Raw genomic sequence first — 57,671 nt, 5'->3', positions numbered from 1 at the left:
AAGCACTTCTTCTGCCGTTAACCCAAATATAACTATATTGTCATCTGATACCTCATCTCTTATCTCTACATTAGCTCCATCTAAAGTAGCTATAGTAACAGCTCCATTCATCATAAATTTCATATTACTAGTTCCTGAAGCTTCCTTTGTAGTTGTTGATATCTGTTCGCTTAATTCTGCAGCCGGTATTATAATTTCAGCAAGTGATACTCTATAATTTTCCATAAAAACTACTTTAATTTTGTCATTTACCCTTTTATCATTATTTATTTTATCTGCTATTACATTTATAAGAGTTATTATATCTTTAGCAAGGTAATATCCTGGTGCAGATTTACCTGCAAATATAAACGTTCTTGGCACAATATCAAGATTAGGATTCTCTATAAGTGAATTATATAGATCCATTATTCTAAGACAATTCAACATCTGTCTTTTATATGCATGAATTCTTTTTATATGAACATCAAACATAGAATTAACATCGACCTTTATTCCTTGAGTCTTATATATATACTCAGCCAATTTAATTTTATTATTTAACTTTATGTTTGCAAGTTCTTCCTGAATATTCTTATTTCCTGCAAACTTTTCAAAATTTATCATATCTGTTGGATGCTTTATAAAACTATCCCCTATTGTATTTTTAAGAAGCTCAGTTAATTTAGGATTTGAATTTATAAGCCATCTTCTGTGAGTTATTCCATTTGTCTTATTATTAAATTTATCTGGATAAATATAATAAAAATCTGACATCTCCTGCTTTTTTAATATTTCAGTATGAAGCTTTGCAACTCCATTTACACTATGACTTCCAATGACAGCAAGGTGTGCCATTTTTACATATCCACCTTCTATTATTAACATTCTACTTATTCTATCCCACTCACATCCCTTACTTTGGAGCTCTAAGCGAAATCGTCTATCTATTTCCTCCACTATCATAAAAATTCTAGGTAAAAGCTTTTTAAACATATCTACAGGCCATTTTTCCAATGCCTCAGCCATTATAGTATGATTTGTATAAGACATTGTATTGTGAGTAATTCTCCACGCATCTTCCCAACCTAATCCTTCCTCATCTATAAGTATTCTCATCATTTCAGGAATGGCAAGTGCTGGATGAGTATCATTTATGTGTACTGCTATTTTTTCATCTATCTCTCTTATATCACCGCCTGCACTTTTAAAATGGTGTATAATACTTTGAAGTCCTGCAGATACAAAGAAATACTGTTGTTTTAATCGTAAAAGCTTTCCTTCATAAAAACTATCATCTGGATAGAGAATTTGTGATATTGTTTCTACTGAATCCTTATATCCCATAGCCTTTCTAAAATCTCCACGATTAAAAGATGAAAAATCAAATTCATTTGACAGAGGTTCTGCACTCCAAAGCCTTAATGTGTTTACTACATCATTTTTATAACCAACTATAGGTACATCATAAGGTATAGCAAGAACTGGCTCATAGTTTACATGTTGAAATTTTAAATTGCCATCTATATACTCTACATTCACATCCCCTCCAAATTTTACAACCCTTGCTTTATCTGCTTTTTTTATTTCCCATATATTGCCATTCTTAAGCCAATCATCAGGTACTTCAACTTGAGAATGATTGATTATTTTCTGATTAAAGAATCCATATCTATATCTTATTCCACAGCCATGACCTGGTATACTTAGAGATGCCATGGAATCCAGAAAACAAGCAGCTAATCTTCCAAGTCCCCCATTACCGAGTCCAAGATCCTCTTCTAGATTTTCCAATTTGTCTAAATCTATATCAAGATCATTTAACGCCTCTTTGCACATATCTCTAATTCCTAAGTTAAGCAAATTACTTCCTAAAAGCCGTCCAAGCAAAAACTCCATAGAAAAATAATAAACTTGCTTATTATTGTCTTCCTTATATTTTTTATTTGTTTCTATCCACATCTTAGTTACATAATCTCTTACTAAGCTTCCCAAGGCCTCATATTTATTAAAATCAGTTCCTTCATCTAGACCTTTACCGTGAATTTCCATAAACTTTTTTATATAATCTTTTTTAAAAGTTTCCTTATCTATATTTAGCATAAAATTCCTCCCAGTGTATCATGTTATAGACTTTCATACAATTTTTTATAGAGATTAGCTGAATTATTCCAACTATTATCGCTTTCCATTGCATGCCTAACTATATTGTTCCAAATATTTTTTTGCCTAAAATAACCAAGTGCATTAGAAATGATATTTAAAAATTCATCACCATTAAAATGAGAAAAACTAAATCCATTTCCTTCCCCTGTGTATTTATTATATGGCTTAACTGTATCTTTAAGTCCTCCAGTTTCCCTTACTATTGGAACAGTTCCATATCTAAGTGCTATAAGTTGACCAAGTCCACAAGGTTCAAATAAAGATGGCATTAAAAACATATCTGCACCTGCATAGATTTTATGTGCAAGTATATCATCAAAGTATATATTTGCAGATACAGATTTTGGATATTTAGATGCAATATATCTAAAATAATCTTCATATTCTTTATATCCAGTTCCAAGTACTACAAGCTGAATATTTTTTGATATAAGTCTTTCACAAATATTTTCTATAATATCCATGCCCTTTTGAGGTGTAAACCTTGATATTATAGCAATCATTGGTACTTCTTCATCTATATTTATATTTAGTTCTTTTTGGAGCTTTACCTTATTTACCTTTTTATCCCACAAATTATATTTAGTATACTTTTTAAATATTATTCTGTCCTTCTTCGGATTATAAATATTGTAGTCTATTCCATTTGTTATTCCCCATAGGTCATCTTTTCTACTTCTAAGTAGTCCATCTAGATTTTCTCCATACTCTGGAGTTTGTATTTCTTTAGCATAAGATGTGCTAACTGTTGAAATTTTATCACTATAATTTATTCCGCTTTTCATATAACTTACAGCACCATTTAATTCAACACTTCCATTTTCATAAAAGAACTCATCTAAATTGAAAAGTTCTCCTAAAACACATTTATCAAAATTTCCTTGAAAAAGTAGATTATGAATGCTAAATAAAAATTTTATTCCCTGATAAAAACTATCTTGCTTATACTCAATTTTATATAAAGTTGGTATCATCCCTGTTTGCCAGTCATTGCAATGTATTATATCTGGTTTATAATTTATCTCCCAAAGCATATTCAAAACGGCTCTATCGAAAAAAGCAAACCTTTCACCGTCATCATAATACCCATATAATTTATCTCTTTTAAAATAGTATTCATTATCTATAAAATAATAAATTATTCCATCATATTCACATTGAAATATGCCACAGTATTGATTTCTCCAACCTACAGGTACATTAAAATGCTTTATAAAACTAAGTTTATTCACTAAATCGGATTTAATAGATTTATATTTTGGTATTACAATTCTTACATCTATGCCAATTTTTTTAAGATAACGAGGCAAAGTACCTACAACATCTGCTAACCCTCCAGTTTTTGCAAATGGTTCTGCTTCAGATGCAACAAACATAACCTTCATAAAACTTCCCCCTTAATTTTATTTAAATATATAGTTATCCATTCTAATATTTATTCCTCATATATTTTCTTAGATCTTAATATTATAGCTGCCATAGGTGGTACCTTTATTGTAAGACAATACTTTTGATTATGATAACTCTTATCTTTTGAATATAATGTGCCGGACATAACTTCTCCTGAACCACCAAATTCTTTTTTATCTGTATTAAAGACCTCTTCATACTCACCTAAGTAAGGTACTCCAATATCATAGTCATAATAAACTTTTGGTGTGAAATTACAAAGTACTATAAGAGTATCCCGTTTGTTATTTGAATTTCTAATAAATACTATTATGCTTTGATTTGAGTTATTAACATCTATCCACTGAAATCCACTAGGTTCATAATCAAATTTCCATAATGCACTATGTTTAATATAAAAATCATTTATACTCTTATAAAAATGAAATATATTCTTATGCATTGGAAATTTATCTATAAGATCCCACTCTAAACCTTTTGAATCATTCCATTCAGCAAATTGACCAAACTCCGTTCCCATAAATATAAGTTTTTTACCTGGATGAGTATACATGTATGTAATAAATACTCTTAAACCAGCAAACTTATTCCAATAATCTCCCCACATTTTATCAACTAGTGATTTTTTTCCATGGACAATTTCATCATGGGATATTGGGAGAATAAAATTTTCCGAGTAATTGTACATCATAGAAAATGTAATAAGATTATGATTATATTTTTTTCCTTCTGGAGGTAATGAAATAAATTTTAATACATCATTCATCCATCCCATATTCCACTTAAAATTAAATCCTAATCCACCCAAGTACACAGGCCTTGAAACAAGAGGCCATGCTGTGGACTCCTCTGCAGCCATTATTACACCTTTAAATAGATTAAAAATCACCTTATTTAATTGCCTATAAAATTCTACCGCTTTAGTGTTCTTATTATCTCCATTTTCACTTGGTGTCCATTCACCTGGACCTCTATCATAATCAAGATAAAGTGTGTTTGCCACTGCATCCACTCTAAGTCCATCTACATGAAATTCCTTAAACCAAAAAACAGCATTGGATATTAGAAAACTTCTAACCTCACTTTTTCCTAAATCAAAATTTTCTGCTCCCCAACCTTTATTTTCCGCTTGTTTTTCATCTTCATATTCATATAAACATGTTCCATCAAATTTATATAATCCATGCTCATCCTTACAGAAGTGACCTGGTACCCAATCTAGTATCACTCCAATATCATTTCTATGAAAGAGATCAATGAAATACTTAAAATCCTCTACACTACCATATCTGCTGGTAACAGAATAATAACCTGTAACTTGATATCCCCAAGACTGGTCTAATGGATGTTCCATTATAGGCATTAATTCTATATAGTTATACTTCATCTTCTTAATGTACTTTACTAGACACTTAGCTATTTCCCTATAATTCATAAAGTCGCCATTTGGTTTTTTCTTCCATGATCCTAAATGAACTTCATATATATTCATAGGTCTAGAATATACATTACTTTTTTCTCTTCGAGTCATCCATCTACGATCCTGCCATTTAAAAATTTTATCATGTATTACAACAGAAGCATTTCCTGGCCTTTTCTCTGAATATCTTGCATATGGATCACTTTTTAAAACTATCTTTCCATCACTACATACAATTTCATATTTATACAATACCTCTGTATTAATTCCCACTATAAATCCAGTCCAAATACTACCTTCGGCTGTTTTCTTTAATTCATATTTAGGTTGTGACTTCCAATTATTAAAATCTCCAATCACTCTAATCCTCTTTGCTTTAGGTGCCCATACTGTAAATCTAACTCCCTTCTTTCTATTTTCTTCTCTAAAATGTGAACCCATAAATTTGTACAGATAATAATTTTTACCTTCGTGAAAAAGGCGTATATTTTTGCTCCACATTTTCCCACCGCCTTAATTTATATAAATAATTATCATTTTGTATTTTGACACTATATTATATCCAAATTTTTATTGCATATTAAAGTATATTAGATATAATAAAAAATATAATGGAAAAATAAATTCAAGAAAAATTATTTAAGTGACGTAGATAGCTTTTATGTAATTATTTTAAAAGTCTTAAAAATACTTAGAAAGGAATATGTATAACATAGACTCCTATGGTTATATTATACAACGAAATATAAATTATGGAAACTAGAATAGGTGTAATTGGAATAGTAATAAAAAATTTAGAAAGTTCAAAAATGGTAAACGAAATTCTCCACTCATTTGCTCATATAATAGTTGGTAGAATGGGTATCCCATATAGAGAAAAAAATATTTCTATTATTTCTATAATTGTAGATGGGACTTCAGATGAAATAAATGCTATGACTGGAAAACTTGGTAAAATTAATAGTGTAAAAGTAAGAAGTGCCATGACGAAAAAATAATAATATAAATCCATATATTCATATATATATTGTCTATAATATTTGTATATTTTTTTGATTATCCTTTACAAATGAATTTTTTTTTAATTTTTATAAGAAATTTATCTGTAAATGATTCCACATTGTTTAATTATTCTTTCAATTTCGTTAAAATATATATGTGGGCAATTTGTAACAATTCATTTCGCAATACTATTATTTAATTATAAGTTATGGAAAGGCGGCTCTCTATATGGATTTTATAAATTTATTTGAATTACAAGAAAATTTAGACGAACTAATTAGAAAAGAGCAAGGTCTTGAAGGGACTTCCCTTCTTTCAGAGAAAACACTGGCACTTCAAGTTGAAATAGGTGAACTGGCTAACAGAACTAGATGCTTTAAATTTTGGAGTAATAATAAAATTACTAACAATAAACTAATACTTGAACAACTCGCTAATTCTTTATACTTTATATTATCTTTGGGACTAGAAAAGAGCTTTAATGACATAGGTGATATAAAACTTACCAAAAGTAAATGTAATATAACTTCTCAATTTTTAAATATATACGTTGATATAAATGATTTCTTAGTATGTTCTTCAAAGGATCATTACATAACTTTATTTGAAGACTTCTTAAGTCTTTGTTTAAGTCTTGGATATCATCCAAATGAAGTTAAAAAAGCATACAATAATATTTATACAAATAAACATTATTTAAGTGAAAAAAAGTATTGTTGAATTTAACTATAAAAAAAGCCATTGAAACGTCAAGTTTCAATGGTTTTTTTATTTACTTATAATATCATCTTATTTAGGTTAAACTAGTTTCATATTAATGAATAAAATTATAAATACGTCATACAAAGGTGGTGATATCATGCTCGGTGTTTTATCTTCCATAATATCTGGAATGGCAATGAGTATTCAAGGTGTATTTAATACTAGACTTGGAGAGAAAATAGGACTTTTTGAAACAAATACAATAGTTCAAGGAACTGCTTTTATTATAACTCTTATATTATATGTTTGTTTTGGCAAGGGTAATATGTCTAATATTAAACTATGTAAAAAAATCTATCTCTTAGGAGGTGTACTTGGAGTAATTATAACATTTACTGTTATGTATGGGATAAAGCTCCTAGGTCCTACCCATTCAATAACTTTAATATTAGTATCTCAACTCATAACAGCAGTTATTATAGACTATCTAGGACTATTTGACTCAAAACACATACATTTTAATTTACGTCAGTTAGTTGGAATACTTATGCTCATATCCGGAATAATAATATTAAAATGGAAATCATAAAAAGTAAAATATCATTTATAAACATCACACATTATCTTAAATAGGTATATATATAGTATTAGTATAATAATATCAATTTTAGGAGAATATGATGTTTTCTATAAAAAATAAGCTTGAACCAAACTTGAGATTAGCTTTAAATAAGGGATATTATAAAAATTATAGAGTAATAATACTGTGTAGTTCACTTATGCAAAATATAGAAAAGAAAATTGCAAGTTATGGTGGGAAAATACTAAACAGCATTTCCTATATAAATTGCATATATGCCATAACAAGCACACATGTTTTAAATAGGCTTATAGAATTTCCAGAAGTAAAATATATAACTTGGGATATAAAGGCCAATTTATGTGGTAAAAATGTATTGTCAGCAAATAAAATATATTCTCATATAAAATGCAAATTTACAGGCAAGAATGTATGTGTTGGAATTATAGATTCTGGAATATATCCTCATCCAGATTTTTTATCTGAAAAGAACAGGATAAAAAAGTTTATTGACTTAGTAAATAACTTAAAATATCCCTATGATGATAATGGCCATGGAACATTTATGAGTGGAATAATAGCATCAAATGGGAAATCATCAAATAGATCCTATTGTGGAATAGCCCCGGATTGTAGTATTTATTCTATAAAAGCATTCAACTCACTTGGATATGGATATATAGGAGATATACTTTTAGGAACACAAATACTTATAGAAGAATCAAAAGATATAAACTTAAAAGTAATTTGTCTACCTTTTGAAATAAACTCAAGAGATAACTTTATTTTATCTCTATTTCAAAAATTATTTAACATTGCAGCCAAAAATAACATAGCGGTAGTTGTTCCCTCTGGAAACAATGGAAATGAAAAATACAGCATACAAGGGATTTCCACCCTAAAAAATTGTATAACGGTTGGAGGTATAGACACCAGTTCACATGAAATTAAATTATATGAATATTCATCATCAGGTCCTTTTTTTAAGACTCAAAAACCTGATATAGTAGCAGCCTGTGTAGATATAGTATCTACAAATTCAAATATAAATTATGTATCTGAAAGAAATGGCAAAAAACTATACCCTACAAGTTTAAAAACTCCTTATACCACTTATACAGGCACATCTTGTGCAGCATCTTATATAAGCGGTATATGCTCATTACTATATGAAAGTAATCCAGATTTAAACTTTAATGACTTAATCTCATTACTAAAAATATCCTGTAAATTACTTAATCTTCCTAAATGGTGTCAAGGATTTGGAATGATAGATTTTGAAAAACTTCCATTTTAAATATGAATAAATTTCCTTTTTATTTAACATTTATATAAAGTGTGTTATTATAGTATTAAATAATAATTACTATTAACTACAAGAGATAATAAAGGGAGGAATTTCATGTTAAGTGAAAGACTTATAACTGCTATAAACGATCAGATAAACTATGAAATGTATTCTGCTAACTTATATTTTGCCATGAAGGCATATTGCGACTCGCTGGATTTAGATGGATTCTCAAACTTCTTTAATGTTCAAATCGAAGAGGAAAATTACCACATAACTAAATTCTATAACTTTTTAAATCAAACTGGTTCAAGAATAATTATAGGTGGAATAGATGAACCTTTTAATAATTATGAATCAATTTTACATGTATTTAAACAGGCACTAGCACATGAAAAAACTGTAACATCTAAAATATACAACTTAATGAACATAGCAACTGAGGAAAAAGAACATGCAACAGTAAGCTTACTCAAATGGTTTATAGATGAACAGGTAGAAGAAGAAGAAACTTTTTCAAAGTTACTTAAAAAGTTAGAGAGAATTGGAGATAATCCTGCTGCTTTATATATGTTAGATACAGAGCTCCAATCTAGGACTTTTGTACCACCTACTAATACAGCTAATTAAAAAACTAATTAAATAATGGCTATAGATATTTAATCTAAGGCCATTATTTAAATTTACCCATCCTTCTAAATTTATCATATCTCTGATTTAAAAGTTCTTCTTTTGAATACTTTTTAAATATACCTATAGTATCTATAAGTTCTTTTTTCATAATTTGAGCCATTTTATCTACATCTTTATGAGCACCACCTTGTGGTTCCCTTAACACTTTATCAATTATTCCATAATCTTTTAAATCTTTAGCTGTACATTTCATAACTTCAGCAGCTTTTTCAGCAAGTGAAGCATCCCTCCAAAGTATTCCTGCAAATCCTTCAGGAGAAAGTATAGAATACACTGAATTTTCCAGCATCCAAACTGAATTTGCCACAGCAAAGGCAAGTGCGCCTCCACTTCCTCCTTCGCCTATTACTATTGATATTATAGGGACTTCAAAATCAAACATATTTATCAAATTACTGGCTATAGCTTCACCCTGTCCTCTTTCTTCTGCTTCCATTCCACAAAAAGCACCTGGAGTATCTACAAAACATATAATTGGCCTGTTGAACTTTTCAGCTTGTTTCATAAGCCTTAAACTCTTTCTATATCCCTCCGGCTCAGGCATTCCAAAATTTCTCTTTATATTTTCAGAAGTATTCTTACCTTTTTGCTGTCCAATAACAGTTACAGGATCTCCATCTAGCATAGCTATTCCTCCTACAACAGATGGATCATCTCCAAAACACCTATCTCCATGCATTTCCATAAATTTATCAAATATTCTATCTATATAATCAAGGGATGTAGGTCTTTCAATCATTCTTGCTGTAGTCACTCTTTGCCATGCGGTTTTCTTATCTAATTTATCACTTATCATATTGTGGATTTTCTCTATTTTTTCCATATAAGAATCTTCCTTTCATTTAAAGTAAATCACTATCTATTTCTATCATGGATAATCAATATATCTTTTAATGTCTTTTTTAAATTATCTCTTGAAACTATACTGTCTACGAATCCATGACTTAACAAGAATTCCGCACTTTGAAATCCCTCAGGTAACTTTTGCTTTATAGTTTGTTCAATTACTCTCTTACCTGCAAAACCAACTAATGCATTTGGTTCAGCTAAAATAATATCTCCAAGCATTGCAAAACTTGCTGTAACCCCTCCTGTTGTTGGATCTGTAAGTACTGTAATATAGAGTAATCTTTCCTTATTTAATCTATTAAGTGCTGCACTTATTTTTGCCATCTGCATAAGAGAAAACATACCTTCTTGCATTCTCGCTCCTCCAGATGTTGTAAAAATAATTATTGGAAGCTTTAATTCTATGGCTTTTTCTATTGCTCGCGTTATTTTTTCACCCACTACAGATCCCATACTTCCCATCATAAAATTGCTATCCATAACACAAACTACTACTTCCATTTTCCCAATACTACCTTTACCAGTTACAACTGCCTCTTTCAGCCCTGTTTTTTTCATCATTGATTGTAATTTATCTTCATATCCTTCAAACTGTATAGGATTGCTAGATTCCATTTCAGCATCAAATTCCTCAAAACTACCATTATCCATTACAAGTTCTATTCTTTCTCTTGCACTCATTCTAAAATGATAACCACAATACTGACATACTTTATTATTTCTATCTAAATCTTCTTTGTACAATACCTTCTTACACTTATTACATTTAACCCACATACCATTTGGTATAGATGGTCTGATATCATCTTGAGTATTTTTAAGAGATTCTTGACTTACAGTAATGTACCTTCTCCTTTTAAAGAACTTGTTCAACAAATCTTACTCACTCCTTTCCAATAAATTCGCACTTAATATTATACTATATTTTCCAAATATATTAATTTTTATAAGGTAAACTCTTTATAAACTTTTCTACATACTTTGTATCATAGGTTCCTTTTATAAATTCTTCACTATTAAGCAAATCATATTGGAAATCCACATTTGTGCTAACTCCATCTATAATAAATTCTTCTAAAGCTCTTCTCATAGTTTTAATTGCTTCTTCTCTATTCTTGCCATACACTATAAGCTTAGCTATCATTGAATCATAATATGGAGGTATAGTATATCCTGAATAAACAGCACTATCAACTCTAACATTAAATCCACCTGGAATATATATATCTGTAATTTTTCCTGGACAAGGAATAAATCCTCTCTCTGGATTTTCTGCATTTATTCTGCATTCTATAGAATGTCCATGAGGTGATACATCACTTTGAGAAATATCTAATTTTTCCCCAGCTGCAATCTTAATTTGCTCCTTTACTAAATCCACTCCAGTTACCATTTCTGTTATAGCATGTTCTACTTGAATTCTAGTATTCATCTCCATGAAGTAATAGTTGTTATTTTTATCTAAAAGGAACTCTATAGTACCTGCATTATTATAATTTACAGCCTTTGCTGCTCTAACTGCAGCTTCTCCCATTGATTTTCTAAGTTCTTCTGTCATTATTGGACTTGGAGCTTCTTCCATTACCTTTTGATTTCTTCTTTGCATTGAACAATCTCTTTCTCCCAAGTACACTATGTTTCCAAAGTTATCTCCAAGTATCTGAATCTCTACATGTTTTGGCCTTTCAATAAACTTTTCTAGATATATAGTGTCATCCCCAAAGGAAGCTTTTGCCTCAGATTTAGCATTTTCATAGTTCTTTATTATATCGCTTTCTTCATATACAACTCTTATACCTCTACCACCACCACCAGCAGAGGCTTTTATCATAACTGGATATCCAATATCTCTTGCAGTAGTTAAAAGATCCTCTTCATTTAAAATTGCTCCATTTGATCCTGGTACAACAGGTACCCCAGACTTTGCCATTATTTCTCTAGCATTTGACTTGTTACCCATACTATCAATACATTCTGGACTAGGTCCTATAAATGTAATATTACATTCTCTACATATTCTTGCAAATTTACTGTTTTCAGATAGAAATCCGAAACCAGGATGTATTGCCTGTGCTCCTGACAAAACTGTAGCACTTATTATATTTTGAACATTTAGATAACTATCTTTAGGAGATGCTGGCCCTATACAAACAGCTTCATCTGCCATCTGCACATGCAAAGCTTCTCTGTCAGCTTCTGAATACACTGCTACAGTTTGAATTCCCATCTCTCTGCAAGCTCTTATTACTCTTACTGCTATTTCACCCCTATTTGCAATCAATATCTTACTAAACACTTTTTAAATTCAACTCCTAATACTTTAGTTTTTATCTCCTATCATAAACATCAATTCCGCTTCAGCAGCTTTTTCTTCTTTAACATAAGCTACTGCTTTACCTATACCTGCAGGTCCTTTCATTTTTACAATTTCAACAACCAAAGTAAGTGTATCTCCAGGTACTATCTTTTTTCTAAATTTAGCTCTATTTATGCCACCAAAAAATGCTATTTTATTTTTAAATTCATCTTTACTAAGTATAGCTACTGCCCCTGCCTGTGCAAGTGCTTCTATAGTAAGCACTCCAGGCATAACTGGTTCTTCTGGAAAATGTCCTTGAAAAAACTGTTCATTTGCTGTCACATTTTTTATAGCAATAACTTTTTTTCCAGGTTCCATATAAACCACTCTATCAATTAATAAAAATGGATATCTATGTGGAATAATTTCTTTAATTTCCTTTATTCCTAAATTTACATTGAAATCATTTTTTTCCATAATATCCTCCCAAGTATTAATTTATTTATTAACCTTTATTTTAAACAAGCACTGTCCATATTCAACCATCTGTCCATTTTCTGCAAGTATTTCTACAACTTCACCATCAACATCACTTGATATTTCATTCATGATCTTCATTGCTTCTATTATACATAGCACATCACCTTTTTTAACTTTATCTCCAACACTTACATAATCTGCTTTATCAGGACCTGCCTTACTATAAAATGTCCCTACAATAGGTGATACTATTTCTTTTATGTTTTCATCATCTTCAATCTCTTTTTCATCTTTTGTATCTTCTTTTTTTACACCTTCATCTTTTACACTTTCATTTTTATATGAAGGATTTTCTACACTAGTAACTTCACTCTTCTGCAAATTTTCCTCTAACTTAGGTTCAATAGATCTAGTATTTTGAAAAGTATGTGCTATATCGCTTGCTTTAATTACTCCAGATTCACCCTTCTTTTTCATTATTATAGAAATTTTATCCCAATCAACTTCCAAATATCCAAGACTTGAATTATCCATAACTTTTATCATTTCTTCAATTGCCTTAAAATCCATATTGCTCACCCCATCTTTTTAATAAAATTACAGCATTATGTCCTCCAAATCCAAAGGAATTTGACATAGCATATTTAACATCCACTTTTCTACCTTTATTAGGAACATAATCAAGATCACATTCTTCATCTTTTTCCCTATATCCTATAGTAGGTGGAATAAAGCTATCTTCCATTGACTTTATACATACTATAGCCTCAACTGCACCTGCAGCTCCAAGTAAATGACCTGTCATAGATTTAGTTGAACTTATAGGTATTTTCTTTGCAATATCGCCAAATAATCTCTTTATTGCCAATGTTTCACCTTTATCATTTGATACAGTACTTGTTCCATGTGCATTTATGTAAGATACATCGCCTTTTTCTATATTAGCTTCTTTTATTGCCTCACCCATAGCATAGGCCGCTCCTTCTCCTTTAGGATCAACAGAAGTTATATGATACGCATCACAAGTAGATCCATATCCAACTATTTCCGAATATATTTTAGCATTTCTCTTCTTTGCATGTTCCAAAGATTCCAATATAACAATACCAGCTCCTTCTCCCATAACAAATCCATTTCTCTCTTTATCAAATGGAATAGAAGCCCTTTTTGGATCATCACTTTTGCTAAGTGCTGTTAATGATGTAAATCCTGCTACAGAAAGTGGAGTTATACTTGCTTCAGTTCCCCCTGCAATTATTACATCTGCAGTTCCGTTTTGTATCATTCTATAAGCTTCTCCAATACAATTTGTACTTGTTGCACAAGCTGTAACAACTGTAGTACATACTCCTTTTGCACCATATCTTATTGCAATGTTTCCAGCTGCCATATTACTTATTATCATTGGAATAAAAAGTGGATGAATTCTATTCGGTCCTTTTTTCATAAGAGTTTCATGTTCTTTCTCTATAGTTCCTATTCCTCCAATACCAGAACCTACAACAACTCCCATCCTATGTTTATCAACACTGTCTAAATCAAGTCCAGAATCTTTAATTGCTTCATCTGCTGCAACTACAGCAAATTGTGAAAATCTATCTAATCTTCTGGATTCTCTTCTACCTAAAATTGATATAGGATCAAAGTCTTTAACCTCTGCAGCCAATTTTGCTTTAAAACCTTCTGTATCAAATCCTTTAATAAAATCTATTCCACATACTCCATTTTTTATATTACTCCAAAAAGTATCTACATCATTTCCTACTGGTGTAACTGCTCCAAGTCCTGTAACTACTACTCTATTTTTCACCTATTTCACCAACCTTTGATCATTTTTGTAATTATTTATCATTGCATTTATAAGATTTATAAATAATTACATTACCATTCCACCATCTATATTTATAACCTGACCTGTAATGTAATCAGATTTACTAGATGCCAAAAATGACACTGCTTCAGCCACATCGCTTGGCAATCCAATTCTCTTTAAAGGTACAGTAGACAGTATACTCTCTTTAACTTTATCAGGAAGTACCTCTGTCATACTTGTTTTTATAAATCCAGGTGCTACTGCATTTACATTTATACCTCTTCCTGCAAATTCCCTAGCAGTAGATTTTGTTAATCCTATTATACCAGCTTTTGCAGCTGAATAATTTGCCTGACCTGCATTTCCAGTTATTCCTACTACAGAAGATATATTTATTATTTTACCACTTCTCTTTTTCAGCATAATTGGAGCAACATGTCTTATACAATTAAATGCTCCTTTTAAATTTACTTCTATTACTTTATCAAAATCTTCTTCTTTCATTCTAAGTATCAATCCATCTTTTGTTATACCTGCATTATTTACAAGTATATCCACTGTATTGAACTTTTCTACTGCCTTTTCAATTATATTTTTAGCATCATTAAATATACTAACATCACCAGGCACCAAAATAGCTTTACTACCTAATTTTTCAATTTCTTTAACAATTTCATTTAAAGAATCTGAATTATTTCTATAATTTATAACTATATTAGCACCTTCTTCAGCAAGCTTAAGTGCAATAGCTCTGCCTATACCCCTTGATGCTCCAGTAACTATAGCAACTTTTCCTTCCATAAGTCTTTCCATTTCACATTCTCCAATCTTATTTATTTAATCTCTCTATAGTGCGATTCAAAGAATCCATATCTTGGACGTTTAAAATAGTAGATTTTCTATCCACTTTCTTTACAAAACTGCTTAAAACTTTTCCTGGACCTACTTCTATAAAAGTATCCACTCCAATATTAATCATATTTCGTATTGTCTTTTCAAAATAAACTGTACTCATTACTTGTTTCTTTAAATATGGCTTAACAAGGTTAACATTTTCCACTATTTCTCCTGTAACATTTGTAATAAGTGGTATTTTAAAATTTGAAATTGATATACTCGCTAGTTCCTTTTCAAGTTTTTCCGCTGCCGGTTTCATTAAAGAAGTATGAAAAGGCCCACTTACAGAAAGTCTAACAACTCTTCTTGCACCAGTTTTTAATAACTTTTCTGCAACTTCTTCTACAACTTCCTTTTCACCGGAAATCACTATCTGTCCTGGACAATTTAAGTTAGTTATCTCTACTACACCTTTACTAGAATATTCTTTGCACAATGCATTCACTGTAGAAATGTCAGACCCCATAACAGCAAACATTGCTCCTTTTCCATAAGGTACAGCTTGTTGCATATATCTTCCTCTTTTCTTAACTAATGAAACTGCATCTTCAAATTTAATGACTCCACTTGCAACAAGAGCAGAATACTCTCCAAGACTTAATCCTGCTGTAATATCAGCTTTTACTCCAAAGCTATTTAAAGCAGTAAGTGCTGCAATGCTCATAGTTAAAATTGCAGGTTGTGTGTTCTCAGTTTCATCTAAATCCTCTTTAGGCCCTGAAAAACACATATTACTTATGGAAAATCCAAGTACTCTATCTGCAGTTTCAAAGATCTCCTTTGAGGACTTTATATTATCATAAAGTTCCTTTCCCATACCTACATATTGAGCACCCTGTCCTGAAAATAAAAAAGCTATTTTTCCCATGTTTTCCTCCCAATTTAATTTTGAACTATATTTTCTAATCTCTTTATGCTATCTTCAACTCCACAGAATATATCTTCTATTATCTCTTTTGCACTTTGCTCTTTATTTACAAGTCCTGCAATCTGTCCTGCCATAACAGATCCATTTTCTATATCCCCTTCTTTTGCAGCTTTTGAAAGTGCTCCTCTTCCTAATTTTTCATACTCACTTATAGGAGCATGATTTTTATCTAAAAGTTGAAATTTTCTAGTTAGTTTGTTTCTTATTACTCTTACAGGATGCCCAGTAACTCTACCTGTAACTTGCGTATCTATATCTTTTGCCTTTATAACTCTATTTTTATAATTTTGTGATACCGTACATTCTTTAGCTACCAAAAATCTAGTACCTAATTGAACACCTGAAGCTCCTAGCATAAAAGCCGCCGCTGCTCCTCTTCCATCTCCTATTCCACCTGCTGCTATAACTGGAATATTCACAGCGTCTACAACCTGTGGAACTAAAGCCATTGTAGTTAGCTCTCCTATATGACCACCGGACTCACAGCCTTCTGCAATAACAGCATCTACACCTGACCTCTCCATACGCTTTGCTAAAGCAACAGATGCAACTACAGGTATTACCTTGATATTATGCTCTTTCCACATACTTATGTATTTACCTGGATTTCCAGCTCCTGTAGTAACTACCTTTACTCCCTCTTCGCAAGCCATTTTTGCTATATCTTCCGCAGTATCTGAGAGTAACATTATATTAACTCCAAAAGGCTTATCTGTTAGCTTTTTAGCTTTTCTTATTTCATCTCTTACCCAATCAACAGGTGCATTTCCAGTTATTATTCCAAGTCCTCCAGCATTTGATACTGCAGAAGCAAGTGAACTATCTGCTATCCATGCCATTCCTCCTTGTATAATAGGATATTTTATACCTAGCATATCACACAATTCAAAATTACTCATACATACCTCCATACTAACAATACATTGTTCTATTTGTTATATTTAACTACAAAATTAACAGCATCTCCTACCGTCTTTACCAATTCCTCATCATCTATCTGAACTCCAAATTCATCCTCTATATCAATTATTATTTGAAATAATTCTAAAGAGTCAACCCCAATTTCTTCAAATGAAGTATTCATCTTTATTGTTTCTTTGTCTATATCAAGTTGCTGTGAAATTATATTTCTTATTTTTTCAAACACCATTTCTATCTTATAAATCAAATTTCAAAAACAACTCCTCCATATGTAAGTCCTCCTCCAAAACCTACCAATATGATTTTATCTCCAGATTTAAAATCATATTTTCTTCTCACTTCATCAAGTGCTATCCCAACACTTGCCGCTGAAGTATTTCCATACTTATCTAAGTTAATATAAAATCTATCTAAAGGTATATTCAATCTTTTAGATGCAGCTTCTATAATTCTAAGATTTGCTTGATGTGGAATTATACATTTTATCTCGTCTATTGAACTATTGGATTGCTCTAAAAGCTTCCTTATACATTTATCCATAATCTTAACTGCAAATCTAAATATTTCTTTTCCATCCATTTTAACTACTGATCTTGCCCTCTTTACTTCAGTTTTCATATATGGATTATCTACAGCTTTTGCCTGACAAATTAGAGATTCTCCAAGACGTCCATCTGAACCTGTAAAAAATGCACGCATACTATCTTTTTCTCCCTGTTTTAATACAGCAGCTGCTGCACCATCTCCAAACAAAATACAAGTACTTCTATCCTTCCAGTCAAGTATTTTAGAAAGAACTTCGGCACCTATTATTAAAATTGTTTTTGCTCTACCTGCTTTTATAAACTGAGTTGCAATATCTAAAGCATATATAAAGCCAGAACAAGCTGCTGATATATCAAAACAAGTAGCATTAAGTGCATTTATATTCTTTTGAACTATACATGCTGTAGAAGGCAAAAAATTATCTGGTGTAGCAGTAGCTACTATTATAAACTCAATTTCATCTGCAGATATATTTGCATCTTTTATAGCCTTGACTGCAGCTTTTGTAGCCATATCAGATGTATTCTCACCTTGGGAAATTCTTCTCTGTTCAATTCCAGTTCTACTCTTTATCCAACTATCATTTGTATCTACTATTTTACTTAAGTCATCATTTGTAACAATATTTTTCGGTAAATAGCTTCCTGTACCAATAATCTCTACTTTATTCATTTTTCCCCTTCTTCTTTATATATAGTATATAGATTCAATATATTATATTTTTATTTGGGTTTAACTCCAACATTATATTTATCCTTAAAAAATTTATTTAACTTTTCAAGAGCTGTTGTCAAAATAGACTCTTCTTCCTCGCTTAATCCTTCTATACATTGCTTAACCATATCTGAATGAAATTTCCTGTGTATTCTATAAGCTAGCCTCCCTTTTTTAGTAAGGCTTATATACACAATTCGTCTGTCTGCTTCGCTTCTATTTCTAACTACATATTCTTTACTTACTAAATGATTTATAGCTGTAGTTAGAGTTCCCAAAGTTATATCAAGTTCAGATGCTATTTCAGTCATTTTCCTAGGCTTATACATTCCTATAGCTTCTATAGTATGTATCTCAGAAATTGATAAATCCTTAAAAGATGCATATTGAAGCGACTTTTGTTCTATCTGTAATATGTCATAAAAAATATCAACTAACAATTCATTTATAATATTTATAGCTTTATCCACCAAATCACCTTTCTAAGTACACAATTTAAAAAACTTCAAGGTATATTATAATTAAACATTATACATCATACAGCATATCTGCTTCAGAAACCAATTCTTTGATTAGATCTTTTACTTTTACTATTTTATTTATTCTGTATGCATTGGCACCTACAAAAATAAGAGCTTCATTTACATTGCCTTTAACTGCATTTATTAAAGCTCTAGATATACAATATGGTGTAATTTTTGGATCGCATTTTTTTAGGCAATTATAACATTTTGTTGGAGCAATTCTCCCTTTTTTTGCTCTCTTTATAAATTCATTTTCTATTGCTCTTCCTGGTAATCCTACTGGACTTTTAATAAATTTTATATCCTGCTCTTTTGAATTTACATACATATTTTTATATTCTATACTTGCATCACATTCCTCTGTAGCTACAAAACGCGTTCCCATTTGGACACCAGATGCACCTAATTTTAAAAATTTTACAATATCAGATCCCGTATAAATTCCGCCTGCAGCTACTACTGGTATGTTTTTGTTATATTTATCCTCAAATATTTTTACTACATTTAAAACTTCTGGTACAATATCCTCAAGTTTTTCTGTACCAGATTCTAATTGTTCTGGATGAAATCCAAGATGTCCTCCTGCCATTGGTCCTTCTACTACAATCAAATCAGGTAACCTTGAATGTTTTTTTACCCAACTTCTTATAATAAGTGATGCAGCTTTTGCTGAAGATACAATAGGTGCTATTTTCATATTACTTCCCTCCACAAGCTTTGGCAACTTAAGTGGAAGTCCTGCTCCTGATATTATAATGTCAACACCCTCTTCAATGCAAGTCTTTACCATTTCATCATAGTCACTTACAGCAACCATTATATTAACACCAATTATTCCCTTTGGACTCAATTCTCTGGCCTTTTTTACTTCTTTTCTCAAAGCTCTAATATTCGCATCTTTTGTATTTGTTTCAAAATCAGGCTCTCTATATCCTATTTGCACTCCAGATATTACTCCTATTGCACCCTCATTTGCTACAGCTTGACAAAGTCTATATCCAGAAATTCCGACCCCCATACCCCCCTGTATAATGGGAACATCAGCCTTTAAATCTCCTATAATAAGTGGAGGTAATCCCATTTAATCGTCTCCTTTAATATAATTTTTGATTATCAAATAATTTGATAATCAAAGTATATATTAAAAGGATTTTACTGTCAAATAATTTAATATGTAAATAAAGTACCACAAAGTTTAATTGTTATAATTTTTATAGTTTGATATAATTAATTACTAAGGATGTACTTTTAAATAAAGTTAATAAAAGGCAGGTATTAGTTATATGAGCACTTTTGTATTTAATAACAAAGATTCAAATTATACTCCTGTTAATAATGTTTTCATAGATAAATTTATGCCAAAAGCCCGTGGAGAATTTGTAAAGGTATATCTTCTAGGGCTAAAATATTGCAATTCTGGAGAATTAGGTGTAAGCTCAGAAGTTATAGCAAGTACACTACATCTTTTAGAAACAGATGTTATAAATGCTTGGAATTATTGGGATGAGGAAAATGTAGTAAAGATGATTCCAGTAGATAACATGGGAAATTATAAAATAGAATTTCTAGATCTAACGGAACTTAAGGACAAAAAACCTGAAAATATCGATATAGTTGAAGAATTAAATAAAAGTTCTACAAAAGATATGCTTCAAGACATAGAAAAATTATTAGGTAGAACTCTCTCTTCCAAGGAAATTACTATGTATATAAGTTGGCTTAAGGAATTTAATTTTTCTCCAGAAATCGTGTTACTATTAATTCAATATTGTGTTTTAAAAGGGAAAACAGATAGTAGATATATTGAAAAAATTGCCATATCCTGGTTTGATGCTAAAATTAAAAATATAAATGATGCTCAGACTTTTATCAAAAAACATGAAGATAAGTGGATCAACATACGAAAAATATTAAAATACCTAGGTATTAAAGATGGAGAAGTTATGAAACCACAGGAAAAGCTTCTTACTAAATGGCTCAATACTTATAAATTTTCACTAGATTTGATTTTCAAAGCTTGTGACATATGTTTTCAAAGAATAAATAAGGCAGATTTTAAATATATCGATGGAATACTCTCTAGCTGGTATAAAGATAATATAAAAACACTTGAAGATGTGGAAAATAAGGACAAAAAGAAAATTAGATATATAAATCCTCAAGCTAAGAGTAAATCAAATTCCAAGACCAGTACTTTTAATAACTTCAAACAAAGAAATTATGATTTCAATGATTTGGAAAAGAAACTATTAGGATGGGATAATAATGATTAAGGGTTATCATAATGCCATTATGAAAATATATGAAGATATTCAAAATAAAGAAAAAGAATTACTTAATATGAGAAAAAAAGAAATAGAAAAAAAAATACCTGAAATTTTAGATATAGAAAGGGAAATTGGACTGTCTTCCATTAAGTTGTCTATTCAACTTTTAAAAAATACAAAGGATAAAGATAAATATATAAAACAAATACATGATAAAATAACTGACCTTAGAATAAAAAAATCTGAACTGCTTGTTGCAAATAATTATCCTATGGACTATCTAGAAATTCATTATGTATGTCCTAAATGCAAAGATACAGGATTCATAGGTACTAAAAAATGCAGTTGTTATAAGCAAAAATTAGTAAAATTATATTATAAAAATTCTAATTTAATGAATATATTGAAAAAAAATAATTTTGAAAATTATAATCCCGAGCTATTCTCTCCAAGAAGAGCTGATGGTGAACATATAAGTCCTAGAAAAAATATAGAAAATATTGCAACTAAATGTTGGAAATTTATTGAGGATTTTTCTACATCAAATGAAAACTTGCTTTTTTATGGAAGTTCTGGAACTGGAAAGAGTTTTATGTCAAACTGTATAGCAAAAGAGTTGCTTGATAAAGGTTATTTAGTAACATATAGAACTGCGGAAACCTTAATTCAAAATTTAAGGAGCTTAAGATTTACAAATAATGAAAATCTTAAATATTTGATCTTTGAATGTGATTTACTTATAATAGACGATCTTGGTTCTGAACAAATAACTGACTTTTCAAAAACAGAACTATTTAATTTATTAAACACAAGACTTCTAAAAGATAAAAAAATAATAATATCCACTAATTGCGATTTAGAAGAATTATTAAAAATATACTCTGAAAGAATTTCTTCAAGATTAATAGGCAATTTTACATTATTCAAATTTTTTGGAGAAGATATACGAGTAAAACAAAATATACAGAGTAAGAAATTATAACATATTTCTTACTCTGTTCTTAATATTAATTTTCTAGGTATCAACTCACATTTATAATTTAAAATTTCCACTAAAAAAACACCTTAAACAGATTATATTCCGTTAAGGTGTTTTGGTGCTGGCAGTAGGCATCGAACCCACGACCTACTGATTACAAGTCAGTTGCTCTACCAGCTGAGCTATGCCAGCAAATGGCGACTTAGATGGGGATCGAACCCACGACCTCCGGCGTGACAGGCCGGCACTCTAACCAGCTGAGCTACTAAGCCATTGTATGGTGGGCACAACAGGGCTCGAACCTGTGACCCCCTGCTTGTAAGGCAGATGCTCTCCCAGCTGAGCTATGCGCCCACACAATTGGTGACCCCTAGCAGACTTGAACTGCTGTTACCACCGTGAAAGGGTGGTGTCTTAACCACTTGACCAAGGGGCCATACTTTTTAATTTAATTTTTATTTATATAAATCTACAAAAGATAATATAAATGGCGACTTAGATGGGGATCGAACCCACGACCTCCGGCGTGACAGGCCGGCACTCTAACCAGCTGAGCTACTAAGCCACTGTATGGTGGGCACAACAGGGCTCGAACCTGTGACCCCCTGCTTGTAAGGCAGATGCTCTCCCAGCTGAGCTATGCGCCCATACAATTGGTGACCCCTAGCAGACTTGAACTGCTGTTACCACCGTGAAAGGGTGGTGTCTTAACCACTTGACCAAGGGGCCATTTTTTTAATTTAATTTTTATTTACTTCTCATATTAACTATTGGGTTCTTTTCGTAAACCCGACATAGACTATAATACAAAATATTTATCAAAGTGTCAACACTTTTTTTTATTTTCTCTTAACTTTTAATATATTTTCATTAATTTCGTTGTTTATATCCATAACTAAATTGTATAATTTGTAATTTTTTAAAATATAATGACTTAGTAACCAATATAATCCATTATCAAAAGAGCTGTATCTTCAATGGCCCTTTTAGTTACATCTATAACTTTACAATTTAATCTCTTTATAAGTCTATCTGCAAAATCAATTTCTTGAAGTACTCTTTCTTCATCAGCATATTTTATATTCGAAAAATGTGTACGATAGCTATCTAATCTTCTTTTTCTTATTTCTATAAGTTGAATTGGATCTATAGTAAGTGCAACTATTTTTCTTCTACTTATCTCAAATAATTCCTTTGGTACTGGAACCTCAGGCATAAGAGGAATATTTAAAGCCTTTATTCCCTTGTTTGCAAGATACATGCAAATTGGAGTTTTTGATGTTCTTGAAAGTCCTATTAATATAACATCTGCATACTTTATACCAGAATTATTTTTACTATCATCATATTGAACTGCAAACTCCATAGCTTTTATCTTCTTATAATATTTGCTATCCATCATCCAAACAGCACCTGGTCTATATTGAGGTATAGTGTTTAGTATATCTGCTGCCATGCTTATACATGGCCCTAATACATTATTTATAGGTATACCACACTCACCACATCTTCTTGTAAGGAATTCTCTAACATCAACTAGTACTATAGTAGATATTACAAGTATATTTTCCCTACTTTCTAATTTATCTATAAATTCATTTACATCTTCATAACTTTTAACATAGGGTACTTTTTGAATTTTAACAGTTTCAGAAAATTGATATGCCGTTGCCCTTGCAACCTGTTCTGCTGTTTCTCCTATAGAATCGGATACAGCATATATTTTCAACATATTTTCACCTTCTCTATAAATATACCTTAATTATATAAACGACATATACATAATAACATATATTTATTATATTTTGTAAATTATATTCTAAACTTTACTTGTAAAACATATTCCCCTACAATATAATAAAAACTAAGTTTTATCTCATACTAAGGAAGTGTTCAACTTGTTTCATGAAATAATAATAATTGGTGCTGGTGCTTCAGGCATGATAGCTGCACTTACAGCAAAGGATTCAGGAAAAGACGTTGCTCTAATAGATGGTTCAAATAGAATATGCAAAAAAATACTAATTACCGGAAATGGCAGATGTAATATAACGAACACAGATCAAAATTTATCCAGATATCATAGCAACAATAGTTACTTTTTCAAAGATATACTTTCCAACTTCACATATAAAAATACCTTTGATTTTTTTGCATCAATAGGGCTGCCTCTGACTACACAGGAAAATGGAAAAGCATATCCAATGTCTTTTCAAGCCTCATCTGTTGTAGATATATTAAAAATAGCAGCAGAAGAAAGAAATATTCCCATTTACTTAAATTCAAAAGTAAAATCTATAATTAGAAAAAATAATAATTTTAAAATAATATGCAATAATCAGACATTTAAATGTAATAAAGTAATATTATGTACAGGTGGTAAATCTGCAGCCAATACCGGATCAGATGGCTCAGGATTCTTAATTGCACAAAAACTTGGTCATAATATAATAACTCCTGTACCATCTTTAGTTCAGTTAAAACTAAAATACAATCATTTAAAAGCATTATCAGGTGTAAAATTCAATGGTGAATGTGAATTAATAGTAGATGGCAAATCAATGAGAAAAGAATATGGTGAAATATTATTTACAGACTATGGTATATCAGGTCCACCTATTCTTCAAGTAAGTGGCATTGCATCAAGAAATCTATTATATAATCGTGATGTAAAATTAAAAGTAGATATGTTCCCTAATTTTTCGAAAAAACAACTTATAGACTTCCTTGAAAATCATTTTGGGCTATTAGGATATAGAAGCACTTATAGCTCATTTATAGGTATAATAAACAAAAAAATAATCCCTATTATATTAAAAGAAGCTAATTTAAGCAGTATACATAAACCTACATCTGATCTTACTTGGAATGAAAAGAAAAACATATATGATATTTTGAAATCTTGGACATTTACTGTTTATGACACTAACTCTTTTAGAAATTCTCAAGTAACATCAGGTGGAGTAGATACTCAAGAGATAAATCCTTTAACCCTTGAGTCAAAAATAATACCTAATTTATATTTTGCAGGTGAAGTTGTTGATGTTGATGGAGATTGTGGTGGTTTCAATCTTCAATGGTGTTGGAGTTCCGGTTTTATAGCTGGAAAAAGTGCTGCTAAATCAAATTAAAAACATTTTTACTTTTGCCAAATAGTTCTTATGATACATAATTTTTTGCCATCATCATCTGATATTAAATGATGTGCTATATAATTATTGCCTCTTTTTACAACTTCAGTTGATGATTTTATTTTTTTTCCATAAGTAGTTTCCTTTTTGTAAGTAACATTTAAACTCTTTATTGAATAATTAAGCACAATTTCAAGTGGAACAGTTTCTATTGCCCAATCTAAGTACTTTACATTATTTACATGCATATTTGTATCTATATCGCTATATCTTACATTAAAATACTTCTCATAAGTAAACTTTTCAGGTAAATGCACATTATCTATATCAAGTGGTTTATTATCAATTTCTTTATTTAATCTATAAATAGAATACATATCATCACTTATCTTTTTCACTCTTCTCTTATCAGTATCCATAAGTAGCCATATAGATTTCGCCCTGCATATTATATTATCATCTGCATCAACAACTTCAAAGGTCCTATATCCATAAAATTTCCTAAAGGAATAGGCACTAGTTCTAACTCTTATGTTTTCACGAAAAGAAGGATATCTATCTATATTTATATCCCATTTGTATAAAACCCATGCTATTTTATTTTTTTCCATATAATTAAGTCCATTCCCTACATCTTGGGATTGTTTTGTTGCAGTGTCTTCAAAATAATTAATTAAACTAGTTACAAGTAATTTTTTTCTAAAATCTATTTCATAATAGTTAACTTCATATTCTTTCTCCGTAGTTAACTTATCCAAAATATCCCCTCCTAATTATGGTAATACTATAATATTATCATCAAATTACTATGTCTACAAATAAAAAAAGACTTGTGGTACTATCTTTCTACCAAAAGCCTTTTTATATTAATTATATTCTATATTTCAGAAACCCTTATAGTTTGATCTCTCCCAGGTCCTACTGATACTATAGATACCTTAGTTTCTGTAAAATCTTCTATTGCCTTTATATACTTCTTAGCGTTCTCAGGAAGAGAGTCATAATCTCTTGCATCCTTTACGCTATCATCCCATCCATCAAATTCTTTGTATACAGGTTCACATTCTGCTAAATCTTCAAGACTTGCAGGAACATAATCAATAATTTCACCATTAAATTTATATCCAACACATGCCTTTATCTTATCAAGTCCTGCCAATGTATCGATTTTTGTAATAGCAAAACTAGTAAGTCCAGATAATCTACTACTTGTTTTAAGTATAACTAAATCAAGCCATCCACATCTTCTTGCTCTTCCTGTAGTTACTCCATATTCATGTCCCTGTTCTCTTATCCAATTTCCAGTATCATCATTTAATTCTGTTGGGAAAGGTCCTTTTCCAACTCTTGTAGTATATGCCTTAGCTATACCAACGGCACTATCTATCAATGAAGGTCCTACTCCAGCACCAATGCAAACCCCACCTGCAATTGTACTTGAAGAAGTTACATATGGATATGTACCATAGTCTATATCTAAAAGTGTACCTTGTGCACCTTCAAACAATACTTTTTTTCCAGCTTTTATATTCTTATTAACTTCTACTGATATATCTTTTACAAATGGTCTAATCTTATCTGAATAAATCATATATTCTTCATATACAGAATTAAAGTCAAGTTCTTCTCCTCCATATACCTTTGATATTATAGCATTTTTTATTTCCATATTTTTCTTTAAGTTTTGAGCAAATATATCTTTATGCAATAAGTCGCAAACACGAATTCCGCTTCTCTCCATCTTATCAGTATAGCATGGCCCTATTCCTTTCCCAGTTGTTCCTATATCTTTTTTACCTCTTGATTTTTCCTTAACATTATCAAGAACCTTGTGATATGGCATAATTAGTTGTGCTCTATCACTTATAATAAGATTGTCACTTGTAACTTCAACTCCGTTTTCTTTAAGATATTCTATTTCTTCAAAAAGAGCCTTAGGATCTAAAACTACACCATTTCCTATCACATTTAATTTGTCTTTATATAGTATTCCTGAAGGTATAAGATGTAGCTTATACTGCTTACCATCTACCTCAACTGTATGACCAGCGTTATTTCCTCCTTGAAATCTAACAACAACATCTGCTTCTTTGGCAAGATAATCTGTCATCTTACCCTTTCCTTCATCTCCCCATTGAGCTCCTAAAACAATAAACGATGACATAAAATTTTTTCCTCCTCATTTTTATATATCATGATTAAAACAGTACTATAAAACTACTCTTTTTTGGATATATCTCTTGCTACAACTACACCGGTCGTGGACGCCTGCATAAGTCCTCTTGTGATGCCAGCTCCATCACCTATGGTATAGAGGTTTTCTATACTTGTTTCAAATCTATTATTTGTTTCGAATTTGCTTGAGTAAAATTTTACTTCTACTCCATATAAAAGTGTATTCTTACTATATAGTCCTGGTGCAATCTTATCAAAAGCCTTTAATGCCTCAACTATAGATGTAAGATGTCGCTGTGGCAATACAAAACTTAAATCTCCTGGAACTGCAGACTTTAATGTAGGAATTGTAGTGGATTTTTTCAGCCTTGAATAATCAGTTCTTCTTCCATTTAAAAGATCTCCTAACCTCTGAACCATTATACCTCCACCAGTTAACATATTTCCAAGCTCCGCAATATACTTACCATAAGCTATAGGTCTATCAAAAGGTTCTGTAAAAGATGTAGATACAAGCATAGCAAAATTAGTATTATCCGTTCTTAATTCCTTTTCAGAATAACTATGGCCATTTACAACAGCTATAGCTCCATCATCATAGTGTTCCTCTGAAACTACTCCACCAGGATTCATGCAAAAAGTTCTAACTTTATTATCAAAGGTATCTGAATAATATACTAATTTAGCCTCATACAAATCCTTAGTTAAGTGATCCATTATTGAATTAGGAACTTCAACTCTAACTCCAATATCCACAGCGTTGTTTACAGTCTTTAAGCCAAGATCTTTTGATTCTTTAGACCACCATTCTGCTCCTCCTCTTCCTGGAGCAACAACTACATACTTTCCTTTTATTTCTTTAATTTTTCCATTTTTATTTATTCTAACTCCTATTACTTTTCCATCTTTAACTAATACTTTTTCGGCCTCAGTAAGTTCGCTAAATTCTGTATTAGTATTATCAATCAAATAATGGTACATTCTTTTAAGAACATCATAAGCAAGCTCTGTTCCTAAATGTCTAACAGGGCATTCTACAAGTTTTATATTATGTTTACTTGATTCATATTTTATTTTATCTATTTTTTCGTTATTCAATCCATATACGGTTTTATTTGCACCAAAATTCAAATATATATCATCACAATATTTTATTAAATTCTTACACTCTTCTTCTGAAAAATACTCAAGTATCCTTCCACCAACCTCTGGGCTCAAAGAAAGCTTTCCATCTGAAAAAGCCCCTGCTCCTGACCAACCAAAAGTTATGGCACATGGATTACATTTTACACATTTTCCAGTTATTCTTTCAGGGCATTTTCTATTTTCTATACTTCTACCCTTATCTAATATAAGTATACTCAAATCTTTATTGAGTTTTGTAACTTCGAGAGCAGTAAATATTCCCGCAGGACCTGCACCAATTATTATAACATCATACTTATTCTTCAAAACGTATCCCTCCTACATTATGGTATCAGAAGTGCAGATTTCAGTCAATAAAAAATACGAATATTCTTTGATAATTTAGAATTAAAATTCGTACTAATACTATTAGTCTATTACTTATACTCCTGTGTGAATTATTATACTGCTATTTACTGTAAACAATATCATATTTATAAAATAATTTTAAAGACTATTATACTATTTATAATATACTTTATATAACTTTAAAAGCACATATAAATCTAAATTATATGTTATGGTGGTTGCATTTAAATTTATTGTGTCCTGCAACCAAAGACACCAGTTTGGTAATTACCATTACTTTTATTTTGTTTATATAAAACTCATTATTTTCAATTTCGCTAAGGTTCTTTCCTTAGGACACTTATAATTATATATGGTTTTTGTTACTACTTAATGTCATGTAAGTTAACTATTTGTAACAAATTATCACTATTAATCATAATAATACATACATCAACAATTTACATTAATAAATTAGTTATTTATAAGAAAATCCAATATATTCCAACCACTTGAAGATTCTGATCTGTATAACTCTGTATACCCACACCTTTTACAGGTAATAGTAATAAATTTTTTATTTTGTATATCAAATATTTTAGCAAAATTTCCTCCAGTTGCTTGAAATTGGTCTGATTCATATTCGTTATTACCACACTTTGGACAGATGTACTGTTTCTTTTCCATATTTAACCTCCTAACAATCATGTATAACCTAAAATTGATTATATCATATTTTTGGTTAAAATTTTCAAGCTTACTATAAGTATTATCTCTATTATAGGTAATAAAAAAACCATTGATATTTTCTTGTCAATGGCTCTTTTATTACTCATAATAATTTATTATTTCTCGAATTAGTTGCTCTTTGTCAGTAAGTTCTTGAATATTTCCATAAAATATTTTTTTTCCATAAATTTTATTAAGACAATATAGAAATTTTATAAAATCACAATTTCCAGCTCTCTCCCCTATTCCACTAATAGTACAATTTACAAACTTGGCTCCAGCCTCCACAGAACTCATAGAATTTGCAATAGCCATTCCAAAATCATTGTGTGCGTGAATTTCCACTTCAATTGGTACTTCCTGCTTTATTTTCTTTATACTATAAAATATTCTTCTCGGGTAGAGAATACCAACAGTATCAGCATATCTTACTCTCTTAACTCCCATGGAAGATACATCCCTACAAAGTTCAATCAGAAAATTTATATCAGCCCTACTGGCATCTTCAAGACCAATAGTTACCTCATATCCCTTATTCATTGTATATTCAATACATCTCTTCATGTTATTTACAACCCATTCCCTCTTGCTTCTAAGTTTATATTTTATCTGTATATCAGATGATGGAACGGATATATGAATTATATCTACACCACAATCTATTGAATTATCTATATCTTTTATATTCATTCTGTTCCATGCAGATATCTTACTTTTAAGTCCCAAACCCACAATCTTTTCAATCCCCTTTTTTTCATCTCCACCCATAGCCGGAATCCCCGCTTCTATCTGACTTATTCCCATATCATCTATAATTTTTGCAATTTTCACCTTTTCTTCTATTCCAAAAGCTATACAGGCTTTTTGCTCTCCATCTCTCAAAGTAGTATCAACAATATTCACATCCATCCTTATTACCTCATTTCAAGCAAGTATTTTTAAATTTATTGAAAATTTCAACCAATTCATTATCATAAATATTCCTCTTAAGTTTTATGCTTAATCCAGTCACTTTTTTCAAAAATTCATTGATATCAATATCTGAATAATCTATGTTCAACTGATTTAATCTAATCATAATAGCTTTCTTTCCCGAATGTTTTCCTATATACATAGTTCTTTTTTTACCAATATCATAAGGATTATATGGCTCATAAGTATGCGGATTTTTATTTATTCCATCTACATGTATTCCAGACTCATATTTAAATATATCTTCACCTATTACAGCTTTCATGGAATATATCTTATCATTTACAAGACTTGAATATACTTTTGCAGTTTCTCCTATAAGCTTAAAATTTCCAAATACTGTGGCCTTTTTCATAACATGAAGACCAAGAAGTACCTCTTCAAGAGAAGCTCTTCCAAAATTCTGTCCATTAAACACAGCAGTTATTGAATCAGCACCATCTATACAAGCTTCAATACCCACTGCAGTTGCCATATAAAATTTATTACTTGGATAAAAATCTACCTTTACATTAAACTTTTTCTTTATATCACATATCAGCCTCTTCCACACACATAAATTATATTTAACTACATTTTTTATCCTTATAATTTTTATATTCATTTTTTGAAATTTTATTAAATTTTTCTCGATAAATAGTTTATCTAAAATTCTTATATCAATTTCAAGTATTATATTTTTATCTCTTAATGAATCAATAAGTTCTTTGTCTTCAGTATTGTCATAGTTTAAAACAATGTATTCAAATTTCATAGAATATTTATTTATAGATTTTATATCTAAAGTATTACGGACTATATATATGTATTTCAAATCTTCAGGAAATTTTTTTATACTATCAATAACACTTTTATCAATTTCTATGAAATCAACTCCAATATTTTTCAATAGAATTAAAAATTTTTCAGACATCTTTGGATTAATTTCTTTATTACTTTTTAAAATTTGTTCCAAAGTTCTATCTATGATAATCTTTTCTTCATTTTTAAGCATAATGGACATATATATCACCTCTTTGGAGATAGAAGATAGGGATAGACTATCTAGAACTAATCCCTTCCTCCAGTATGTTGTCTTGTGAAAGTTTTTTTACTGCACATAATATTCCTTTATTTATTGAATCGTACATCTCAATGAGTTTTATCCCTGCGGATTCCAGTTTTTCTTTTGGCTCAAATCCTGCTCTTAATGTAAGAACTGCATTACAATCTTTTATAGTCCTTATTATTTTTGAAATTTTATCTTCATGATTATCACAATCTTCTATCCCTGTACAATATTTTTCTACATTTCTCTTTTCAATAAATTTTATAGTTCCAGCATCATATGAATATATATAAAATTCAGTTGCATGTCCAAAATGTTGATCTATATTCATCCCTGTTTTAGAAGATATTGCAAATTTATATCTTTCATCTACATCTGATGCTATTTTCTCCAAAGTCTTATTTTGCTTATTGCCACTTGTGCATCCACTGCTGCAGGTTGAACATCCTCTGAAATCTATAGAACAATCCTGTGAAAGGGTTCCTATTGCATCTGCCCTACACTGCCTGCAGTGATACATCTGCTTTATATCTAGCTCACAATCTTTTCTCATCTCATTAAGTTCAATATTTGAAACAAGTGGGAGATCCGCGAACCTACTTCCCTCAACCGGTATCATCTGCATTATGTTTGTCATGTATACTCCGCATTCCTTTACTTTCTTCACTACATCTTTTATATGCTTGTCATTTATACCTTTTAGCATAACTATATTTACCTTGCATGTTACACCTTTTGAACAAAGATACTTTATACCAGTCAGCTGATTATTCATAAGTATCTGTGCACCTTCTTCACCTTCATACTTATGTCCTAGGTAATTTACCTCCCTATAGATTTTTGCTCCTATTTTTTTGTCAACTGAATTTATAGTAACAGTAACATGAGATACCCCAAGCTCTATAAGCTCATTTGCATAAAACGGAAGCATAAGCCCATTCGTTGATAAACAGAATGTAATATCCGGTGATTCAGCTCTTATAAGTTTAAATGATTCTCGTACCTTATCAAAATTGGCAAGAGCATCTCCAGGTCCTGCTATTCCAACAACAGTCAAATTCTTCATTTTGCTCTTTACAAGCTTAAACTTTTCAAGTGCCTGAGCAGGACTTAAAATTTCACTGGTAACTCCTGGTCTGCTCTCATTTGCACAATCATATTTTCTGTTGCAATAATTACAACTTATATTACATTTTGGTGCTACTGGTATGTGCATTCTAGCAAACTTATGAGCATTGTCTCCAAAGCATGGATGGGTATATGTCTTGTCTTCACTTTTTTTAGTATCATTGTTACATACTGTAACCTTCTTTTCCTTCTCCCTATTTTTCATCTCTTGAAAAGGTGCATAAAAATCATCATAAGCTTTTTTCCTATAAGTGTTTTGGGTGTGTTCCAATACCGCATTAGCAACACTATCTATTAAAAATGCAGAACCATTATATCCTGTAGTCACCATTCTCTGTCCGCCAACCCTATCATGAATAGGAAAACCAATTCTTATTATTTTTATTCCAAGTTTTTCTGCCATTCTTCTTGAATCAGAATTTCCTATAAACAGGTTTATATTAAGCCTTTTTACATAATTCTCCATTGTGCCAAAATCAGTATCATCAAGTATAATTGAATCCTCTTTCTGTGATTTCAGTTCCTGTTTCAACATTTCCTTAACTTTTGTATTTTTAGACCCCATACCAACCATTTTTATAAGTATCCCATTTTCAACACAAAGTCTTGATACTGCATACACCATTTCAGGTTCACCATATAAAAGTATTCTAGCTTGCCCTGTATACTTATGGTTGTCTATCATAGCGTCCAAATATCTTCCTCTTTGCACTATATATTCTTCAGGTATAGAAAAACCTGTTAATTTAGATATCAGTTTTAAAAATTCATTAGTATTCCTAAGTCCTATAGGTATTGGACACTTGTAAAGTGGAACGCCAAATTTATCTCTTAAATACGTTCCAGGAGAATTTTCATCAGATATAGTACATCCCATTTCAATAGTTGCTATAGCTCCTGGCATAGTTTTTATATCCTCTATTTTTGTACCACCTTTTGGAATTCTCCTGTACTTTTCATTGTGTGGAGAATCAAGAGTATTAGATACATCTGGCAAAATTGTATATCCAATTTTAAAGTCATCCAACATCCTCTTTACATTTCTAACATCTCCTGGATTCAAATTTGCACATATTATATTTAATTTTCCTGTTTTTTCAGATTTTTCGCAAATTTGTTCAACTATATTTCTTAAAACTACATAATATCCCTCTGCTTGAGTAGCTCCATAACCAGGAGTAGGAGCAGTAATTATTTTTATATTTTTTATTTTCTCATTATCTTTTTCCTCTTCAAAGAATTCGCTAACAATTCTTTTAGTATCTTCTCCTATTGTCTCTGCAAGACATGTAGTAAGAACTCCTATTGTAGAAGGTTCATACATTTTTATCATATTATTTAGACCTTTTTTTAAATTTTTTGTTCCACCATATACAGTACCCTGTTCAGTTAGAGCAGATGATGCTATATCCACTGGCTCATTGTAATGAGTAGACATATGTCTTCTTATATAAGTACTGCAGCCTTGAGATCCATGCAAAATTACCATATTGTTCTCTATACCTTTAAATGCCATAACTCCACCCATTGGCATACACATTTTACATGGATTTACATCCACATTCACGAGTTTCTTCTTACTCATCTGAAATCATCTCCTCAAATTTATTTTAAACATAATCCCATACAGGGCTATTTACTGTAAGATCTATTTCCTTCGCAAAATTTACGGCTCCTTGGAATCCACCGAGTATGTGCTTTCTCTCGTGGTTATGATCACAAAATGCAACTCCCAATTTATAGGCAAGTGGTCTTTCTTTTACCCCTCCAACCAATATATCTGCACCTTTTTCCACCATGAATTTCTCAAGTTCATACGGATTGGCATCATCTAAAATTACTGTACCAGGATTTGTTATTTTCTCAATTATGTCATAATCTTCAGCTTTCCCCGTCTGGGTACCGACCATTACAGTTTCTATTCCAAGATCTCTAAACTGCTTTATTAGCGATATTGCCTTATATCCACCACCTACATATATAGCCGCTTTTTTACCTCTAAGCCTTCCTCTATAATACTCAAGCTCAGGTTTTATTTTTTCTTCTTCTTCTTTTATAAGAGCTTTTGCCTTTTTCACCATTTCTTCGTCACCTAAAATATGTGCAATCTGAATAAGTGAATTTTCAGTATCTTCAAGTCCTACAAAACTTGTTTTTATAAATGGTATTCCGTACATTTCCTCCATTTTTTTTGCAAGATATCCCATTGAACCTGCACACTGAACTATATTCAAACTTGCTTCTGGAGCTTTTATTATTTCATTGTATTTTCCATCTCCAGTAAGTTTTGACACAATATCTACACCTATTCTCTTCAAGTAATTTTGTACCACCCATACTTCTCCTGCCAGATTGAAATCTCCAAGATAATTTATGCCATGAGCCTTCTTAGGTACTTTTTTATCACCTATAAGTTTTATTAAGGCATCACATGCAGCTCTATAGCCTGTTGACTTATTTCCTGAAAAACCAGGGGACTTTACAGGAATAACTCTTATGGAATATTTTTTTTCTGCCATATTGCATACCGCATCTATATCATCTCCTATTACACCAACTATACATGTAGCATAAACGAAAATAACCTTTGTATTAAACTTTTTTACAATCTCATCTATAGCATTTATAAGTTTCTTTTCTCCTCCAAATATAATATCTGTTTCATTTAAATCTGTAGAAAAACTGTTCCTAAATAATTCAGAACCACTTGATAAACTTCCTCTTAAATCCCATGTGTATGCTGCACATCCTATTGGTCCGTGAATTAGATGAAAAGCATCAGTTATTGGATTCAAAACTACTCTGGCTCCACAATAGACACAGGCTCTCTGACTAACTGCACCTGAAACACTGTCTTGCTCGCATTTTAATTTCATTTTGCTATCTTTAGAGTTATAACAGACAAAATCTTTTCTATCCTCTATTATTTCAGACTTTTTTTCTTCTTCTTTTAATCTAGAAAGTCTAGCCCTTGCTCTTCTTCTTCTATCTTCTAAGTTATTACCTTTTATTTGAAAGTCATATAGATCCTCTTTTCTATTTTCCATAAAATTCGCCCCCAAAGGTTTTATTTAAAGTGAATTCAGGACTATACCTCCTGAATTCACGAAATTAATTATTATCTTACAACTTCAAAATCTTCTTCTGCACATTCTCTTTCAACTTTGTCAAGCATTGCATTGCACATGGATTCTACCAATTTTATAGCTCCAGAGTAACCAACATTTGGAGTATATTGATGACCATATCTATCCATTATAGGGAATCCAAATCTAACAAATGGAATATTTTCCGCTCTTGCTATAAACTTTCCATAAGTATTGGATATTAAAAGATCTACTCCCTCATTCTTTATAAGCTGATGCATTTCAAAGAAATCACTATTTGCTTTTACAATTCCATCTATTCCAGCCTTATCCATCATAGCTTTTATCTTCTTTTCGAACATAGAACCTGGAGTACCCGTTATAACATACTTCGGTATCATTCCAAGAGTTATTACAAACTGTGTAAGTGATATTACAACATCTGGATCTCCTACTATTGCAACCTTTTTACCGGAGAAATATTGTCCACTATCAAGCATAAGGTCAAGAAGCTGTCCTCTTTCTTCTTCAAGTTCTTCTGGAACTTCTTTTCCTGTAAGTTTTACAAGTGTCATTAATAATTCATCCATGGCATCAATTCCTATAGGTGTTTCAAGACTTTCAAATGGTACCTTACATTTAGTTTCAAGCTTCTTTGCTGCATCATCTGATGCATAGCTTCCAAATGATATAGTTACATCTGAATTTCCTGCATCAATTATATCTGAAATTTTTGTACCACCCTTTGGAAATAATTTGTACTCTCCTGTGTTTGGAGCATCGAACACTCCGTTTGTGTCAGGGAAAAGTATATATGGTATTCCCATGAGCTTGAATATTCTCTTCATTTCCTTCATATCTGCAGGTCCAACAAATCCTGGAAGTATATTAATTTTCCCATTTTTCTTCCCATTGTTTACTGATAAGTATTCAACCATACCTCTTACCATATTTGAAAACCCAGTAACATGTGAACCTACATAACTTGGAGTATTAGTATGAATAACAAGTTTACCCTCTGGTATTTCCATGTCTCTTATATAACTAGAAATATCGTCACCTATTGTTTCTGAAAGACATGTAGTATGAATTGCTATTATATCAGGATTATACATTGCAAATATATTCTTAACAGCTGTTTTTAGATTGCCACCTCCACCAAATACACTGGCACCTTCTGTAAATGAGCTTGATGATGCCATTGCAGGCTCCTTGAAGTGCCTTGAAAGTACTGTTCTATGATATGAACAGCAACCCTGTGAACCGTGACTATGTGGAAGACAATTGTGAATTCCAAAAGCAGCATACATTGCTCCTACTGGTTGACAGGTTTTAGCTGGATTTATTCTAAGAGCTTTTCTTTCTACTATTTTTTTTGGCGTTACGTCTAACATTATTTTTCACCCCCTGCAGTTGCTACTTCGTCTATTAACTTTCCATCTATCAAAGGATCTTTTTTCCAAGGTGGAGTCAGGTACTTCCATGCGGGACTATAAACCCCTCTTGCAAGTTCTCTCGCAAATATAACTGCACCTTTAAAACCTGCATATGGTCCTGTATAATCGTAAGAATGGAGCTGTCTGGACAATACCCCCATTTTTTCAATTACATACTTTTCCTTTATTCCTGTTAAGAACATATCTGGATGAAGTTTTTTTATGATTTCTTCCATTTCATGTCCATTCATATCATCTATTATCATTGTATTATCTTTCATGTCTTTTTCCATTCCACCGTAATATGCAAATGGAACTCCTTCTTTTCTAAGAATTTCAGCTTTTTCCTTTGGAACAATAACACGATATTTTTCCTTATCAGGTTCAACTGTTATTTCAGGTATATTTTTGCTGTCTGCATCTACCTTTATAGTTGGAATTACTTCCCTACCTTCATAATCATCACGATGTGCAAATTCATAACCTGCAACAATTGTTTCTACTCCTAAATCTTTAAGAAGTGCCTGATATGTGTGTGCCCTAGAACCTCCAACATACAAACAAGCTGTTTTTCCTCTCAGTCTTTCTTTATAATATTCAATATCAGTATCAATAGCACTCAATTCCTCTTCAATAACTTCTTCTGTCCTCTTATACAAATATGGATCATCAAATACTTTGGCCAAATCTCTCAAAGTATCGATTGTTGCCTTTATTCCTATAAAATTACATTTAATCCATGGTGTTCCGTACTTTGTTTCCATCATCTCTGCAATATAGTTTATGGATCTATGGCACTGTACTAAATTCACATCTGCTAAATCAGCATTTTGAATATGCTCAAAACTTCCATCACCAGTAAGTGTAGCTACAACATTATATCCTATTTTATTGAGAATTCTTTCAATTTCCCAAGCGTCTCCTCCAATATTGTATTCTCCCAGCATGTTTACTGAATATTTCTTATGTTTATTATTTCCTGTTCCAATTACTTGACTCATAAGTGTATTATTTGCTATATGATGTCCTGCAGATTGACTAACACCTTTATATCCTTCACAATTGAATGCAAGTACAGGTACTCCATACTCTTTCTGTGCTTCTGCTGCAACTGCATTTATGTCATCACCGATAAGTCCTACAGGACATGTTGCATATATTCCTATTGCTTTTGGATGAAATATGTCAATAGCTTCTTTTATAGCTTGCTTTAGCTTTTCAACTCCACCAAAAACTATATTTTTCTCCTGCATATCCGTTCCAAACACATATTCAATAAAATTTTGTCCACCGTCTTCAGGTTTTGCTTTATTTCTTCTTCCACCCCATGTATAGAAAGAACAACCTACTGGACCGTGAGTTATGTGAACCATATCTTTTACAGGTCCCATTACAACACCTTTACATCCTGCATAACAACATCCTCTTGCAGTTATTACACCAGGTATAGTTCTTACATTAGCTGTAATTACAGGATTTGGGTCTTCCTTAGTTTTTACTACTATATGTTCTTTTCTTTTTTTATAGGTTTTAGCTGGATATGGTTCTAAAATTTCATCAATAACTTGATTTAATTCCTTTTTCATAAAATCATCCTTTCATAAAACTTAAATAGCGGCATCTCCAGTTTTCTCCGTCCTTATTCTTATAGCATCAGTAACTTTTGTTACAAATATTTTTCCATCTCCTGGATTTCCAGTTTTATTTACTTCTATTATTGTATTTATAACTTTCTCTGCATCTTCGTCTTTAACAAGTATTATTATAAGTCTCTTTGAAATCAATCTATGAGCTTCAGATATTTGTTCTATATCACTTTTACTTTCAAGTTCATAGATATTTTCTTCAGATACATAATTTTTGATTAAAGAAAATCCAACCTTTTTCTTTCCACGCCCAACAACCTTTTTGCACGTAATAGACGGGAAACCTGCTTTTGCAAGGGCTTCTTTAGTCTTACCCACCATGTCCATTCTAATGACAGCCATAACTTCTTTCATATTACGTGCCTCCTTATAATTCCTTCGTTCCAGAACTTATTGTATATGCTTCTTCCACAGGGACTATAAATATCTTTCCATCTCCAAAAGCCCCTTTACTTCCTGTTTTCGCATTCTTAGTTATTATTTTTACAATGTCATCTTTATCTTCATCTTTTATTATTATAAGAAGCATCTGTTTTGGAATTTCATCATAGAATATTTCTCCGACTTTTACTCCTCTTTGTTTACCTCTGCCCACTACATCAAACTTAGTAACTGCTGGAAAACCAGCATCACATAATTCCGAAAGTACTGTTGTTACTTTTTCTGGCCTTATGATAGCTTTAACCATAAGCATTATTGAACACTCCCCTTCTTTGTGTTAAACTATATGATATTAGATTAATTTATTATTATCTTTTAATATATCTCTTGATTTTGCAGAATCAGGAGATTTTTTTCTCTATATTTCCCCAAATTTTGAAATGCTTTTTTATTTTTAATTTTCATATCAGTTCTAATCCATTAAGCCATGTTCCATAAGTATTGCCTCAAGTTCTTCTTGAGCCATTGGCTTTGGTATTACAAACATGTCATTTCCATCTATTGCTTTTGCAAGCTGTCTATATTCATCTGCTTGTTTTGCCTTTGGATCATATTGTATAACAGTCTGTTTATTTATTTCTGCCTTTGTAACTTCAGGACTTCTTGGTACAAAATAGATTAGTTGACTTCCAAGTTTCTTAGCAAAAGAATCCAAAAGCTCGTATTCATTTGGTACCTTTCTGCTATTACATATAATTCCACCAAGTCTAACTCCACCAGTATTGGCAAATTTACTTATACCTTTTGATATGTTGTTTGCTGCGTACATTGCCATCATTTCACCGCTGGCTACTATATATATCTCCTGTGCCTTGCCTTCACGTATTGGCATTGCAAATCCACCACATACAACATCACCAAGTACATCGTAGAATACATAATCGAGATCATCCGTATATGCACCAAGCTGCTCTAACATGTTAATTGAAGTTATTATACCTCTTCCTGCACATCCAACTCCTGGTTCAGGTCCACCTGATTCAACGCATTTTATTCCTTCAAAGCCTGTCTTTAATATTGAATCCAGATCTACATCTTCTCCTTCTTCCCTCAAAGTATCTAAAACTGTCTTCTGAGCAAGTCCCCCTAAAAGAAGCCTTGTAGAATCTGCTTTAGGGTCGCAACCAACTACCATTATCTTCTTGCCCATTTCTCCTAAGCCTGCAGTAAGATTTTGTGTTGTTGTAGATTTTCCAATTCCACCTTTTCCATAAATAGCTACTTGTCTCATTTTTCATTCTCCCTTACTATTAGATTTTTTAAAATGAAATTATGTCTGTAACTCTATAATGTTCAATAATTTATTATCAAATATATCATAATAATTTTTAAAGCGCAATAGATTTTTTGATAATTTATTATATTTTACATATATAAAATATTAATTTAATTAAAATATACCTATGTAATTATTATTTTGATAATTACATGTTGATAATTATTATCACAATGTTTTGAAATGTTTTATCACCTTTTATTCACTAGTAAATTTTATATACACAAAAAAATAATTACATAATATATAGTTTTATAATCTTATAAACCTTATAAGTTAATTTTATATTTTTATAGGAATATTGGTTGTTATTTATTGTGTGTTGTTATTTTACAAAAATTAAAAATTTATTTATTTTATATCTATAATATTTTTTCCAATATTAAATAAAGTTGTAATTTTAATATATTTGTATTAAAATCAATATAAATAAAACAGATTAATATAATATTAGCTTTTAAAATATCAAACTATTATTTTTTGAAATTTTACTAGACGTTTATTTAACTTTCAAAGGAGGAGGTACTTTATGTTGGACAACACTGTTTTGACACCCCAAGAAGTCGCAGATATGCTTAAAATATCTAAAAATACTGTTTATGAACTTATCAAAAGAGGTGAACTAAACAGTTTCAAAGTGGGTAAAAAAATTCGTATAGATTTTAAAGATGTAGAAAATTATAAAAACAAAACAAAAAACACTAATATAGATCAAGTCAATCTGTTAAACAGTAGCAATCAATCAATTATAGATATATTCTCACAACAAAACAACAACAAAAATAATAGTTTTGTAATTTGCGGCCAGGATGTACTTCTTGATATACTTTCAAGATACATAGAATTCCACCTTCCAAATATAAGGATATTTAGATCATATGTGGGAAGCTATAATAGTCTACTATCACTTTATCTAGGTAAAATACAAGTAGCTACAGCACATTTGTGGGATAGTGATTCAGGAAAATATAACATACCTTTTGTAAGAAGACTCTTACCTGGAATACCCACTACAATTATTCATCTTGCCTGCAGAATGCAGGGATTTTATGTAGCCAAGGAAAATCCAAAAAAAATTCATGGATGGGATGATTTATCAAGACCTGATATAACTATAATAAACAGAGAAAAAGGATGCGGAACAAGAATTCTTTTAGATGAACATTTAAAACTATTAAACATAGATAGTAAATCAATAAAAGGATATGACAGAGAATGTTTTTCCCATTTAGCTGTAGCAAGTACTGTAGCAAGAGGAGGAGCAGATATTGCAGTAGGAAATGAAAAAGCAAGCCTTCAGGTTAAAGATATAGACTTCATACCTCTTCAAAAAGAAAGATATGAACTTGTTATAAAAACAGAAAATATAAATGATTTGCCTTTTAAGACTATAATAAAGATACTACGTTCTGATAGCTTTAAATCAGAACTCATTGGTATAGGCGGATATGATCTAACGGAAACTGGAAATATTGTAGCTGAATTATAGATTAAAAAAGGTAAAATTTCAAAAAAATGATTTAGACTAGATATATAAAATTAATATGATACTTAGCTCATAATATGTAAGGATTTTTTATTCAAAAATGCTGAATACACAAAAGTGCTACTTGAATTTTCTAATTCAAATAGCACTTTACTACATACAATTATTCGACATAATCATATTAGACTGGCGGAGAAAGAGGGATTTGAACCCTCGCACCGGTTACCCGATCTACGCCCTTAGCAGGGGCGCCTCTTCAGCCACTTGAGTATTTCTCCATGTCTTACAAAAATAATGGCGGAAAGAAAGGGATTCGAACCCTTGGTACGGTCACCCGTACGCCGGTTTTCAAGACCGGTGCCTTAAACCAACTCGACCATCTTTCCGCATATTTTAATTTAATATTTGAGTCAATTCATAAGAACGACCACAACAGAGATTATTATAATATACAATTTTTAAACTGTCAAGTAAAAATTTTAATTTATTTGTGTTATTTATGATTGAAAGATGATAATGTCCTAGTATAAGAAAGATGAAAATGTCCCAAATAAATAAAATTTATATTATAATAAAATCTCATAGAAAAGAAATGAGGTGGACATTATTAGAAAGGTTGATTTAACTTTAATTTTGCAATTTGTAATAACTTATATATTACAAATTGCAAAATTACTCATATAAACTTATATAATTATCTTTATTTAATTACATCTTTTCCACCCATATATGGTCTAAGAACTTCTGGAATTTCAACAGTACCATCTTCTTTTTGATAATTCTCAAGTATAGCCGCAACTGTTCTTCCTATAGCTACTCCTGAACCATTTAATGTATGAACATACTTAGGTTTATCTTTAGGAGTCTCTTTATATTTTATATTAGCACGTCTTGCCTGGAAATCCTCAAAGTTACTACAGCTTGATATCTCTACATACCTGTTATAACTTGGCATCCATACTTCAATATCATATTTAAGTGCAGCTGTAAACCCTAAGTCCCCTTTACAAATTCTAACAACTCTATAAGGTATCTTCAATCTTTGTAAAACGTCTTCTGCATCTCTTGTAAGTTTCTCTAGTTCTTCATAAGATTCTTCAGGTTTACTAAACTTTACGAGCTCAACTTTATTGAATTGATGCTGTCTTACAAGACCTCTTGTGTCCCTTCCTGCAGAACCAGCTTCAGATCTAAAGCATGCACTATAAGCTACATGTTTTATAGGTAAGTCAGATCCTTTCAAGATTTCATTTCTATACAAATTTGTAACTGGTACCTCAGCTGTAGGTATTAAAAAGTAATCATTATTTGCAACTTTAAAAGCATCTTCTTCAAATTTTGGAAGCTGACCTGTGCCTATCATACTTGTTCTATTTACCATATAAGGTGGCAATATTTCCTCATATCCATGCTCTTCAGTATGAACATCTAAAAAATAACTTATAAGAGCTCTTTCCAATCTAGCTCCTAATCCTTTATAAAAAGTAAATCTTGAACCTGTAACTTTTCCTGCTCTTTCAAAATCCAATATATTTAAATTTACTCCAATATCCCAATGAGGCTTTGGATCAAAATCAAATTTAGTAGGCTCTGACCATCGTCTTATTTCTACATTATCAGCATCGGATTTACCTTCTGGAACCTGAGGATTTGGAATATTAGGTATTCTAAGCATTATATACTTTATATCTTCATCAATTTTTCCAAGCTTTATATCATATTCTTTTATTTCATCAGATAGTTTTTTCATATCAGATAAAACATGGTCTATACTTTCTCCATTTTTTTTCATTTTGGCTATTTTAGATGAAGCTTCATTTCTATTCTTTTTTAACTCCTCAACTTCTATTAATATATTTCTTCTCTTTTCATCCAGTTCAACAACTTTATCTATATAAGATAGATCAAAATCTTCTCCTCTATTTGACAGAAGTTTTTTAACCTCTTCTGGATTATTTCTTATTTTTTTTAAATCTAACATATTATACAGTCCTCCTTAATTTTATAAATAAAAAAGGAGTTTCTATCCCTAAAGGGACGAAAAGCTCCGCGTTGCCACCCTAATTAGCCAAATATTTGGCTCTCTTAAAATATAACGGTTACTCCGAGCTGTTATTTGAACAGCTACCTCCAAGCTGGATTCATAACACAACAATATCAGTTCACACCATAACACTGATTCTCTTAAATTTGATATATTATTACTAAACTCTTCACAGGTCAATCAAATTTTGCTTACATTATATATTAAATATATTTGTATGTCAATAAAACAGCTTGTATTATTTTTCTTATTATGATTGAAAGATGATAATGTCCTAAATATGAATTTTACTATGCAATAACTTGAATATCTATTGATGATATTTATATTGACTAATAGTAATATATTGTTATAATATTTATATAATACCATTATTCATTAGAATTCTATTTTTAAAACGTTTACATATTTATTCAATATTTTAATAAATATATATTTAATTTTAAAAGGAGATAAATATAAAATGGATAAAAATGATATACTAAAAGAGCTTAATTATATAGTTGACAATAAAATTTTAAGACCAACTGATTTTTGGCTTAGTAATAGATCTGCTTTAGTGATTTATGGTATTAAGGAAAGTGTAGATTATTTAATTATTAATTGTAGGCAAAATATATTCAATAATTTAATCAAAAGAAATAACTATATATACAGAATAGAAAGAAAGAAAAAAATTACTGATTTAAAACCTAATGTATTATTATATGAAGATAATAGGCCCTGCAAATTTACTATAATTCATGGATTTAAAGTTGAAACAATATACAGTATAATGGCTAAAAAATTATTTTACGCTAGTGACAAAGATCTAGAACAAGTAGATGAAATCCAACAATTTTTAAAGAAACATTCTTTACCATAAAATATTTATTAATTAAAATATTTTATCTATAAGTAATATACCTTAATTCCTTGATACATAAAATATAGCAAGGATTAGGGTATATTTTTACTTTTCAATAACTGCTTTCCTTTTTATAACATCTAGCAAAACAGATAAAAGGTAATACTTTTAAAATTAAATATAATTATAATTAATTTTATATTATAATTATCTAATTCAGTTTGATATAGACAATATTAGGTAGTATAATAAAAATATAGAATTACAGAAAATAATAACATCTAGTGGTTACTATTTGGAGGTATAAAATGAAAAGTAAAAAATTAATAGGAATTGTTATGAGTGTGGCTATATGTTTGCCAATTTTTAGTTCAACAAATATACAGAATAAAACAAATATAGTAAAAGCGGAGTCAATTACAACAGAGCAACAAACCAGCAGAGTAACAAGGCTCGGTGGTAAAGATAGATATGAAACAGCGGTTCAAATTTCTCAATATGGTTGGAAAAGTGCTGATACTGTATTTTTAGCAGGAGCGGAAACTAATACTGAATTTGCAGACGCACTTGCAGGTACTCCTCTTGCATATTCTGAAGATGCTCCTATTTTAATTACAAGACACAATTCAATACCAACTGTAGTTAGTACGGAAATTAAAAGGTTGAAACCTAAAAATATAACTATCCTTGGTGGAACTGGAGTCGTATCTCAATCGATAGAAAATAGTCTAAAAGCTCAAGGCTACAATGTTACTAGAATAGCTGGTAAAGATAGATATGATACAGCGGTTCAAATTGCAAAAGTATTATGGGCTAAATATCCTAGTACAGATGAGAAAATAGGTGCAGATGGAACTGTTGTTATAACAACAGGTAAGCAATTTCAATATGCTATGGCAACAGCGGTAAGTGCAGCTCAAGGACACGTCGCAATACTTTTTAGTGATGGTGATACTCTAAATTCAGAAGTTTCAAATTTGATTTTTAGAGATCAGCATATACAAAGTATTAATATTATAGGAAGTGATAAAGTATTAGGAATAAAAGGTAGTTTATATAATTCAGATAGAGGTATTTTCCGTATCTATGATTATGATAATATAGCAGAACTTGAAAAAGGTGAAGGTAAACTTGAAAATTATACAGGTGTAGCGGTAGCAAATGATAAAACATTTCCAGATTCTTTAACTGGATCAGCATTAGCTGCTAAAATGAATTATAAGTTAGTATTAACAGATGGTGAAAATTTTCCATATACAGTAGAGCCTATAGAAAATACTCTTTCAGGAGGATTAATATTTGGAGGAACTGGAGTTGTATCTTCTAATATGCCTAACAAAATAGAAGCAATATTAAATAAGAATATTGCTCCTAATCCAAATGGTTTAAAAGATACAGATATTGTTCCTTTCAGTGATGAAAAATTTAAAGAAGAAGCTGAAAAAAGTTTAGGTAAAACTAATATAACTCTTGGAGAGGCTAAACAAGCTACAGGATTAACATTAAATGGAGTTACTAATTTATCTGATTTAAAGTATTTTCCGAATTTAATTGGATTAACATTAAATAATTGTTCGGTTAATAATGCTAATGATTTTGATAATATATATTATTTATATGCTATAGAATTAAATGATTGTACTTTTGATAAATCTTTAATAACATCATTAAAAAATGTAGCTATTGTAGTTAATCATAAAGATGTATATAATTTGAACAATAAATAAAAATTTATGAAATAATATAAGAAGAGTTAAATCAAAATATTTGATTTAACTCTTCTTATTTTATAAATCTATTTTGACAAATCTATGGTGCTCCTAACAGGAGTCGAACCTGCGACCTCTTGATTACGAATCAATTGCTCTACCAGCTGAGCTATAGGAGCAAAACAACATATTTATTTTAATACAAAAAATCATTTTAATCAAATAAATTATAAATCCAGCCTAAAAAAATCTTGTAAAAATACTCTTAATATATAAAACAGGCTAGATATTTATGTATATTTTAAAATAAATTATTTACAATAAATTATATATAATTTACTTTTCCTATTACCATATTTCTAATTAAATCTCCAATTTATTGACTTTGACTTTCTTTGACTTTTATTCTATTATAATAGTGTAATAAAGATAATAAAAAATTCAGGAGGTTGATAAATATGTTTGATATGGTTCCATTTAGAAGAAATAATTCATTAGGAAGAGGTTCTGATTTTGAAAACTTTGTTGATTCGTTTTTTAACAATAATTTCTTTGCACCATTTAATGCATATGGATTTGGTAATGGATTTAGAGCTGATCTCAAAGAAACCGATGATGCATATTTTGTAGAAGCTGATCTCCCTGGCGTAAAAAAAGATGCAATAACTGCAGAATATGACAATAACTATTTAACAATATCCGCTAAGAGAGCTGATTCAAAAGAAGAAAATAATGATAATTATATAAGACGTGAAATATGCTATGGAGATTTTAAGAGAAGTTTTTACATTGATAATGTAGATAAAAATAATATAACCGCTTCTTTCAGAGATGGAGTTTTGAAAGTTTGTCTTCCAAAATTACAAAAAACACCAAAAGAGAATACTAGAATTAATATAGATTAAAAATATAATCTTTTTAAAATACGGTACTGCCATAAGTTTTAGACAGTATCGTATTTTATTATAATTTTAATATTCTTGATGTACTACATCTAAATTTCCAAATTTACTAAATTGACCAAGCCAAGCCAATTTTACTGTTCCAGTAGGACCATTCCTTTGCTTTGCAATAATACATTCTGCTACATTTTTATCTTCTGTTTCCTTATCATAATATTCATCTCTATATAAAAACATTACAATATCAGCATCTTGTTCTATAGATCCTGACTCTCTAAGATCCGATAACATAGGTCTATGATCTGTCCTTGCCTCTGGAGCACGTGATAACTGTGATAATGCGATAATTGGACATTGAATTTCCTTAGCTAATGCTTTAATTGACCTAGATATTTCGGAAACCTCCTGCTGTCTATTTTCTGATCCTCTTCCGCCTCTCATTAATTGAAGATAATCTATTATTACTAAATCTATACCGTGTTCTATCTTAATTCTTCTACATTTCGATCTCATTTCCATAACAGATATAGCTGCAGTATCATCTATAAATATATTTGCTGCTGCAAGAGGCCCTGATGCTCTTGCAATGTTTTCCCAATCTTTGTCACTTAAATTTCCTGTTCTCAAATTTAACATATCAACATGAGCTTCAGAACAAAGCAACTTATAGGCTAACTGTTCTTTAGACATTTCAAGTGAAAAAATAGCTACCTTTTTTCCTTCCCTTAATGCAGCATATTCTGCTATATTCAAGGCAAAAGTAGTTTTCCCCATAGATGGCCTTGCTGCCACAAGTATCATATCTCCCTTTTGAAATCCTGAAGTTTTAGCATCTAACTCTCTAAATCCAGATGAAATTCCTGTAGTCTGACCTTTATTGTTAAACAATCTCTCTATTTCTAAAAATCCTCTTTCTAATACAGCATTCATTGGTTCAAAATCAGAAGTATTTCTATCATTTGATAAATCAAATATAGATTTTTCCGCTAAATCAATAACTCCAGTTACATCATCTTGATTTTTGTAGCTTTCCTCTATTACAACAGTACATGACCTTATGAGCTTTCTAAGTGTAGATTTATCCTTAACAATTTTAATATAGGACTGTAGATTAGCAGTAGAAATAACGGATCCTCCAAGTTCACTTATATATGTTATTCCGCCTGCAGACTCCAGTTTATTTTTAGACTTTAAGTCCTCGGCCAAGGTTATTATATCTACTGCTATATCCTTCTGATATAGATTTAATATTGATTCAAATATAGTCTTGTGAGCATCTTTATAAAAATCATCAGGTTTCAAAGTTTCCATAACCTGTGCTATAGAAGCCTTATCTATAAGCATAGACCCAATTACACTTTGCTCTGCTTCTATATTGTGAGGCATACTCTTCAAAGGTCCATCCATAAAAACCATCTCTCCTAAGTTTTATTAATCAAAGACTATTTAAAAACTATATCCATTAGTTCATCAATATTAGCCACAGGTTTTACCTCTATGTCATCAATATCAACAGGAACTTCTTTCAAATTCTCCTTTGGCAAAGCTATGAGTTTTATTCCCTTTCGTCTTGCCCCATAGACTTTTTCAAATATTCCTCCAACAGGTTTTATATTTCCTCTTAAAGATATTTCACCAGTTATAGCCATATCCTGTCTTAAAGGCTTATTTAAAATTGAACTTATAATACAAATGGTTATTGCAGCTCCAGCAGATGGTCCATCTATCCTTCCACCGCCTATTACATTTACATGTATATCATAATCTCCTATATCTTTATCAGTTACTCTTCTTATTACAGAAGCAGCATTAAATACAGAATCCTTTGCCATACTTCCAGCTGTATCATTGAATCTTATTTTTCCCTTTCCCCTTTCTTTTGCAGGAAAGGCAACTGCCTCTATTTCTATAGTAGATCCAATATATCCACTTACACCTAATCCATAAATATGTCCAACTTCATATTTTTTATCTGGATGTAAATTTTCAAATGGTACAAGTCTTCCTATTGATATAACTTTATTTAAGTCCTCTAAAGATATCTTTATATTATCAATATTTACTGAATCACTATTTAAACTCCTTTTATACAAAACATATCCATAAACATCAGATAATATATTGATAGCTTTTCTACCTTCTATAGTATAATTGCTTATAAGTTCTGCAACACCATCTTCCAACTCTATTTTTAGTTTTTGTGCAGCATTTTTTACAATAAGTTGTATATCAGAAATACTAAGCGGCTCAAAGTAAACTTCTGTACACCTAGATCTAAGTGCTGGATTTATTTCACTAGGCTCTCTTGTAGTTGCACCTATAAGTATAAAATCAGCTGGTGCTCCTTTTTCAAAAAGGTATTTTACATATTTAGGTATATTTTCATCATCCGGGTCATAATATGATGATGAAAACTCAACTCTTTTATCCTCCAAAACTTTTAAAAGTTTATTTTGGAGCATTTCATCTAATTCACCTATTTCATCAATAAACAAAACTCCACCATGTGCCTCTGTTACAAGACCTAATTTAGGCTCAGGTATTCCAGTTTCAGCTAAGTCCTTTTTAGATCCCTGATATATTGGATCATGTACAGATCCTAAAAGTGGATTTGTAATCTCTCTAGGATCCCATCTAAGTGTAGTACCATCAACTTCTACGAATTTTGCATTTTTATCAAAAGGAGTATATTTTAATTTTTTAGCTTCTTCAAGTGCAATTCTAGCTGCTGTAGTCTTACCTACTCCTGGTGGTCCATAAAGAATTATATGTTGTGGATATGGTGAAGCTATTTTTGACAGTATAGATTGAATAGCTCTTTTTTGTCCTACAATTTCATCAAAGGACTCTGGTCTTAAAAGTTCCTGTATGTTCTTATTTAGTCGCTTTGAATCCAACATTTGCAACTCATTATACTTTTTTAAAGTTTTAGCATTTTCGGCACCTTTGTGCTTTTTTATTATACTAAGCCTAACCTCATCCATATATTTATCTTGCCTCTCTGCAAGATTTGATTCTACTTGTTGTTCAATTTTCTTTTTCACATATGTTCTTGTCAAAATATCAGCAAGCCATTTATCAGTATCTTCCAAAGCATCATTAACATTAGAACTATCAGGTACTTTTTTAATTCCATTCCCATTACTTACAATTTTATTTATTGCATATAATTTTTTATATATATTGCTGCTATTTATATAATTTTCAAGCTTATACACAGAAATTCTAGATCTTATTAATCTTTCATTAATTGCTTGCTTCATTATATCGTACAGCATATTAACTTGACTCTTAAGCGGCACGCTTTCTTCTTCTATATCTTTATTTAATCCATCAATTGATTCTACTTTCACCAATTTTCCTCCTTATTTTTCCTCAATCACTACTTTTATCTTAGAAGATATTTCTGGATATAACTTCACTTCAACATCATATTTCCCAATACTCTTTATATTATCCATAACTATTTTTTTCTTATCAACTTTTATATTAAATTCCTTATTCAATTTATCTGCAATATCTTTTCCTGTTATAGCTCCAAATAGTTTTCCGTTTTCCCCACACTTAACTTGTAGCCTTATCTCTTTTCCTTTTAAACTATTTGCTAATTTTTGAGCAGCTTCTATTTCCTCTAGTTTTTGCTTTCTCTCTGCTTCCTTTTTATTGTTCAATATGTGAATATTTACATCATTCGCTTCTTTAGCATATCCTCTTGGCAATAAAAAATTTCTAGCATAACCATCTGAAACGTTAACTACTTCACCTTTCTTACCTAAGGATTTTACATTCTTAATCAATATAACTTTCATTATTTTCGTACCTCCTCAATATACTTATCAATAGCTACTTTCAATTTTTGTAAAACATCTTCTATACTAGAAGATATTAACCTTGTACCTGCCATTGTCATATGTCCTCCTCCACCTAGTGATTCAAGTATAATTTGGACATTTACATCTCCAAGTGACCTTCCACTTATAAATATTTCATCTTTTATTTTAATAAGAACAAATGATGCTTTAATAGATGTAAAATTTAATAATTCATCTGCTACTTGTGCTGCTAGAACAGTATCCTTTATCTTATCAGGACATACGGCTATTGCAATATTATTATAAATTTTAGCTGAACGTATTATTTCTGATTTATCCAAATATGTGTTTAAATCATAGGAAAAAAATTTTTTTATATCAATAGTATCTGCTCCCAATCTTCTTAAAAATGATGCAGCTTCAAAAGTTCTTGCACCAGTTTTAAAATAAAAGTTCTTTGTATCAACACATATACCTGCAAGAAGCGCTTCTGCTTCTATAACTTTTAATTTTGGATTATCTATAATATATGGCAACATCTCAGTAACCATTTCAGATGTTGATGATGCGTATGGTTCAATATAACTTAAAAGATTCTCTTCTATAAAATCAGGTGCTCTCCTATGATGATCTATAATAACTATTCTATCAAACTTTTCAACCAATTTCATGTCTTGAACATAACTTTTGCTGTGTACATCTACAATTATTAAAAGACTATTCTTATCTATCTTATCGATACAATCCTTCTCGTGAATAAATGTATTTTTATAATCTGAATCATCTTTTATCTTACTAAATATAGGCTTTATACTTAAATTTACGTCATCTAATATTATATTACATTCTTTTTTTAAGCTTCTTACTATATTACAAATACCTATAGATGATCCAAGACAATCTATATCTGGCTTTTTATGTCCCATTATAAAGACTTTATCGCTGTCGTTAACTATATCAACAAGAGCATGTGCTATTACCCTAGCTTTCACTTTAGTTCTCTTTTCTACCTCTTTTGTTGTACCACCATAGAATAAGAGTTTATCCGAACTTTTTACAACAGCTTGATCCCCACCTCTGCTTAAAGCAAGTTCTTTTGCAGAAACTGAATATTTTTCATTCTCAAAGGGATTATCTCCTCCTCGTCCCACTCCTATACTAAGAGTCATTGACAATTTATTTCCTACTTTTATATTTCTAACAGTGTCAAGTATCTCAAACTTTTTCTTCATCTGTTCATTTATATACTTATTTTCCACTGAAAGTATATATTTATTTGGTTCATATTTTCTAACCATAGCTTTTAATTCCTGAGCATACATATTTATAACTTTCTCTACTTCTGCTATTATAAATGGTCTATCACTTTCTGAAACACTCTTCAATACATCATCAAAATTATCTATTTCAATTAACATGACAGTACACTTTTTCTCATTTATAGATTCTAAAGTTGCAACTAAGTCAGTTATATCATAGAAATACAAAAGTATAATTTTATCCTTATCATTTTCTGAAGTATTTACTATATGACTATATATATCATAATATCTGTGATTTAATTTAATACGTTTAAATATACCTTCATTTATAAGTTTTCTAGTATTAAATTTATTTATAAAAGTACTTATATTTGTACCTAGTACATCTTTTCCATCAATAGCATTTGAGAACTTTTGATTATACCAAAGCACATTACCATCCTTTTTTATTATAACTAGTGGAAATGGTAATTTTACAAGTGTACTTCTAGTTGCAACATCTAACTTTGAAGAAAAATTTTCAATAAACTTTTTCCATTCATATTTTCTTTCCCTAGTATTTTTTATATTATATACTACAAGAAGTAAATACATTGCTATAGCTAAAAGTCCAACAAATATATGCCCATATAATAATATAACTATTATAAGCATGGCAATTATTATCATATAAATCTTATTATCTTTAATAAAATAACTATCGTCACTTTCCATAATGAAAGCAAACCTCCTGCCATTATTTTTTATATGTTCTAGTTGGATCTAACTTTCTAAAATCAACTATAGCATCTACAAGTCCTAAAAATATATAGATAAAATAGAATCTAATTAGTAAAGTAAATATTAAAATTATAGTAATTACTTTATTTGATATGTGCGTTTTACGGTTTAGGTAAAATGATGCCAGTGCCAATCCATCTATTACAAATATAAATTGAAATATTAAAGCTGATGAATTTATAAAATAATTTGCTAATTCAATATTCTTTCTATTAAGTATCAATCCTATAACGAGTAGAATTCCTACTATTGCTCCAATTTTCGGGCCTATATATATTTTCTTAAAAGGTCTTATAGGTACTATATCATATCTTAACTTTTTAAGTATACTATTACCTATCAAATAAGTTAAATAAGCACTAAAAATTGATCCTATAAATAACATTCCTGGTATAAGTCTCATTATGTATTCTGGTGTAAATAAAGCTATAGTACTTTCCATACTATTTAATTGACTACTATCAACTCCCATTTTTTCATATAAACTTTTATTCATAGCCATTGAATCTTTTAAAGGCTTTACTATAGTATCACTTACAAATCCATAAATTCCATTATTGGTCATAATATTTATGTATATTGAAAAATAAGCAATGGTAGATATAAAAACTGCTACTGTTAATAATAACATACTAGTTGAGAAATCCTTTTTATCTTTAACACAATATCCAAAAGTAATCCCTACTACTCCAATAAGAATTCCTAAAGTCACAGCACTTACTGGATTATAGAAAATTGTCATAAGAACTATACTTATAAGTACAGAAATTATAGCAACTTTGTAATTTTGTCTAATATATAATACTGCTATAGGTATTGGAAGAATAAAATTTGTTAACATAAAAAAAATCGGTATATATGTGCAAACCAACATAATAGCTACTATAAGAGCTATTGTTAGTCCTGCTTCTACTATAGATTTGGCATTATAATTTCTATTTTGCATTTTTACCTCCATTATCTTTCTTTAATATGATTATATAATTTAGTAAGATCTTTTCCTCTTTTCTCAATTTCATCTTCTTCAATTATACCAATCTTTAATTTCTTTTTCATTGTTTCATCTACTGCAGTATGTGAATATCCTAATCTATTTGCCAATAAATATAGTATTATTATTGCCCCGGAAATACACTCTAATATAGTTTCATGGGCTACATTACTTCCTTTTGTAAGTAGCTTAAAAAAATCTCCTATAGTACATAGAAGATCCGCTTTCAATTCTTCTATTATTTTTACATTTTGCATTATATTAAAATCTTCCTTTTTCACATCAATCATCCCCTTATAGCTTTTATTATTATTTTAATAATTTATCAAACTTTATGCAACAAAAATACATTTATTTGTATATAATCCAGAATATTAAATATAACTTTCTATTACTAATTATACCCAATTTATACTTTATTATAAAAATAAAGGTCATTAGTATACACACTAATGACCTAATAAATCAACTTTATTACTCTGTTGTAAATGGTAACAAAGCTATATTTCGTGCTCTCTTTATAGCTTCAGTAAGCTCTCTTTGATGTTTAGCACAGTTACCAGAAATTCTTCTTGGAAGAATTTTTCCTCTTTCAGTAACATACTTTCTCAATTTATTTATATCTTTATAATCTATGGATTCAGATTTGTCTGCACAAAATGCACAAACTTTTCTCTTTGATCTTCTCATTCTTCCTGAATTTTTTCTTCCATTATCCTTACCGTTTGCCATAAACTTCCCTCCTTACCATATTAAAATGGTATATCTCCATCATCTACAGGAGTTATATCATCTCCATAATCAGACTCATTAAAATCTCTATTAATCTGTTGAGTATTTGTAAAATTATTAGATTGAGAAGACATCATATTACTTGATGAACCTTGAACTCTATCTCCCCACTCCAAAAATTGAATTTCATCTGCAACAACTTCAGTAGTATATCTTCTCGTACCGTCTTTAGCTTCATAACTACCAGTTTGAATTCTACCAGCAATACCTACAAGTTTACCTTTGCTCATATAATTTACTGTAGATTCAGCCTGCTTACCCCATATTACAATAGGTATAAAATCAGCTTCTTTTCGTCCATCTTTCGATTTAGAAAATCTTCTATCAACGGCTAATGTAAAGGTGGCAACAGGTGTACCATTTCCTGGTGTAAATTTCAACTCAGGATCTTTAGTTAACCTTCCAATTAAAACAACTCTGTTCAACCAAAACACCACCTATTTTTTTTCATCATTTACAATTATATGTCTTATAACACTATCTGTAATTCTGAATACTCTGTCTAATTCTTTAGGTAATTCAGGTTCAGCACTGAAATTTATCAAAGTATAATATCCTTCGTTAACTTTATCTATTTCATAGGCAAGCTTTCTCTTACCCCAAATATCAACGTTGTCTATTACTCCTCCGGCATTTTGTATAACATCTTTAAACTTTTCAACATTAGACTTAAAGCTCTCCTCATCTAATGATGGCTTCAATATAAATATTGTTTCATATTTTCTCATTAAATCTTCACCTCCTCCCCTCGGACTAACGGCTGTGATTTTTTATAATTTCACAGCAGGGATTACAAGTTTTTATTTTATCATATAATTCGATTTTAATCAACAATTCTTTTTTCTGTTTCATTTTCTTCTGGTTTATTTTGCTTTATAATTTTCTTTACACGCTTTTCAAATTTACTTCTAGTTAGCATAACTATTCTTCCACAACCTAAACACCTTATTTTAATATCTGCCCCAAGTCTTATTACTTCCCAATTATTACTTCCACAAGGATGTCCTTTCTTCATTTCAACTATATCACCAATATAAAAAGATTTTCTCAATTATTAGTCCCCCTTTATAATTTCAATTTTTTTATATGGTACTTTTATATTATTTTTCTTGAGCATTTCAATAATTTCCTGCCTTAACTTTATCTCCAAATCAAATTGTTCCATAGGTTTAGTTTTCCCAAGGATTCTTATTGTTGCAACGCCATCTTTTAAATTAGTTACTCCATAAACACTAGGTCCTTCTGTAACAGCCTTATTTTCTTTTGAAAATTTTTCACATAGCTCTGATATCTTGGATATAATTAAATTTACATCTTCATTGTAAGAAATATCTATATCAACTATTATTCTCATATTTCCCCTTGAATGATTTGTAACTTTAGTAATAAGTCCATTTGGAATTATATGTAGATCACCATTAAAATCTCTTAATTTAGTAACTCTAAGTTCAAAACTTTCAATAATACCACTTTTATCTTCAATATCAACATAATCACCTACAGAAAATTGATCTTCAAATAATATAAAGAAACCATTTATTACATCTTTAATTAAATTTTGAGCTCCTAATCCTAAAGCAACACCTCCAATTCCTGCAAATGTAATTCCGCTTATTGTAAGTGTAGGAGATATTATTGAAATTATTGCAAATATTCCAAAAAAATATACAGAATATTTTAGCGCACTTTTCAATATAGCTCCAATGGTCTTAGATTTTTTTTCATTTAGAGATATTTTAAATTTGCTTTGCCTTTTTATATATTTATTTATAATTATATCTCCAACTTTTATTATGATATACATCAAAATCAATATCACAATTATTTTTATAATACTATAAAAAAAGCCTTCTAATTTCTCTTCTGATATAGAAAATTTGCCTATACTCAATTCTTTACTAAATAAACTTATACTAAATATGGCTTGTAAGTTATATTTCATTATATTTTCCACCTCATTATACATCAATCATAGCCTTGAGCATAACTCTAAGACCTTCATTCTTCTAGCCCCATGAGGGCTATTTTTTTCTATCACTAAAATTTAT

54 protein-coding genes, 10 tRNA genes and 1 other annotated feature (1 of these 65 running past the window's edge) are annotated in these 57,671 nt (G+C 30.3%); of the genes, 12 read left to right on the top strand and 52 right to left on the bottom strand.

Going from position 1 to position 57,671, the window contains the following annotated elements:
* The 3 genes in view from H2684_RS10425 to glgB are tightly spaced (at most 50 nt apart) and all read right to left on the bottom strand, a layout consistent with a single transcriptional unit that may run on beyond the window.
* Window positions 1-2,082: the 5' portion of a glycogen/starch/alpha-glucan phosphorylase gene (locus H2684_RS10425; protein WP_182089343.1), read on the bottom strand. The gene continues 351 nt to the left of window position 1, outside the view; 2,082 of the gene's 2,433 nt are visible here — the first part of the coding sequence; it begins with the start codon at window positions 2,080-2,082; its stop codon lies off the left edge, out of view.
* 23 nt (window positions 2,083-2,105) lie between these two features.
* Window positions 2,106-3,530: a glycogen synthase GlgA gene (glgA, locus tag H2684_RS10420; RefSeq protein WP_182089342.1), complete on the bottom strand. Its 1,425-nt coding sequence runs from the start codon at window positions 3,528-3,530 to the stop codon at window positions 2,106-2,108.
* A 50-nt stretch (window positions 3,531-3,580) separates the two neighbouring features.
* Complete coding sequence (glgB, locus tag H2684_RS10415; RefSeq protein WP_182089341.1) at window positions 3,581-5,476, bottom strand: 1,4-alpha-glucan branching protein GlgB; 1,896 nt, start codon at window positions 5,474-5,476, stop codon at window positions 3,581-3,583.
* Between the two features lie 251 nt (window positions 5,477-5,727).
* On the opposite strand from glgB, the gene H2684_RS10410 reads away from it, so the two are divergent.
* From H2684_RS10410 to H2684_RS10390, 5 genes are all read left to right on the top strand, one after another.
* Window positions 5,728-5,973 (top strand): TM1266 family iron-only hydrogenase system putative regulator, encoded by a 246-nt coding sequence (locus H2684_RS10410; protein WP_182089340.1) that lies wholly within the window; start codon window positions 5,728-5,730, stop codon window positions 5,971-5,973.
* Window positions 5,974-6,205: 232 nt separating this feature from the next.
* Complete coding sequence (locus H2684_RS10405) at window positions 6,206-6,697, top strand: dUTP diphosphatase (protein ID WP_182089339.1); 492 nt, start codon at window positions 6,206-6,208, stop codon at window positions 6,695-6,697.
* A 139-nt stretch (window positions 6,698-6,836) separates the two neighbouring features.
* A complete protein-coding gene (locus H2684_RS10400; protein WP_182089338.1) occupies window positions 6,837-7,268 on the top strand; it encodes a DMT family transporter in 432 nt (143 codons plus the stop codon).
* Between the two features lie 91 nt (window positions 7,269-7,359).
* A complete protein-coding gene (locus H2684_RS10395) occupies window positions 7,360-8,556 on the top strand; it encodes a S8 family serine peptidase (protein ID WP_182089337.1) in 1,197 nt (398 codons plus the stop codon).
* A gap of 105 nt (window positions 8,557-8,661) precedes the next feature.
* Window positions 8,662-9,177 carry a ferritin gene (locus H2684_RS10390; RefSeq protein WP_182089336.1) on the top strand — a complete coding sequence of 172 codons (516 nt, stop codon included), beginning with the start codon at window positions 8,662-8,664 and terminating at the stop codon, window positions 9,175-9,177.
* A gap of 43 nt (window positions 9,178-9,220) precedes the next feature.
* Here H2684_RS10390 and H2684_RS10385 read toward each other — a convergent pair whose 3' ends face one another.
* From H2684_RS10385 to H2684_RS10325, 13 genes are all read right to left on the bottom strand, one after another.
* Window positions 9,221-10,063: an acetyl-CoA carboxylase carboxyltransferase subunit alpha gene (locus H2684_RS10385; protein WP_182089335.1), complete on the bottom strand. Its 843-nt coding sequence runs from the start codon at window positions 10,061-10,063 to the stop codon at window positions 9,221-9,223.
* A gap of 32 nt (window positions 10,064-10,095) precedes the next feature.
* Window positions 10,096-10,965, bottom strand: coding sequence for an acetyl-CoA carboxylase, carboxyltransferase subunit beta (accD, locus tag H2684_RS10380; RefSeq protein ID WP_182089334.1), 870 nt, complete (start codon window positions 10,963-10,965; stop codon window positions 10,096-10,098).
* A 61-nt stretch (window positions 10,966-11,026) separates the two neighbouring features.
* Window positions 11,027-12,385 (bottom strand): acetyl-CoA carboxylase biotin carboxylase subunit, encoded by a 1,359-nt coding sequence (locus H2684_RS10375; protein ID WP_182089333.1) that lies wholly within the window; start codon window positions 12,383-12,385, stop codon window positions 11,027-11,029.
* Window positions 12,386-12,409: 24 nt separating this feature from the next.
* Window positions 12,410-12,865 carry a 3-hydroxyacyl-ACP dehydratase FabZ gene (gene fabZ, locus H2684_RS10370; protein WP_182089332.1) on the bottom strand — a complete coding sequence of 152 codons (456 nt, stop codon included), beginning with the start codon at window positions 12,863-12,865 and terminating at the stop codon, window positions 12,410-12,412.
* A gap of 21 nt (window positions 12,866-12,886) precedes the next feature.
* Window positions 12,887-13,438 (bottom strand): acetyl-CoA carboxylase biotin carboxyl carrier protein, encoded by a 552-nt coding sequence (accB, locus tag H2684_RS10365; RefSeq protein WP_182089331.1) that lies wholly within the window; start codon window positions 13,436-13,438, stop codon window positions 12,887-12,889.
* The gene (fabF, locus tag H2684_RS10360) at window positions 13,428-14,678 is read right to left on the bottom strand and encodes a beta-ketoacyl-ACP synthase II (RefSeq protein ID WP_182089330.1); all 1,251 of its coding nucleotides are present in this window, start codon (window positions 14,676-14,678) and stop codon (window positions 13,428-13,430) included. Before fabF ends, accB begins: the two co-directional genes overlap by 11 nt.
* Before the next feature lie 66 nt (window positions 14,679-14,744).
* Complete coding sequence (gene fabG / locus H2684_RS10355; protein WP_182089329.1) at window positions 14,745-15,494, bottom strand: 3-oxoacyl-[acyl-carrier-protein] reductase; 750 nt, start codon at window positions 15,492-15,494, stop codon at window positions 14,745-14,747.
* Window positions 15,495-15,510: 16 nt separating this feature from the next.
* Window positions 15,511-16,446, bottom strand: coding sequence for an ACP S-malonyltransferase (gene fabD / locus H2684_RS10350; RefSeq protein ID WP_182089328.1), 936 nt, complete (start codon window positions 16,444-16,446; stop codon window positions 15,511-15,513).
* A 14-nt stretch (window positions 16,447-16,460) separates the two neighbouring features.
* Window positions 16,461-17,405, bottom strand: a complete 945-nt coding sequence (gene fabK, locus H2684_RS10345) for an enoyl-[acyl-carrier-protein] reductase FabK (RefSeq protein WP_182089327.1) — start codon at window positions 17,403-17,405, stop codon at window positions 16,461-16,463.
* 29 nt (window positions 17,406-17,434) lie between these two features.
* Complete coding sequence (locus H2684_RS10340; RefSeq protein ID WP_182089354.1) at window positions 17,435-17,656, bottom strand: acyl carrier protein; 222 nt, start codon at window positions 17,654-17,656, stop codon at window positions 17,435-17,437.
* 14 nt (window positions 17,657-17,670) lie between these two features.
* Entirely contained in the window at window positions 17,671-18,645 is a 975-nt protein-coding gene (locus H2684_RS10335) for a beta-ketoacyl-ACP synthase III (RefSeq protein ID WP_182089326.1), read from the bottom strand.
* A 50-nt stretch (window positions 18,646-18,695) separates the two neighbouring features.
* Window positions 18,696-19,157: a MarR family transcriptional regulator gene (locus H2684_RS10330; RefSeq protein WP_182089325.1), complete on the bottom strand. Its 462-nt coding sequence runs from the start codon at window positions 19,155-19,157 to the stop codon at window positions 18,696-18,698.
* Window positions 19,158-19,215: 58 nt separating this feature from the next.
* Window positions 19,216-20,292, bottom strand: coding sequence for a nitronate monooxygenase family protein (locus H2684_RS10325; RefSeq protein ID WP_182089324.1), 1,077 nt, complete (start codon window positions 20,290-20,292; stop codon window positions 19,216-19,218).
* Between the two features lie 202 nt (window positions 20,293-20,494).
* Between H2684_RS10325 and H2684_RS10320 the strand changes: the two genes are divergently transcribed.
* Window positions 20,495-21,484: a DnaD domain protein gene (locus tag H2684_RS10320; protein WP_182089323.1), complete on the top strand. Its 990-nt coding sequence runs from the start codon at window positions 20,495-20,497 to the stop codon at window positions 21,482-21,484.
* Window positions 21,477-22,460 carry an ATP-binding protein gene (locus H2684_RS10315; protein WP_182089322.1) on the top strand — a complete coding sequence of 328 codons (984 nt, stop codon included), beginning with the start codon at window positions 21,477-21,479 and terminating at the stop codon, window positions 22,458-22,460. Before H2684_RS10320 ends, H2684_RS10315 begins: the two co-directional genes overlap by 8 nt.
* A gap of 113 nt (window positions 22,461-22,573) precedes the next feature.
* Here the strand turns inward: H2684_RS10315 and H2684_RS10310 are convergent.
* From H2684_RS10310 to H2684_RS10275, 8 genes are all read right to left on the bottom strand, one after another.
* Window positions 22,574-22,649, bottom strand: a tRNA-Thr gene (locus H2684_RS10310).
* 3 nt (window positions 22,650-22,652) lie between these two features.
* Window positions 22,653-22,729 (bottom strand) — tRNA-Asp (locus H2684_RS10305).
* A 6-nt stretch (window positions 22,730-22,735) separates the two neighbouring features.
* Window positions 22,736-22,811 (bottom strand) — tRNA-Val (locus tag H2684_RS10300).
* Between the two features lie 7 nt (window positions 22,812-22,818).
* Window positions 22,819-22,893: transfer RNA gene (locus H2684_RS10295), tRNA-Glu, on the bottom strand.
* Between the two features lie 52 nt (window positions 22,894-22,945).
* A tRNA-Asp gene (locus H2684_RS10290) sits at window positions 22,946-23,022 on the bottom strand.
* Between the two features lie 6 nt (window positions 23,023-23,028).
* Window positions 23,029-23,104, bottom strand: a tRNA-Val gene (locus H2684_RS10285).
* Window positions 23,105-23,111: 7 nt separating this feature from the next.
* Window positions 23,112-23,186: transfer RNA gene (locus tag H2684_RS10280), tRNA-Glu, on the bottom strand.
* A 205-nt stretch (window positions 23,187-23,391) separates the two neighbouring features.
* A complete protein-coding gene (locus H2684_RS10275) occupies window positions 23,392-24,189 on the bottom strand; it encodes a pyruvate, water dikinase regulatory protein (protein WP_182089321.1) in 798 nt (265 codons plus the stop codon).
* A gap of 166 nt (window positions 24,190-24,355) precedes the next feature.
* Between H2684_RS10275 and H2684_RS10270 the strand changes: the two genes are divergently transcribed.
* Complete coding sequence (locus H2684_RS10270; RefSeq protein ID WP_182089320.1) at window positions 24,356-25,588, top strand: NAD(P)/FAD-dependent oxidoreductase; 1,233 nt, start codon at window positions 24,356-24,358, stop codon at window positions 25,586-25,588.
* 8 nt (window positions 25,589-25,596) lie between these two features.
* On the opposite strand, the gene H2684_RS10265 is transcribed toward H2684_RS10270, so the two are convergent.
* From H2684_RS10265 to nifH, 13 genes are all read right to left on the bottom strand, one after another.
* The gene (locus H2684_RS10265; protein WP_182089319.1) at window positions 25,597-26,346 is read right to left on the bottom strand and encodes an acyl-ACP thioesterase domain-containing protein; all 750 of its coding nucleotides are present in this window, start codon (window positions 26,344-26,346) and stop codon (window positions 25,597-25,599) included.
* Window positions 26,347-26,465: 119 nt separating this feature from the next.
* Window positions 26,466-27,752 (bottom strand): adenylosuccinate synthase, encoded by a 1,287-nt coding sequence (locus tag H2684_RS10260; RefSeq protein WP_182089318.1) that lies wholly within the window; start codon window positions 27,750-27,752, stop codon window positions 26,466-26,468.
* A gap of 53 nt (window positions 27,753-27,805) precedes the next feature.
* Window positions 27,806-29,215, bottom strand: a complete 1,410-nt coding sequence (locus H2684_RS10255) for an FAD-dependent protein (RefSeq protein WP_182089317.1) — start codon at window positions 29,213-29,215, stop codon at window positions 27,806-27,808.
* A 495-nt stretch (window positions 29,216-29,710) separates the two neighbouring features.
* Window positions 29,711-29,923, bottom strand: a complete 213-nt coding sequence (locus H2684_RS10250; protein ID WP_182089316.1) for a zinc ribbon domain-containing protein — start codon at window positions 29,921-29,923, stop codon at window positions 29,711-29,713.
* A 141-nt stretch (window positions 29,924-30,064) separates the two neighbouring features.
* Window positions 30,065-30,874, bottom strand: coding sequence for a homocitrate synthase (locus tag H2684_RS10245; protein WP_182089315.1), 810 nt, complete (start codon window positions 30,872-30,874; stop codon window positions 30,065-30,067).
* 10 nt (window positions 30,875-30,884) lie between these two features.
* A complete protein-coding gene (locus H2684_RS10240; RefSeq protein WP_182089314.1) occupies window positions 30,885-31,940 on the bottom strand; it encodes a homocitrate synthase in 1,056 nt (351 codons plus the stop codon).
* Window positions 31,941-31,977: 37 nt separating this feature from the next.
* Window positions 31,978-34,698 carry a nitrogenase cofactor biosynthesis protein NifB gene (gene nifB, locus H2684_RS10235; RefSeq protein WP_182089313.1) on the bottom strand — a complete coding sequence of 907 codons (2,721 nt, stop codon included), beginning with the start codon at window positions 34,696-34,698 and terminating at the stop codon, window positions 31,978-31,980.
* A gap of 25 nt (window positions 34,699-34,723) precedes the next feature.
* Window positions 34,724-36,160, bottom strand: coding sequence for a nitrogenase iron-molybdenum cofactor biosynthesis protein NifE (gene nifE, locus H2684_RS10230; protein ID WP_182089312.1), 1,437 nt, complete (start codon window positions 36,158-36,160; stop codon window positions 34,724-34,726).
* A gap of 71 nt (window positions 36,161-36,231) precedes the next feature.
* On the bottom strand, window positions 36,232-37,593 hold the full coding sequence (gene nifK / locus H2684_RS10225) for a nitrogenase molybdenum-iron protein subunit beta (RefSeq protein ID WP_182089311.1): 1,362 nt from the start codon (window positions 37,591-37,593) through the stop codon (window positions 36,232-36,234).
* Window positions 37,593-39,221 carry a nitrogenase molybdenum-iron protein alpha chain gene (nifD, locus tag H2684_RS10220; RefSeq protein ID WP_182089310.1) on the bottom strand — a complete coding sequence of 543 codons (1,629 nt, stop codon included), beginning with the start codon at window positions 39,219-39,221 and terminating at the stop codon, window positions 37,593-37,595. The genes nifK and nifD overlap by 1 nt, the downstream gene beginning before the upstream one ends.
* Window positions 39,222-39,242: 21 nt before the next feature.
* Window positions 39,243-39,635: a P-II family nitrogen regulator gene (locus tag H2684_RS10215; RefSeq protein WP_182089309.1), complete on the bottom strand. Its 393-nt coding sequence runs from the start codon at window positions 39,633-39,635 to the stop codon at window positions 39,243-39,245.
* A gap of 13 nt (window positions 39,636-39,648) precedes the next feature.
* Window positions 39,649-39,975, bottom strand: coding sequence for a P-II family nitrogen regulator (locus H2684_RS10210; protein WP_182089308.1), 327 nt, complete (start codon window positions 39,973-39,975; stop codon window positions 39,649-39,651).
* A 159-nt stretch (window positions 39,976-40,134) separates the two neighbouring features.
* Complete coding sequence (gene nifH / locus H2684_RS10205; RefSeq protein ID WP_182089307.1) at window positions 40,135-40,953, bottom strand: nitrogenase iron protein; 819 nt, start codon at window positions 40,951-40,953, stop codon at window positions 40,135-40,137.
* A 574-nt stretch (window positions 40,954-41,527) separates the two neighbouring features.
* Between nifH and H2684_RS10200 the strand changes: the two genes are divergently transcribed.
* Window positions 41,528-42,487 (top strand): helix-turn-helix transcriptional regulator, encoded by a 960-nt coding sequence (locus tag H2684_RS10200; RefSeq protein WP_182089306.1) that lies wholly within the window; start codon window positions 41,528-41,530, stop codon window positions 42,485-42,487.
* A 184-nt stretch (window positions 42,488-42,671) separates the two neighbouring features.
* On the opposite strand, the gene H2684_RS10195 is transcribed toward H2684_RS10200, so the two are convergent.
* The 3 genes from H2684_RS10195 to serS all read right to left on the bottom strand — a co-directional run bounded on the left by H2684_RS10195 (window position 42,672) and on the right by serS (window position 44,465).
* Window positions 42,672-42,762: transfer RNA gene (locus tag H2684_RS10195), tRNA-Ser, on the bottom strand.
* A gap of 17 nt (window positions 42,763-42,779) precedes the next feature.
* Window positions 42,780-42,870 (bottom strand) — tRNA-Ser (locus H2684_RS10190).
* Between the two features lie 314 nt (window positions 42,871-43,184).
* Window positions 43,185-44,465 carry a serine--tRNA ligase gene (serS, locus tag H2684_RS10185; RefSeq protein WP_182089305.1) on the bottom strand — a complete coding sequence of 427 codons (1,281 nt, stop codon included), beginning with the start codon at window positions 44,463-44,465 and terminating at the stop codon, window positions 43,185-43,187.
* 49 nt (window positions 44,466-44,514) lie between these two features.
* Window positions 44,515-44,710, bottom strand: a binding site (T-box leader).
* A 281-nt stretch (window positions 44,711-44,991) separates the two neighbouring features.
* Here serS and H2684_RS10180 point away from each other — a divergent pair.
* A complete protein-coding gene (locus tag H2684_RS10180; RefSeq protein ID WP_182089304.1) occupies window positions 44,992-45,393 on the top strand; it encodes a hypothetical protein in 402 nt (133 codons plus the stop codon).
* Between the two features lie 290 nt (window positions 45,394-45,683).
* A complete protein-coding gene (locus tag H2684_RS10175) occupies window positions 45,684-47,102 on the top strand; it encodes a cell wall-binding repeat-containing protein (RefSeq protein ID WP_182089303.1) in 1,419 nt (472 codons plus the stop codon).
* Window positions 47,103-47,187: 85 nt separating this feature from the next.
* On the opposite strand, the gene H2684_RS10170 is transcribed toward H2684_RS10175, so the two are convergent.
* Window positions 47,188-47,263: transfer RNA gene (locus H2684_RS10170), tRNA-Thr, on the bottom strand.
* 279 nt (window positions 47,264-47,542) lie between these two features.
* Here H2684_RS10170 and hsp18 point away from each other — a divergent pair.
* Window positions 47,543-47,989 (top strand): heat shock protein Hsp18, encoded by a 447-nt coding sequence (hsp18, locus tag H2684_RS10165; protein WP_182089302.1) that lies wholly within the window; start codon window positions 47,543-47,545, stop codon window positions 47,987-47,989.
* A gap of 66 nt (window positions 47,990-48,055) precedes the next feature.
* Here the strand turns inward: hsp18 and H2684_RS10160 are convergent, their stop codons facing one another.
* From H2684_RS10160 to H2684_RS10110, 11 genes are all read right to left on the bottom strand, one after another.
* Window positions 48,056-49,393, bottom strand: coding sequence for a replicative DNA helicase (locus tag H2684_RS10160; protein WP_182089301.1), 1,338 nt, complete (start codon window positions 49,391-49,393; stop codon window positions 48,056-48,058).
* Between the two features lie 35 nt (window positions 49,394-49,428).
* Entirely contained in the window at window positions 49,429-51,339 is a 1,911-nt protein-coding gene (lonC, locus tag H2684_RS10155; protein WP_182089300.1) for a Lon family ATP-dependent protease, read from the bottom strand.
* Between the two features lie 12 nt (window positions 51,340-51,351).
* Complete coding sequence (rplI, locus tag H2684_RS10150; protein WP_182089299.1) at window positions 51,352-51,795, bottom strand: 50S ribosomal protein L9; 444 nt, start codon at window positions 51,793-51,795, stop codon at window positions 51,352-51,354.
* On the bottom strand, window positions 51,795-53,774 hold the full coding sequence (locus tag H2684_RS10145) for a DHH family phosphoesterase (RefSeq protein WP_182089298.1): 1,980 nt from the start codon (window positions 53,772-53,774) through the stop codon (window positions 51,795-51,797). Before H2684_RS10145 ends, rplI begins: the two co-directional genes overlap by 1 nt.
* A 22-nt stretch (window positions 53,775-53,796) precedes the next feature.
* Window positions 53,797-54,786, bottom strand: a complete 990-nt coding sequence (locus H2684_RS10140; protein WP_182089297.1) for a YybS family protein — start codon at window positions 54,784-54,786, stop codon at window positions 53,797-53,799.
* A gap of 11 nt (window positions 54,787-54,797) precedes the next feature.
* Window positions 54,798-55,112, bottom strand: coding sequence for a MazG-like family protein (locus H2684_RS10135; RefSeq protein WP_182089296.1), 315 nt, complete (start codon window positions 55,110-55,112; stop codon window positions 54,798-54,800).
* 193 nt (window positions 55,113-55,305) lie between these two features.
* Entirely contained in the window at window positions 55,306-55,563 is a 258-nt protein-coding gene (rpsR, locus tag H2684_RS10130) for a 30S ribosomal protein S18 (protein WP_182089295.1), read from the bottom strand.
* A 20-nt stretch (window positions 55,564-55,583) separates the two neighbouring features.
* Window positions 55,584-56,048, bottom strand: coding sequence for a single-stranded DNA-binding protein (locus tag H2684_RS10125; RefSeq protein ID WP_182089294.1), 465 nt, complete (start codon window positions 56,046-56,048; stop codon window positions 55,584-55,586).
* Window positions 56,049-56,060: 12 nt separating this feature from the next.
* Window positions 56,061-56,351, bottom strand: coding sequence for a 30S ribosomal protein S6 (rpsF, locus tag H2684_RS10120; protein ID WP_182089293.1), 291 nt, complete (start codon window positions 56,349-56,351; stop codon window positions 56,061-56,063).
* Window positions 56,352-56,446: 95 nt separating this feature from the next.
* Entirely contained in the window at window positions 56,447-56,674 is a 228-nt protein-coding gene (locus H2684_RS10115) for a DUF951 domain-containing protein (protein ID WP_182089292.1), read from the bottom strand.
* 3 nt (window positions 56,675-56,677) lie between these two features.
* Window positions 56,678-57,565, bottom strand: a complete 888-nt coding sequence (locus tag H2684_RS10110) for a mechanosensitive ion channel family protein (RefSeq protein WP_182089291.1) — start codon at window positions 57,563-57,565, stop codon at window positions 56,678-56,680.
* Window positions 57,566-57,671 lie beyond the last annotated feature (106 nt).

This window comes from Clostridium sp. cel8 (genome assembly GCF_014050525.1).
Lineage (GTDB): Bacteria > Bacillota > Clostridia > Clostridiales > Clostridiaceae > Clostridium_B.
Note: the sequence above shows the minus strand (reverse complement) of the source record. Positions and strands in the feature narration are given on the sequence as shown.

Bases quoted from the DNA above. Each gene is read 5' to 3' on its own strand.
- hsp18 (WP_182089302.1), top strand. From the start codon at position 47,543: ATGTTTGATATGGTTCCATTTAGAAGAAATAATTCATTAGGAAGAGGT.
- H2684_RS10390 (WP_182089336.1), top strand. From the start codon at position 8,662: ATGTTAAGTGAAAGACTTATAACTGCTATAAACGATCAGATAAACTAT.
- nifH (WP_182089307.1), bottom strand. From the start codon at position 40,953: ATGAGACAAGTAGCTATTTATGGAAAAGGTGGAATTGGAAAATCTACA.
- H2684_RS10245 (WP_182089315.1), bottom strand. From the start codon at position 30,874: ATGGATGTGAATATTGTTGATACTACTTTGAGAGATGGAGAGCAAAAA.
- rpsF (WP_182089293.1), bottom strand. From the start codon at position 56,351: ATGAGAAAATATGAAACAATATTTATATTGAAGCCATCATTAGATGAG.
- H2684_RS10145 (WP_182089298.1), bottom strand. From the start codon at position 53,774: ATGGAAAGTGACGATAGTTATTTTATTAAAGATAATAAGATTTATATG.
- fabK (WP_182089327.1), bottom strand. From the start codon at position 17,405: ATGAGTAATTTTGAATTGTGTGATATGCTAGGTATAAAATATCCTATT.
- H2684_RS10160 (WP_182089301.1), bottom strand. From the start codon at position 49,393: ATGGATGGACCTTTGAAGAGTATGCCTCACAATATAGAAGCAGAGCAA.
- fabZ (WP_182089332.1), bottom strand. From the start codon at position 12,865: ATGGAAAAAAATGATTTCAATGTAAATTTAGGAATAAAGGAAATTAAA.
- H2684_RS10250 (WP_182089316.1), bottom strand. From the start codon at position 29,923: ATGGAAAAGAAACAGTACATCTGTCCAAAGTGTGGTAATAACGAATAT.
- nifE (WP_182089312.1), bottom strand. From the start codon at position 36,160: ATGGAAAATAGAAAAGAGGATCTATATGACTTTCAAATAAAAGGTAAT.
- nifD (WP_182089310.1), bottom strand. From the start codon at position 39,221: ATGAAAAAGGAATTAAATCAAGTTATTGATGAAATTTTAGAACCATAT.
- H2684_RS10110 (WP_182089291.1), bottom strand. From the start codon at position 57,565: ATGAAATATAACTTACAAGCCATATTTAGTATAAGTTTATTTAGTAAA.
- nifB (WP_182089313.1), bottom strand. From the start codon at position 34,698: ATGAGTAAGAAGAAACTCGTGAATGTGGATGTAAATCCATGTAAAATG.
- H2684_RS10215 (WP_182089309.1), bottom strand. From the start codon at position 39,635: ATGAAAGAAGTTATGGCTGTCATTAGAATGGACATGGTGGGTAAGACT.
- H2684_RS10180 (WP_182089304.1), top strand. From the start codon at position 44,992: ATGGATAAAAATGATATACTAAAAGAGCTTAATTATATAGTTGACAAT.
- serS (WP_182089305.1), bottom strand. From the start codon at position 44,465: ATGTTAGATTTAAAAAAAATAAGAAATAATCCAGAAGAGGTTAAAAAA.
- H2684_RS10340 (WP_182089354.1), bottom strand. From the start codon at position 17,656: ATGGTGTTTGAAAAAATAAGAAATATAATTTCACAGCAACTTGATATA.
- rplI (WP_182089299.1), bottom strand. From the start codon at position 51,795: ATGAAAGTTATATTGATTAAGAATGTAAAATCCTTAGGTAAGAAAGGT.
- H2684_RS10405 (WP_182089339.1), top strand. From the start codon at position 6,206: ATGGATTTTATAAATTTATTTGAATTACAAGAAAATTTAGACGAACTA.
- nifK (WP_182089311.1), bottom strand. From the start codon at position 37,593: ATGTTAGACGTAACGCCAAAAAAAATAGTAGAAAGAAAAGCTCTTAGA.
- H2684_RS10320 (WP_182089323.1), top strand. From the start codon at position 20,495: ATGAGCACTTTTGTATTTAATAACAAAGATTCAAATTATACTCCTGTT.
- glgA (WP_182089342.1), bottom strand. From the start codon at position 3,530: ATGAAGGTTATGTTTGTTGCATCTGAAGCAGAACCATTTGCAAAAACT.
- H2684_RS10175 (WP_182089303.1), top strand. From the start codon at position 45,684: ATGAAAAGTAAAAAATTAATAGGAATTGTTATGAGTGTGGCTATATGT.
- H2684_RS10240 (WP_182089314.1), bottom strand. From the start codon at position 31,940: ATGTCCATTATGCTTAAAAATGAAGAAAAGATTATCATAGATAGAACT.
- H2684_RS10210 (WP_182089308.1), bottom strand. From the start codon at position 39,975: ATGCTTATGGTTAAAGCTATCATAAGGCCAGAAAAAGTAACAACAGTA.
- H2684_RS10385 (WP_182089335.1), bottom strand. From the start codon at position 10,063: ATGGAAAAAATAGAGAAAATCCACAATATGATAAGTGATAAATTAGAT.
- H2684_RS10315 (WP_182089322.1), top strand. From the start codon at position 21,477: ATGATTAAGGGTTATCATAATGCCATTATGAAAATATATGAAGATATT.
- H2684_RS10410 (WP_182089340.1), top strand. From the start codon at position 5,728: ATGGAAACTAGAATAGGTGTAATTGGAATAGTAATAAAAAATTTAGAA.
- H2684_RS10140 (WP_182089297.1), bottom strand. From the start codon at position 54,786: ATGCAAAATAGAAATTATAATGCCAAATCTATAGTAGAAGCAGGACTA.
- H2684_RS10400 (WP_182089338.1), top strand. From the start codon at position 6,837: ATGCTCGGTGTTTTATCTTCCATAATATCTGGAATGGCAATGAGTATT.
- H2684_RS10325 (WP_182089324.1), bottom strand. From the start codon at position 20,292: ATGGGATTACCTCCACTTATTATAGGAGATTTAAAGGCTGATGTTCCC.
- fabG (WP_182089329.1), bottom strand. From the start codon at position 15,494: ATGGAAAGACTTATGGAAGGAAAAGTTGCTATAGTTACTGGAGCATCA.
- H2684_RS10335 (WP_182089326.1), bottom strand. From the start codon at position 18,645: ATGAATAAAGTAGAGATTATTGGTACAGGAAGCTATTTACCGAAAAAT.
- rpsR (WP_182089295.1), bottom strand. From the start codon at position 55,563: ATGGCAAACGGTAAGGATAATGGAAGAAAAAATTCAGGAAGAATGAGA.
- H2684_RS10275 (WP_182089321.1), bottom strand. From the start codon at position 24,189: ATGTTGAAAATATATGCTGTATCCGATTCTATAGGAGAAACAGCAGAA.
- fabD (WP_182089328.1), bottom strand. From the start codon at position 16,446: ATGGGAAAAATAGCTTTTTTATTTTCAGGACAGGGTGCTCAATATGTA.
- glgB (WP_182089341.1), bottom strand. From the start codon at position 5,476: ATGTGGAGCAAAAATATACGCCTTTTTCACGAAGGTAAAAATTATTAT.
- H2684_RS10200 (WP_182089306.1), top strand. From the start codon at position 41,528: ATGTTGGACAACACTGTTTTGACACCCCAAGAAGTCGCAGATATGCTT.
- accB (WP_182089331.1), bottom strand. From the start codon at position 13,438: ATGGATTTTAAGGCAATTGAAGAAATGATAAAAGTTATGGATAATTCA.
- H2684_RS10260 (WP_182089318.1), bottom strand. From the start codon at position 27,752: ATGTCATCGTTTATTGTTTTAGGAGCTCAATGGGGAGATGAAGGAAAG.
- H2684_RS10395 (WP_182089337.1), top strand. From the start codon at position 7,360: ATGTTTTCTATAAAAAATAAGCTTGAACCAAACTTGAGATTAGCTTTA.